The following is a 55,678-nucleotide window of genomic DNA, read 5'->3' as shown; positions in this document are numbered from 1 at the left end:
CGTGCTCGATCTCGTGTGCGACTTCGTGACCTATGTGTTCGTGCCGGCCTACGCGATCGTCGCCAGCGGTCTATTGCTGCCGGTCGCAGCGCCACTGCTGGGGATCGCCATCATCGTCACCAGCGCGCTTTATTTTGCCGATCTGCGCATGAAGGCCGACGACAATCATTTCCGCGGCTTCCCGGCGCTGTGGAACGCGGCGGCGTTCTACCTGTTCCTGCTGCACTGGCCGCCGGTAGCGTCGACGCTGTTGGTCGCGGCGCTGGTCGTGCTGACATTCATTCCCTTCCACGTGCTGCATCCGGTCCGCGTCGTGCGGCTGCGCTGGCTGACGATGTCGCTGATCGTGCTCTGGGCGCTGCTCGGGCTTTACACCCTGGAGATGGATTTCCGCGTCGGTCCCGTCGTCACCGTCGCGCTGTGCGCGATCGCGCTCTGGATCACCTTCAGCGACGCACTGATCCGGCTCGTAAAATCATTCGCATGATGCATCTGTTGACCAGCCCCGAAGCCTGGGCCGCGCTCTTGACGCTGACCTCGCTCGAGATCGTGCTCGGCATCGACAACGTCATCTTCATCTCCGTCATCGTCTCGCGCATTCCGGAAAAGCAGGCCAACCGCGCGCGTCAGATCGGTCTGGGGCTGGCGCTGGTGTTCCGCATCATCCTGCTGAGCGCGCTGGTCTGGTTGATCGGGTTGACCGAGCCGGTTTTTACCGTGAAGGGCAGTGCGTTTTCCTGGCGCGACATCATCCTGATCGGCGGCGGCCTGTTCCTGATCGCCAAGGCCACGCACGAGATTCACGGCGAGGTCGAGGCCGACGAGGCGGGCGACGGGAATGGATCCGGCCGCAGCGCCTTCTTCTTGGTGATCGCTCAGATCATCGTCATCGACATGGTGTTCTCGCTGGACTCGATCATCACCGCGATCGGCATGGCGCAGGATATCGAGATCATGATCGCGGCCGTCGTGATCGCCTGCCTGATCATGTACATCTCGTCGGGGCCGGTGGCGCGATTCGTCGCAGAGCATCCGACCACCAAGATGCTGGCGCTTGCGTTCCTGGTGCTGATCGGCGTCGCGCTGGTGGCGGATGGATTCAAGTTTCACATTCCGCGCGGCTACATCTATTTCGCAATTGCGTTCTCGGCGGCGGTGGAGTTCTTCAACGTTCTGGCGAAGCGCAACCGCAAGAAGGCCCGCCAATCGCCGCTGTAGGCGTTCTATCCGGCGTCGAGTTGACAACGCAGGCGCGATGCCTTTCGCTTGTAGAGCGAAGCGGGGCAGGGAGCGAGGGAGGCCATGTGATGACCAAAGCCGTCCGGGTGCACAAGGTCGGAGGTCCCGAGGCCCTGGTCTATGAGAGCGTCGACGTGCCGGCGCCGGACCGCGGCGAGGTGCGCATCCGCCAGCACGCGGTCGGGCTGAACTTCATCGACGTCTATTATCGCACCGGGCTCTACAAGGCGCCGGAGCTTCCCTTCGTCGCCGGCAACGAGGCTGCAGGCGAGGTCGTCGCGGTCGGACCCGGCGTGACGCATTTCCATCCCGGCGATCGCGTCGCCTACTACCACAATCTCGGCGCCTATACTGGCGAACGGAATATGCCTTGGGAGCGGCTGGTCAAGCTGCCCGATCACATCACCTACGAGCAGGGCGCCGTGCTGATGCTGAAGGGGTTGACGGTCTGGTATCTCCTGCACAAGACCTTCAAGGTCGAGCAGCATCATCGCGTGCTGATCCATGCCGCGGCCGGCGGCATCGGCCTGCTCGCCTGCCAATGGGCGCGGGCGATGGGGGCGCATGTCATCGGCACGGTCGGCTCGCGCGCCAAGGCCGAGCTCGCGGCGGCGAATGGCTGCGACCACGTCATCCTCTACAACGAAGAAGATTTCGTCGCGCGTGTGAAGCAGATCAGCCGCAACGAAGGCTGCGACGTCGTCTATGACGGCGTCGGCAAGGCGACATTCCCGGGCTCGCTCGCCTGCCTGAAGCCGCGCGGCATGTTCGTCTCGTTCGGCAATGCTTCGGGCCCGGTGCCTCCCTTCGCGATCGCCGAACTCAACAGTCACGGCTCGCTGTTTGCGACCCGGCCGAAGCTCAACGACTACATCGGCAAGCGCTCGGAGCTGCTGGAAGGCGCCGACACCCTGTTTGCCGCTGTCATCAGCGGCAAGCTGCACGTGCCGATCAACCATGCCTATGCGCTGAAGGATGCAGCGAAGGCGCATATCGATCTGGAAAGCCGGGCCACGACCGGCGCGTCGATCTTGAAGCCGTAGGTAACCGTCATTCCGGGTTCGGTCCTGCAGACCGCCCCGGAATGACGTGAGTGTGCAGAGCTACGCCACCCGCCGTGCCGCGCCGGCCTTGGTGAGGATCCCGTCCAGGCAATCGATCATCTCGGCGATCTCCTGCCGCGTGACGTTGAGCGCCGGCATGAAGCGCAGTGCGTCGAGCTGCGGTGCATTCAGGAGCACACCTGCTTCGAACGCCTGTGCCACGATCGCGGGCGCGATCGGCAGCTTGAGGTCGAGCGCCAGCAGGAGGCCGCGGCCACGCACGCCGCCAAGGCCGTGCCGGGCCGAGATCTTCTGCAACTCGCTCTCGAGCAGGAGGCCAGTGTCCGCGACCGACTTCAGGAAGGCGGGCTTGCTGACCTGCTCCAGCACGGCGAGCCCGGCTGCGCACATGATCGGGTTGCCGTTGAACGTGCCGCCCTGGTCACCATGCTCGAAACAGGACGCGCGTTCGGTCGCGAGCAGCGCCGCGAGCGGCACGCCGCCGCCGATACCCTTGCCGAGCGTCATGATGTCGGGCGCGATCGCGGCGTGCTCGTAGTGGAAGAGCTTTCCGGTCCGGCCCATGCCGGTCTGGATCTCGTCGAAGATCAGCAACAGGCCATGCGCGGCGGTGAGCGCGCGCAGCTCTTGCAGGAATTGATCGGTCGCCGGCCACACGCCGGATTCGCCCTGGATCGGCTCCAGCATCACGGCGACGGTGTTGTCGTTGATCAGCCTCTCGACGGAGGCGATGTCGTTCAGCCTCGCTTTCTTGAAACCGGCGACCTTCGGTTCGAACAGCGGCTCGAAAGCCTTCTTGCCCGATGCCGACATCGTCGCCAGCGTGCGGCCGTGAAAGCCGCCTTCGAAGCTGATGATCTCGAAGGCGCCGCCCTTGTGTAGGCTGCCATATTTGCGCGCGAGCTTGATCGCACCCTCATTGGCCTCCGCGCCGGAATTGGCGAAGAACACCTGGTCGAAGACGCTGTTTTCGACCAGCGCCTGCGCGAGCTTGAGGCTCGGCTCGTTGTAGAACGCCGGGCTCGGCGTCAAGAGCCGCTTGGCCTGCGCGGCAAGCGCCTCGGCAATCACGGGCGGCGAGTGACCGAGGCTGTTGACGGCCCAGCCCTGCACGAAATCGAGATAGCGCTTGCGGCTGTCGTCCCAGAGGTAAGAGCCCGCGCCGCGGACGAACACGGCCTTGGGCCGTGCGGTGATGTCCATCAGCGCGTCATACGGATGGGTGGCGTTGGTCATGTCGAACTCCTCTGGAGGCGGGTGAAAAAGGCGCGCGAAAAGCAAGAAGGCCGCACTTTGCGGGTGCGGCCTTCTCGAAAACTCGGCTGATGTCAGTGCTTCAGCGGCGTCGTCGGACATGGCGCAACCCATCATCGTCGCGGGTGCGACGACGGAAAGCTGCGCGGCGGTTGGTCCGAGAATTGATCATGGGGCGCGGCCATACAGCCGAATGGCAGGGTTTGTCAAGGCGGTGCCGTTCCGAGCACCGGCGCGACCAACGGCAAAAGCGACCGCCCGGTCGCGGCTTCGCACAGGCCGCGCCGGATATCGATCACTCATCCCGCATAGAAACCATCGGGCCCCTAGCGCGTTTGTGATCGACAGACTCCGTTTGGTTCGAACCGGAGGCGCGACGAATCAGACCAAAAGGGGCGCGGGACCAACCAGACAGTTTTAGCTTTGCCCAATACGCCTTACCCGATCGACCTCGACAGCATTCGCGGCGCGTTTCCGCCGGGCATCGAGGCGCCGCCACTGCTGCTCGATTTCGCCAATTGGCTCAAGGGGCGCCCCTGGGGCAGCGTCGGCTGCTTCTCGCTGCAAGGTCAGTTCTCCGATCAGGCACCGATCTTCGATGGCAGTCCGCTGCGCGACAGGTTCGCATTGTTCATGCGCTTGCCGGACGGCTCCGCCGTCGGCGGCTGGTACGGCGCCGGTCTCGACCGGGACAATCCGCCCATCGTCGGACTCGGTTCGGAGGGCGACTATGCAGTTCTCGCGCCGACACTCGACGGCCTGCTGGGGCGGCTGACGTCGCATGCGTTTGAAAACGCCTGGCACGATCTGATGCCGGACGAGGAAGTCGAATGCCAGACGATCGAGCTCGCGCGGTGGCTGGCGGGACGCTCGCCTGGCGAGCAGCCGGCCCCGCCTGCGGAGCCGTCCTCGGAGCTGCCAGATTTCCGCGGCTTCGTCGAGAAATGGAGCCGCGATCGCGAGGACTATTGGGCCAATCACCGGATGATGGCCGAGCTCGGCTGGCGGCTTGCGGCGCACCTGCCGAAGAGCAAGAACGCCTGCGACAGGACACGGTTCGAGATCGCGATCGTCGGCGCGCAATATCAGGCGCGCGTTCTGTCGCGCGGCCCGCAGCCGTTCGAGGAGGCTGCATCGATCGAATCTCTCCTGCGCGACTTGCGCGAGGAGATGCGGCGGAAGCAGCCCGAGCTGGGGTTGTGGTATGCGATGAGCTTCGAGCTCTATGCCGACGGCCGCGTCATGCCGAGCTTCGAATACGATGTGCGGCCGACCATCGATGGCGAGCCGGCGGAGCTGTCTGGAGCCAAGGCGGATCTCGCCCGGGCACCGCGGCCGCAACGCTGGGTGCCGAAATGGCTGATCTGACGCAGCGAGATCAGAATCCCGCGACGCTTCCGTGCAGATCGTATGCGTCCGCACGCTCGATCTTGGCGGTGACGATCTCGCCGACGCGCAGGGGGCGGCGGCTCGAGAGATAGACCGCACCGTCGATCTCCGGTGCATCCGACTTCGAGCGGCCCTTAGCAACGGTCGGGCCAACCTCGTCGATAATCACCTGCTGGCGGGTGCCGACCTTGCGCTTCAGCCGGCGCGCGGAGATCTTCTGCTGCCGCGCCATCAGCGCGTTGTAGCGCTCCTGCTTCACCTCATCCGGAACAGTGCCGGGAAGCGCATTCGAGGTCGCGCCCGCGACCGGCTCGTATTTGAAGCAGCCGACGCGATCGATCTCGGCCTCATCGAGCCAGTCGAGCAGATAAGCGAAATCGGAATCGGTCTCGCCGGGGAAGCCGACGATGAAGGTCGAGCGTAGTGCGAGATCAGGGCATTCCTCGCGCCAGCGCTTGATCCGCGCCAGCGTCTTGTCCTGCGCCGCCGGCCGCTTCATCGCCTTCAGCACCTCCGGGCTCGCATGCTGGAAGGGGATGTCGAGATAGGGCAGCACCTTGCCCTCGGTCATCAGCGCGATGACCTCGTCGACATGCGGGTAGGGGTAGACATATTGCAGCCGGACCCAGGCGCCGAGCTCGCCGAGCTCGCGCGCAAGGTCGAGGAATCTGGCGCGCACCGCGCGATCCTTCCACGGGCTCTCGGCATATTTCAGATCGACGCCGTAGGCCGAAGTATCCTGCGAGATGACCAGGAGCTCCTTGACGCCGGCGCCGACCAGCCGCCCGGCCTCGCGCAGCACGTCATTGGCCGGCCGCGAGACGAGATCGCCACGCAGCTTCGGAATGATGCAGAAGGTGCAGCGGTTGTTGCAGCCTTCGGAGATCTTCAAGTAGGCGTAGTGGCGCGGCGTCAGCTTGATGCCCTGCGGAGGCACCAGGTCGAGATGCGGGTTGTGCGCCGGCGGCAGCGCGCGATGCACGGCATCGAGCACGCTCTCATACTGCTGCGGGCCGGATATCGACAGCACGCCGGGATAGGCCTGCTCGATCTGCTCAGGTTCTGCGCCCATGCAGCCGGTCACGATCACCTTGCCGTTCTCGGCCATGGCCTCGCCGATCGCCGAGAGCGATTCCTGCTTGGCGCTGTCGAGGAAGCCACAGGTGTTAACGATGACGAGGTCTGCCCCGTCGTGCTTGCGCGCGAGCTCGTAGCCCTCGGCGCGCAGCCGCGTGATGATGCGCTCGGAATCCACCAATGCCTTGGGGCACCCGAGCGACACGAAGCTGACCTTGGGCGCAGCCGTCTGATCCATACCTAAATCTGCCTGATTGACCGCTTGCAGCTAGTCCTAATTGCCCACAATTTCAACCCTTTGCATGAGGCTCCGGCGTGCTATGGATGCGTCGCGGGGTGGGTGAGTTGAGCGATGAGCGCCGAACAGTCGCCAAAAATTGTCATTGTCGACGAAAGCCCGATCCGGGCCGCGATCCTCGAGGAAGGCTTGCGGGAGGCGGGCTTCACTGAGGTCGTCCATATCCGCGAGATGCAGAGCCTGCTCGCGCGCATCTACGCCGTCGATCCCGATATCATCCTGATCGATCTGGAAAACCCCAGCCGCGACGTTCTGGAACAGATGTTCCAGGTCAGCCGCGCCGTGCGGCGGCCGATCGCCATGTTCGTTGACCAGAGCGATTCGGCCTCGATCCAGGCCTCCGTCGAGGCGGGCGTGTCCGCCTACATCGTCGATGGGTTGAAGAAGGAGAGGATCAAGCCGATCCTCGATCTCTGCGTGTCCCGCTTCAACGCGTTTGCGAAACTTCAGGAGGAGCTGGAGCGAACCAAGTCGCAGCTCGAGGACCGCAAGATCATCGAGCGCGCCAAGGGGATCCTGATGAAGGTCAAGGGCCTCACCGAGGACGAGGCCTATGTGCTGCTGCGCTCCACCGCCATGCGCGAGAAGAAGAAGATCGGCGAGATCGCCCAGTCGATCATCACCGCGTCGGAGATGCTGAAATGACCGCTACCCTCCGCATAGGCTTCATCCCGCTGGTCGATGCCGCAGCGCTGATCGTCGCCGTCGACAAGGGGTTCGCCGCCGCCGAAGGGCTCGAGGTCGAGCTGGTGCGCGAGGTCTCCTGGTCCAACGTCCGCGACAAGCTCAACATCGGCCTGTTCGACGCCGCGCATCTGCTCGCGCCGGTCGCGATCGCGTCCTCGCTCGGGCTCGGCCACGTCAAGGTGCCGATCGCAGCCCCCTTCAACCTCGGCATCAACGGCAATGCGATCACGGTCTCGCCGGCGCTCCACGCCGCGCTGATGGCGGAGATCGACGGCGACCGCTTCGATCCGCTTGCCACGGCGAAGGCGCTGGCGCGGGTGGTCGCCAAGCGCCGCAAGGCGGGCGCCGAGCCCTTGACCTTCGGCATGACCTTTCCGTTCTCGACCCACAATTACCAGCTACGGTTCTGGATGGCGGCGGCCGGCGTCGATCCCGACGAGGATGTGCGCCTGGTGGTGCTGCCGCCGCCCTACATGGTCGACAGCCTTGCCAACGGCCATGTCGATGCATTCTGCGTTGGGGCGCCCTGGAACTCGGTCGCCGTCGATCTCGGCATCGGCCATATCCTGCATTTCGTCTCCGACATCCTCGTGCGCGCCGCGGAGAAGGTGCTGGCGGTCCGCCAGGCCTGGGCCGAGAAGAACACCGAAACGGTTGCCGCTCTGGTGCGCGCCGCCGTCAAGGCAGCCGCGTTCATCGAGCATTCGGAGAACCGGATCGAGGCCGCGCGGATCCTGGCGCAGCCGGAGCGTATCGGCGTCGATGCCGAAGTGATCCAGCGCACCCTCGATGGGCGGCTCAAGATATCCGCTGACGGTTCGCTGCGCGAAAGCGGTCGCTACCTCCTGGTCGGGCGCGAAGGGGCAGGGCGGCCCGATCCGGCTCAGGCTGCCTGGCTCTATGCCCAGATGGTGCGTTGGGGCCAGGCTGCGCTGAGCCCGGAGGCGCTCGTGGCGGCCATGAGTGTGTTCAGGCCCGATCTCTATGACGCCGCCGTAGGGCACAGGGGTACCGCGGAGGAGCCGGACGGGGCGATCGGCGCGTTTGCCGGTCCCGCCTTCGACCCCCGGGATGTTGCCGGCTATCTCGCCTCGTTCGACGTCGCCCGGCGCGCCCGCTAGGGGTTGCTCAAATATTAAGCATTACGATTCGAAGCTTATTTTTTGAGCTAATGCTGCCTGAAGCAGCATGAATGTTGATCCACTTCATGCGCTGCACACAAATCTAAATAGCTGAATCCGCGCGAGTTTTGGATACTTGCTGCGTTGGCACACTCCTTGAATAGGAGGACGTGAGCCGCCCGGCGTGGGCGCCGGCGGCCCCAAATCCATGATGGATTTCCGCAGCAACGAGGCTGATCGGATCGCCCAGGGTTCCGGTTAGGCCGCGTGCGCCTGCAATCGTGCTCCCAGCGATCAACGCCGTTTCAACCCGTTGTCGGCCGCCGTGCGCGGCAAGCTGGAGCTTCGATATGGATTACGCAAAACCCTCCGACGTCGTGGCCTCGATGGTCGATGCCAGCCTGAAGAAGCTGGCACTCGCCCCGCGCGACATCATGATCCGGGGCGCGATCTCGGGGGCACTGTTGGGGGCCGCCACCACGCTCGCCTTTACCGGCGCCCTCACGACCGGTCAGCCCCTCGTCGGCGCGCTGATCTTTCCGGTCAGCCTCGTGATGATCGTCCTGCTCGGGCTCGAGCTCGTCACCGGCAGCTTCGCCATCGTTCCGCTCGCGCGCCTCGAGGGCAAGGCGACCTGGAACGCGGTGATCGCCAACTGGTCCTGGGTCTTCGTCGCCAATCTGCTCGGCAGTCTCGCCTTCGGAGTCTTGATCGCGATCTCGCTCACCAACATGGGCAAGGTCGAAGTGGCCGGCGTCGCGGCGCGCATCGTTGCGGTGGCCGAGGCGAAGACGATCGGCAATGCCGCGATCGGCACGGCCGGCATGGTCTCCGTGTTCGTCAAGGCCATCCTCTGCAACTGGCTGGTTTGCCTCGGCGTCGTGATGGCGATGACCTCGACCTCGACGGTCGGCAAGATCGCGGCGACGTGGCTGCCGATCTTCCTGTTCTTCGCGCTCGGCTTCGAGCATGCCGTCGTCAACATGTTCGTCATCCCGACCGGCATGCTGCTCGGCGCCAAGGTCAGCCTCTCGGACTGGTGGCTGTGGAATCAGATTCCCGTGACGCTCGGCAATCTCGTCGGCGGCTTCGTCTTCACCGGTCTTGCGCTCTACGCAACGTACAAGCCCGCAAAGCCGGCTGCCGACGTGGCGCAGGTCGCAGTCCAGGCAGCAGAGTAGGTTCAATCATCCCATGAAACTCGACACAGCACCCACGGCCGACTTTTCCGACGAGCAGAAGCGCTATCTCGAAGGCTTCATGTCCGGCCTCCAGGTCGGACGTGTCGGGCGCGCCTTCGCCGCCGGCGGTGCGCCTGCCGCAGCAACTGGCGCGTCGTCGGAGCCGACCGGTCCCGATGCCGCGGCGATCAAGGCACAGGACAAGCTCACGGCGGCGGGCAAGAAGCTCACCGACCAGGAGAAGTTCAAGCGCGAGCTGCATCCGTTCGACGGTTATGAACGGCTGAAGGATCAGGCGCGCAACAACACAAACCCAACGCCGGCGGACAATTTCCGCTGGCGTTATTACGGCATCTTCTGGGTCGCGCCGGCTCAGACCTCCTACATGGCGCGTCTGCGCATCCCCAACGGGATCTTGAAGCACTGGCAGATGTCGGGACTTGCGGATCTGGCCGAGGCCTATGGCGGCGGCTACACCCATGTCACGACGCGCGCGAACTTCCAGATCCGCGAGATCGAGCCGAAGAACGCCGTTGCCCTGATCGAGGGCATCCAGGACATCGGCCTGTGCTCGCGCGGCTCCGGCGCGGACAACATCCGCAACGTCACGGGCACGCCGACCGCCGGCATCGATCCGCAGGAGCTGCTCGACACGCGTCCCTATGCGCGCGAGTGGCACTACCACATCCTCAACGACCGCTCGCTCTACGGCCTGCCGCGCAAGTTCAATGTCGCCTTCGACGGTGCCGGCAAGATCGCCGCACTCGAGGAGACCAATGACATCGCGTTCACAGCGGTCGAGGTCAAGGACGGGTTCGGCGTCGCGCCTGGCGTCTGGTTTCGCCTCGGCCTCGGTGGGATCACCGGGCACAAGGACTTTGCCAAATATTCGGGCATCGTCGTTCGTCCCGAGGACGCGACCGCAGTTGCCGACGCCATCGTGCGCATCTTCATCGAGCATGGTGACCGCACCAACCGCACCAAGGCGCGGCTGAAATACGTGCTGGATGCGATGGGTCATGACGCGTTTCTCAAGCTGGTCGAGGAGCAGCTCAAGAGGCCGTTCGCGCGCGTGCCGGCGGAAGCGGTTGCGCCGCGGCCTGCAACCGACCGCATGGCCCATATCGGCGTGCACAAGCAGAAGCAGGCTGGCCTGAACTGGGTCGGCGTGGCGCTGCCGGTCGGCAAGCTCGCCTGCGAGCAGATGCGTGGGCTAGCCAAGATCGCCCAGGACCTCGGCGACGGCGACATCCGCCTGACCGTCTGGCAGAATCTTCTGATCTCCGGCGTGCGCGACGAAAGCGTCGCGCTGGTGACGGCGGCCGTCGAGAAGCTCGGCCTCGCCACGCAAGTGTCGAACGTCCGCGCCGGCCTGATCGCCTGCACCGGCAATGCCGGCTGCAAGTTCGCGGCTTCCGACACCAAGCGTCACGCGGCCGCGATCGGCGACTGGTGCGATGCGCGCATCAGCCTCGACACGCCGCTGAACATCCATCTCACCGGCTGCCATCACTCCTGCGCCCAGCACTACATCTCCGACATCGGCCTGATTGCGGCCAAGGTGCCTGGCGCGACGGAGGAGGATACGGTCGAGGGCTATCACCTCTTCACCGGCGGCGGCTTCGGCCCCGACGCCGATATCGGACAGGAGGTGTTTCGCGACGTGAAGGCCGAGGATGCCCCGAAAATCGTCGAGGGCCTGCTGAAGGCCTACCTCGTCAACCGTGCCTCGCCCGACGAGACCTTCCTGACCTTCTCCCGTCGCCACGACGGCGAAGCCCTGCGCAAACTCGCTGAAGCGGAAGTCACAGCATGACCCAGATGCCTGTCCCACCGAAACTCGAGATCATCCCGCCCAACGCGCCTTTCAGTGAAGGCCAGCGGCTGTGGCTGAACGGCTTTCTCGTGGGCATGTTCGGGCTCGACGGCTCGACGCCGCTGTCCCCCGCGGAGAACGGGGCCGTGCTCGCCCCGCAAGGCGATGGCGATGACGGCGAGGCGCCCTGGCATGATCCGGCGATGGCGATCGCCGATCGCATGAAGCTCGCGGAGGGCAGGCCGCTTCGCCGCCGCATGATGGCGGCGATGGCGCAGCAGGATTGCGGCCAGTGCGGCTACAACTGCGCCGACTATTCCGATGCGATCGCGAACAAGAGCGAAGCGCGCCTCAATCTCTGCGCCCCAGGCGGCAAGGAGACGGCGCGGATGTTGAAGCAGCTCTATGAGGAACTCGACAAGGCGCCGGCGGTCAAGCCTGCCGCGGGTGCGGCGGCTCCGGCCGCGAGCGCGCCGGCTGCGCCGGAGGTGAAGGCTGAACTTGGCCGCGCCCGCGAAAATCCGGCCGAAGCGACGTTCCTGTCGCGGCGGCTGCTCAACAAGCAGGGCTCCGAGAAGGAGACCTATCACATCGAGTTCGATCTCTCAGAGAGCGGCCTCGACTATGTCGTCGGCGACAGCTTTGGCGTGTTTGCGCGCAACGATGTCGGTCTCGTCGACCAGATCATCGCGCTGCTCGGCGCGTCCCATACCACCAAGGTCAACGGCAAGACGCTGCGCGAGGCGCTGATCGAAGACGTCTCGCTCTCGCCGGCACCCGACAAGCTGTTCGAGCTGATCTCCTTCATCACCGGCGGCGCGCAGCGTGAGAAGGCGCGGGCGCTGGCGCAGGGCGAGGATCCCGACGGCGATGCCGCCACCCTCGACGTCATGGCGGCGCTGCAGAAATTTTCCGGCACGCGACCGCACCCGGAGGCCTTCGTCGAAGCGCTGGAGCCGCTGCAGCCGCGGCTCTATTCGATCTCGTCCTCGCACAACGCGACGCCGGGAAAACTGTCGCTCACGGTCGATTCCGTCCGCTACGTCATCGGCAAGCGCAAGCGCCTCGGCGTCGCCTCGACCTTCCTTGGCGAACGCATCAACGAAGGCGAGAAGCTCAAGGTCTATGTGCAGAAGGCGCATGGCTTCGGCCTGCCGCAGGATCCGAAGACGCCGGTGATCATGATCGGTCCCGGCACCGGCGTCGCGCCGTTCCGCGCCTTCCTGCTCGACCGCAAGGCGACCGGCGCGCCCGGCAAGAACTGGCTGTTCTTCGGCCATCAGCGCAGCGATTGCGATTTCTTCTACAGGGAGGAGCTCAACGCCTTGAAGACCTCGGGTCTTTTGACCCGCCTGTCTCTCGCCTGGTCGCGCGACGGCGAGAAGAAATTCTACGTGCAGGACCGCATGCGCGAACTCGGCCGCGAAGTGTGGACGTGGCTCGCCGAAGGCGCGCATCTCTACATCTGCGGCGATGCCAAGCGCATGGCGAAGGACGTCGAACGCGCACTCGTCGACATAGTCGCGCAGTTCGGTGCGCGCTCCACTGACGAAGCGGTGAGTTTCGTCGCGGAGCTCAAGAAGAAGGGGAGGTTCCAGGCGGATGTCTACTAGGAGCTGAAACTGGCTCCAATTTGGTTCGGACTTGAACGAATGCCATCCTTGGAACCCACGCTCCAGGAGAATTTCATCCTGCCAAAGGCGCCTTGAAGAGAAGTCTTATCGCTATTTCCGCGCTCGTCTTGCGTGTGGGCAGGGGTGATCCCTCATAATCGCGGAAATGGGGCGTTGGAGATCGACCATGCGCGAACTGTCGGCGGAAGCCAGGCTGCACTTCTACGCGCGCTCGCTCTCGCGGCGGACCGGTGCGAGCGTTCATCACATTGCGCTCTACAGCGCCTTTGCGGTCATTGCTGCGATCGTCTTTGGCACGCTCTCGGTGCACCCGTTCTGAGCCGGATCTGCAGGGTGGGTTAGCCGACCACGTCCGCCGTAGCTCCACAAGCGAAGGCGGAAGGCGTAACCCACCAAACTCCATACCCGCGGAAACAAGGTGGTGGGTTCCTAACCCACGCTACAATCTTGCCTCACGATGCCCGCTTGAACGGCGCCACCTCGATCCCCGCAGCCTTCAAGGCCTGACGCAGGCCGCGCGCGATCTCGACCGCGCCGGGCGTATCGCCGTGGATGCAGACCGTGTCGGTGCGCATCTTGATGACCTTGCCGGTCACCGAGACCACCGCGCCGTCCTGCACCATGCGCACCACGCGATCGGCGATCGCCTTGGCGTCGTGCAGCACCGCGCCGGGCTTCTTGCGCGAGACCAGATTGCCGTCGTCCTCATAGGCGCGGTCGGCGAACACTTCGTGCACCATCGGCAGGTTGGCGTCTTCGCCCGCCTTCACCAGCTTCGAATTGGCGAGCACGACGAAGATCAGGCTGGGATCGACCGCCTTGATGCCGGCGGCGATCGCCTTCGCCGTCATGTCGTCCTCGCAGGCGACGTTCGAGAGCGCGCCATGCGCCTTCACATGCGTCACCTTGTGACCGGCGGCAGTGGCGATCGCCTGCAGTGCGCCGATCTGGTAGGCGACGAGGTTCTCAATCTCGGATGGCTTCAGGCCGGCGATCGGGTGCCGGCCGAAACCGTGCAGGTCGCGATAGCCGGGATGGGCGCCGACCGACACGCCGCGCGCCTTCGCAAGCTCGACCGTCCTGCGCATGATGTCGGGATCGCCGGCATGGAAGCCGCAGGCGACGTTCACGGAGCTCGCAAGCTCGATCATGGCGGCGTCGTTGCCCATCTCCCACGCGCCAAATCCTTCGCCGAGGTCGCAATTGAGATCGATCGTCTTCATGGTGCTCTCCGCCTTTTGGTCTTCTTGTCGATTACGGCTCCGCCGATACCTGCCACGTCCCTGCATCGACCGCGCTCACCGCGTAGCCGGCAACGTTAGCATCCCTGAGCGCCTCGATGTTGAGCGCGACCGTGTCCGCCGAGCGTAGCCGGTCGGGCAGGCTGCGAATGAGCTGCGCGAATTTGCGCGCCTCGTCCTGCGCCTCGGCCATGCTGACCTGCTTGAAGCGGAACGCGGTTCCCGCCGAGGTCTGCGCCAGCCGACCGAAATCGGCCGTGATCACGGTTGCGATCTTCGGATAACCGCCAGAGGTGCCGCGGTCCATCATCAGCGCGATCGGCGCGCCATTGCCGGGCACTTGGATGCTGCCGTTGACGGTGCCGTCGGAGACGATGTTGTGGCCGTGCAGGTGCTCGATCGCGGGGCCTTCGAGCCGGTAGCCCATGCGGTCGGAGGTCGCCGATATCTTCCACTCGCTCGCAAGGAACAGCGCCTTGTTGGCCTCGTCGAACTCGTCGTCCTGCGGACCTAGCACGACACGGATCGGGCCCTCGGCCGGCTTCGGCAGCTCGATCCGGAGTTCCGGCGCACCACTTGCGGCGTCGACCGTGAACTCGTCGCCGGCCTGGAGCGGGCGCGGGTAGGGGCTGCCGAGACCCGCGCGCGCGTTCACCGCCAGGCTGCCGAACACCGGCTCGCCCTTGATACCGCCTTCGATCGCGAGATAGCTGAAGGCGCCGCCGCGGGCGAAGCCGAGCGTCAGCGTCTCGCCGTCCTTCAGCGTCACGGAACTGTCGAGCGCCACGGCCTGCCCGGCGATGTCGGCGTTGCGCGGTGCCCCGGTGATGCCCACGCGAACGGCGCCGTCACGCGCCGTGAAGGATGCGCCGAACGGGCCGATCTCGACACCGGCCGCGAGCGGCTCGTTGCCGACCAGGCAATTGGCCGCAGCGAGCGCCAGCCGGTCCATCGCGCCGCTCGGCGTCAGGCCATAGCGCTGCGAGCCGGGGCGGCCGCCATCCTGGACGGAGCTTGCAGGGCCGATGCTGGCGACGACGAGCCGGCTCATGAGGCCACCTGCTCGGCAATCAGCTCGCCGGCTTCCGCGGCCCGGTCCTGCTCCGCGAAGGTCTTGTGGTCGATGGCAAAAAACGTCACGCGATCACCGGGTTCGGTGAGAAAGGTTGGATTCCGGTGGAGCTGATAGGTGCGCACCGGCGTGCGGCCGAGAAGGTGCCAGCCGCTGGGACCGGCCAGGCACTGGATGCCGGTCTGGATGCCACCGATCGAGATCGTGCCGGCTGGCGTGAGCAGCCGCGGATTCTGCCGCCGCGACATGTGCAGCGATTTCTCGAGGCCGCTGAGATAGGACCACCCCGGCGTGAAACCGATCATGGCGACGCGGTAGTCGCCGGCGACATGGCGGGCGACGATGTCATCGGGGGTGGTGTTGAGCGCTTTTGCGACATCTTCGAGATCGATGCCATGCTCGCCGCCATAGGCCACCGGAATGCGCCAGCGGCGCGTCTTCGCGCTCGGCGGCAGCGGCTGGCTGGCGAGCGCGAGCAACTTTTCGCCCAGCGCGTCGAACCCGATCCTGCCGGGATCGTAATGCACCAGCAGAGAGCGATAGGTTGGCACCGACTCGGTGATGCCATCGATGCCTGCTGCGGCAAGCGCCCGGTCGAGCGCCAGCACGCGCTGGTTGGCGTCGTCGTCGATGGTCCGGCTGAACTCGACCGTGACGGCGCTGTCGCCACTGGGCAGGAGGCGGGGCGGGGGAGGCGTCGCGGCCATGAGCTGTCGAATTCGCGCTGTCGAAATCGGCTTCCGGAAATGCGCGGTCTCAGCCTTGAGTTCCGCGTCACCCCTGCTTTGCGTAAATGCGCCCGCAAGTCCAATAAATTAATGCAAGGGCAACCGATAAAGCCTTGTTATCGCGTCGCATAACAGCCCTGCGGGCGCCGTTCGTGGCCCTTGACGGGAGCCTCGCGCCTCGCAAGATGCGCGGCGTCCTTTCCCGCCCATCCGGAGCTCGTCTGTTTCCATGTCGCTATCCCCCGAAGCCCGCAAAACCCTCGCCGGCATCACCACCGCCACCATTACCACGGTCCTGCTCAAGAAGGGCTTGCGCAACGTGTGGATGCGCGGTGCACGGCCGCTGCGCCCCGGTTTGCCGCGCCTGGTGGGACCGGCGTTCACGCTGCGCTTCGTACCCGCGCGCGAGGATCTGGCGACGCCCGAGTCCTGGTCGTCGCCGATCTCGACCCGCACCGCGATCGAGGCGATGCCGGAAGGCTGCATCGCCGTGGTCGACGCCATGGGTATCACCGACGCCGGCATCTTCGGCGACATCCTCTGCGCCCGTATGGTCAAGCGCGGCGTCACGGCGCTCGTCACCGACGGCGTCGTGCGCGACGTCGAGGGCGTGCTTGGCACCAACCTGCCGGTGTGGTGCGACGGCTACGCGGCGCCCCCGTCCGTCGCCGGCCTGACCTTCGTCGGCTGGGGCGAGCCGATCGGTTGCGGCGGCGTCGCGGTGTTCCCGAACGATATCGTGGTTGCGGACCAGGATGGCTGCGTGCTGATCCCGCAGGCGATGCTCGATCACGTGCTCGCCGAGGGCGTCGAGCAGGAACGCATGGAGGCCTGGATTGTCAACGAGGTGAACAACGGCGCCGTGCTGCCCGGCCTCTATCCCATGAACGCCGAGACCAAGGCGCGCTACGCGGCCAGCAAGAAGTAACGACAAACCAAACGAGGTCATCCCATGGAGATCCACGTCGCAGGCACGCGGCCGACCCGCCGCGCGCCCAAGGAACACTTCACCGGCACCGTGCTGCAGGACCCCGTGATCATGGCGCCCGCGCCGGCACGGCTGAACTGCTCGCGCGTCTCGTTCGAGCCCGGTGCGCGCACCAACTGGCACCACCATCCGCTCGGGCAGACGCTCTACGTGATTTCGGGCGTCGGCCGCATCCAGGCCAAGGGCGGCCCGATCCGCGAGATTCGTCCGGGCGACACCATCTGGATTCCGCCGGGCGAGGTGCACTGGCACGGCGCTTCGCCGACCAACGGCATGACCCATATCGCCATGCAGGAAGCACTCGACGGCGTCTACTCGACCTGGCTCGAGCCGGTAACTGACGCCGAGTACAACGGCAACGTTGGATAGTTCACGGGTCCAAGCCTGATGAGGCTGCCCAGTCCGGGGGCAGGCTCATTAGGACGGCGGCACGATTGTATTTGACAGCTTAGACAACATAGGAGAGCATTTCGGGAGATTTCATTCATTGGTTCTTCACAGGCCACCATGTTTCATTGGCCAAGCAATTTTGCGCTGAAGCGATTGCGTCACCGACGCGCGTGGTCGGTTTTCGGCCAGATATGGCGCGACGTCTATGCGTCCCGTGTCGTCATTTTCTCCATCATCGTCGTCGCCTATCTGCTGCATTCGGGGCAGGGAGAGGAACTTACAGCATCGCTCGTGCTGGTTCCTTCCTCGCGAAGCTGGCTGCTGTTCATCCTAATTGCGATTTGGGCGGCCCAATGCTGGCTTTGGGCGCGAGTGGCCATTGCGCTCGATACGAAGGACTCGAGAACCTTTCGCGAGCCTTTTCCAGAGGAGTTGTTGCCGTTCCTGTTGGCGATGAGCGTCTTTCTGGTCGCTCTGGAGCCGTTCGTGTGGGCGGAGCGGACCGGAGAAATGTCTCTCATAGGCATTTCCGTCGTGTGCCTGTTTTTCGGCGCAGCGATGTGGGTCCGTCGACCTGACGATGCCGGTCTGTCGAAGCCGAAATCACCCGCTTCGCCGGTTGGTTGGCGGTGCGACCCGCTATCAAGCGTCATTCGGTTCATCATGGACGTGCGGTCAGAAGATCGCGCCCACTTCGAGATGCGGCGCCGCGCGATCTTGTTCTCGTTGGCGTGGTCGTTGAGTGGCCTGCTATTCGGCGCAATCTTTGCACTCGAGCTGGGCAGGCAGTTGGGAACGTTAGGCACTGTCTTCTTTGCATCGACCATCTTGCTGCCGATCATTTCCATCGGCGCGATCAGCGCCCGAAGGACTGATTTTCCGATCCTTTGGGGCGTGCTGCTTGCACCGTTTCTGTTGCCAACGCTCTACAGCCGGGTGCTCCACACCGGCTGGACCGCGAGTGTCGTAAGCATTGCCCTGATCTTCGCAGCCGGATTCTATGCCTTTCGTCGCCGGTTCGTGGCCGCATTGATGACATTCGTCATCGGTGGGTCTCTTGCTTTTCTCGCCTATCGCGACTTCGGAGCGCGACTGAGTGTTCCCCATGAAATTGCAACACTGACACCAGACCGACCGGTGACGCGATGCAAGGACGGCGTGACCACAGGCTGCGTCACCGCCCTGCCTGACGAAATCAACAGGTGGTTTGCCACGTCGGGAGCCCAGCCCGGCAAGACCAACTACGTGGTTTTCGTTGCTGCGGCAGGCGGCGGATTGCGCGCCGCGTATTGGACGGCTTCGATTCTCGCCCGGCTAACCGATTGCGTTCCGGACTTCAGGAATCGGCTGTTCGCCGTCAGTGGTGTCTCCGGCGGGAGCCTTGGCGGTGCGCTTTATGCCGCGCTGCTTCGCGACAGAAAAGCGAACGAGGAGGGGGAAGCGACCCGGTGTTCGGATCGCCCGATCACGATCCTTGATCCCCCCGCCGTCAAGACGGGCATGCAAGCCCGACTGTCAGACTTTCTTGAAAAGGACTTTCTTGCCCCTGTGACGGCGAGCCTGCTTTTCAGAGACCTGCCACAAGCGCTGATTCCGATCCAATTCATTCCGGACCGTGCGGCCATTCTTGCAAATGCCTTTGACCAAGCCTGGTCGGAATCGTGTGCGCTTCGGCCACTCGGCGCCGAATGCGCCAATCCCAAACAGTTCAGCCAGTCCTTCTTCGACGTAAAGAGCCAAGAGGGTTGGACACCGATACTGTTTCTGAACGGAACCCACGAAGAAACCGGAAAGCGGATCATCACATCGCGTGTCAGGATCGACCAGGGACGCTTCTTCGATGCGTTCGATTTCTTCGATCTGATCGGTCGGGACGTCAGTCTTTCCACGAGCGTGATGAACTCCGCGCGTTTCCCGATCATTTCTCCGGCCGGAGCGCTCATCAACTCCAGTCTCAAGCACAATGGACACATCATCGATGGCGGGTTCTTCGAGAACAACGGCGCAGTGACTCTCCAGGAGGTCGTCGTCGCCACGCTGGGCCATCTCGAATCCGAATATCGGGATTATCAATGGAAGCCTCTGGTGATTGAGATCGTCAACGACGCCGACGAACAGGAAGCTGATTTGGCTCGCAGCAGAAATACCCTCTTTCCGAGGCAGCCCGACGAGCCGATCCGGATGACCTCGCAGCCCTATGAAGAAACTGAATTTGCAAATCAGCTCTTCAGCGCCGTTACGGGGCTCTATGCCACGAGAACCGCGCGGGGAATCCTGGCGTCCAAGATGCTATCCGACTTTGCCGTGACCAGGAGCCATGGCGAGTTCGCTCAGTTCCGACTATGTCCGCACATGAGACCTTCACCACCGCTTGGTTGGCTCCTGACCGCAGGCAGTCGGAAGGCAATGGATCAACTCATCCTGGGAATCGGCCGCTCTGCCTATCGGCGACAATACGCCGGATATCTCGACGGACGAGCGATGTCGGAATACCGGAACTGTTTTGATGATGTGCAGCAGAGCCTGGTCGCCGTTCAGAGCTACCTGTCGCAGTGAGGGCCAGTCGTGAAAAGGCGCGTTAAGCTCGGAATTTCCATTGGTGCCGTGATTTTGCTGGTCGCCGTCGTCGCGTCGCAGGCACGAAGGGTCAACGAATTCAAGGCAAGCGCCATGCGGTTCGTTCCGGTCGAAGCGGTCGGCTTCGTCGCAGTCCCGGACCTTTCTGGCTTCTTTGATCACGGATTTCCGGACATCAGCGAGATAGCCAAGGCCGTCGGTGGCGCGGATTTCGATCTTGTCAAATTCGCGATCCCTTCGCCGACGAGCCTGCCCGGTCAATGTCTAACGCTAGGCAAGTCAAGCGACCTCTCCTCGAATGGCATCGTTCCCCACAGCAGCTTTTCGCTCGCATGGCTCGACGCTGGGCTCAGAACGGCGGTTCAATTGAGAGACGATGGGTCCGGACTCCTGTTCCTGGCCGATCTTCTCTTTCCCTCTTATGCACAGCTCAGCTACCAGTCCGACGCCACGGATGCGAGCAACGACGGCACCAAGTACAGGTTTGAGTTCACCACCCAGAGCAAGGACGTTGATGTCTGTCTGAAGCAGGAGTGGCAGCCAAAGCAGGGGGCCTCTTCGGTGGTCGTCGAGAGTTCGACGAGCAAGATCGTACTGCCGATGCGTTTTCGAAACTCGGTTGTGAGCGCCGCATCGTCACCGACTATGGACTTCAAATGCACCGTCGCCAGGAATTTGGAGCCTGCGATGCCTTGCGGGTGCGAGATTATTGAACAAGGAATTGGAGATGCGCAAGGTAGGCCCGCTCGAAGAACGAAGTGCGGTCGGGATGCTTTCGCCAGCAGAAAGGATGATCTCTCGACGTGGAGTGCCGATCTCGGCAGGGGCGAGACCGTGATGATTGGCAATCAGTATGTCGCCCTCGTCGATGGCTATCACATCATCGACAGTCTTCGCAGCGGGGTAAGCAAACGCGGACGATACAGGATATCGACGCCGCTCGTTTCGATCATGAGCGACGACTCGCTGTTGTCGCGATTTGGCGAGATTGCAGCTTCGAGCACGCAATCTGGAGCGACCATATTTGCTGGCACTCGTCCAGATTCCATCGTGAGCGTCATCGGAACGAGCGGTTTGCCAATGTATTTGCTTACCCCGATAGGCTTTCATTTTCATGAAAACAAGATCGATGTCGAAGTCCTGTCCAATCTTGAGCCTCAAGACATGGCGATCGTGCAAACGGTTGCTGCGGCGAGCAAAGCCGAAGCCGACGGGCGAGGATGGGGCGACTGGCGAAAGGGGCTTGGCGGAAAGCTGGCGGATAGCTCGTTGAAGCTTTATGCCAATTTTCTTCGGTCTTACTTTTTCGATATCGACACCGACATTGCGACGCATTCGCCGCTTGCACAGGTGGCGATGGACGTCATGGAGCAGGGGGCGGGTTCGATCGTCGTCGCGGTGAACGAGTTCTATTCGTCTTCAAACGTGGCGCGTCTTGCGATCGCGGTTCCCGACATCGACCCCGAAATCGCCAGCTCGATCGTTGGCCGATCGCGACGACAATCCATTCAGCGGCAGGCAAAATTCGTGGTCGAAAAGGCGAGTGAGCTCGCTCAGAAGCGCGGGGTAGAGCCTCAGAATTTGAAAGAGAAAGTTGGAGAACTGTACTGCGCGTCGTCGCTTTGGCAACTGAAGTCGCTTGTCGTAAGGCACGCGGATAGCCCGTCGACCGTGAAGGTCAAGCCGGTGATTGCAATAGATGAACAAGCATTTCTCAAGGAGAGCATGAGACCCGAGTGGTCCGTTGTTGCGGCAGGTATTCCGTTTCGCCGCATTTTATCCCCGGAGGATCTGAATGTCGCACTTTGGGGAAATGCCTACTTGAATGGCAAAGGTCTGGCACAGACGGACGAAGAGGAAGTGCGCACCAAGGTGGACGAGTTCACAGAATATTTGGAGGAGTTCAGATCGAACCTCAAGGATAAGGGCAACGATCTTGGCGCCGTGCTGGATGCAATGGGGCCGAACCTGTTGGAGCAGGCAAAGGTTCTCGAGTCGCGACGAGAATTCGCTCGTGAAAATGGTCTCGTCGGCAAGATAGAGGAGATCAGGGCGACAGTCAGCCTCGATGATGCGTTGGCCAAAGCGGCTGAGTTGCTGGGATTGCTTAAAAAGCCTTCCGACTTCTTGTTGGGGCCCGTCGAGATCAAGCGATTGTGCGGCGCGGCCGACGGCAAGCTCCCGGAATCTCCCCTCGCGTTCTACGATGGCAAAGCTAACGTGTTGTTCGTTGTCGACAATGCGCAGCCGATATCGGCCCTTAGTCCGCCGTCATCCAAACGCGACGCCGACGGGAAGCTGCTCGTGGGTCTGGAAGCCCCCCAGCTCGCGAAGCTCCTGTCCGGGAATAAGATCATTTCAGACAACGACGCGAAGTACTTCGACCAGTTCCCCTTTGCCAGGGCGGAGTTGGTGTTGAACGGGCGGGAGACCGGAACTGGCATTGCCGCTCGGTTATCTTTCTCGAGGATGGACAAACAGTGACTCAGACCCCGATCGTAACCATGGAACGGCTGACCAAGGGCTACGGTCGCAATCGCGTTCTTTCGGTCGAAAGCATTCAACTCGATGAGGGAGACAGGGTCGCGATATACGGAGACAACGGATCGGGTAAGTCGACCCTTCTCAGAATTCTTGCCGGACTTGTCAGGCGAACGGGAGGGAAGGAATTTCGAGACGAGCGTTGGAAGAGCGCCTCCGTTGGCTTTCTTCCGCAGACGGGGGGAGTCTATCTCGATCTTTCGGTGCGCGACAACCTTCAGGCCGTGCATTGCTTGCTGGGCACGGCGCCGAACTCCGACCGGTTGTCGTGGTTGATCGAGCGCTTTGGATTGACGGGATTGCTGGACAAGCGCGTTGCGACCCTGTCTGGCGGGTACCGTCGTTTGGCCGCGCTCGCCTGCCTGTTCTCATCCGGGGCAAACTATCTGTTTCTTGACGAACCATTCGCTTCCATCGACCCGACGAAGCGACTTTCCATCGAGGAGACCTTGACGAAGTATTCTGACGAGTTTCCCCTCATCGTGATTTCGGAGCACGTCAACAATATCGATGCCAAGGCGACGTCCTCGTTTTGGAATAAAGAAGTTAGATTGGAGGCCCACGAACATGGGCGCAATGTTGAAGCAAGAGCTGTTGGAGTTCTTTAACCGTCCGCAACTTTGGCTGAGCGTCATGGCGTTCGGGGTGTTCCTCGTGCACGTCGTTGCCCATCTGTCGATCGATGAAGAAGACATTCGGGTCGCGATCTATCAAACTGACGCGGACACCGCCGAGCGGCTGTCTACGATCATTGCCGCCGAGGCCATCGTACAAGAGATGTCCAACATCAGAGTGCTCGAACGGAAAACTCTGAGCGGCGACGTGGCGAGCCAATTGCTTGCCGACAATGCCGACGTTGCGATCACCCGGACCGACGATGGCTGGCGATTCCTTGTCAAGGCGCGCTCCGAGCTGGAGCATAAGCGGCTGGTGCGGATGGCGCAGGTTCTCGGTGCCAGTCTCAGCCAGCAGCGTCCCTGGCCACTTATTGCATATAGCGCTTTGCAGATAAGGCCCGATGACGACGTCGACACTGGCTGGCCCAGAACCGTGCAGATTTCAGGCACATCGGCAGATCCGGGGGCGCATGCAAGGGTGTTCGTACCGAAGACGATAGCCTTACTTAGCTTCATGGCGGCCTTTGCGTTCGCCTGTCGGTCTCTGCTCCGGGACGTCTCAAGCAACGTTCTCGAGACTTATCTCGTTGCGTGTCACGGACGATGGCGCGAGATCGTGGTGCCGAAGGTCTTGGTTGCGGTCCTTGGGGGATTGCTGACCTATCTCGTCCTGTTGACGTTCGCGCTCTTGGCCCAGGGCTTTTATCTCAAGAACGGATTCTTGACGGTAACGATCTTCGAGGCATTCGGATGGGTCGCTTCCGCATTGTTCGGCGTTACCTGCGTGATGTTGGCAAGGACGGAGTCGCGCATCTATTTGCTTGGTTCCGGCTACCTGATCCTCTTGATCATGCTTTCAGGGTTGATAGCCAAGATCTCCGAAAAGGACGTCGTGCTATCCTGGCTGGCGAGCATTATTCCACTTAGCTATTCAATGGACGTTCTATCGGACTGGATGTGCTTCGGAATGGTGCCGCTGCTGAGTGCAGGCACGTTTCAAATCATGCTCGCACTGGTCATCGTGACAAGCACAACGACGGTTCTGTCGGTTCGGCATTATCAGCGGCAACTCTGATCCCATACCGCCGAGCGAAACGCTACGTCATGTCGTCGTTCAGTTCGCGCGCGTCCAGGTTTGGCCGCCGCAGAACATGCCGCCGAAGGCGCAGCCTTGCACGTGGAGGCGATCGGTGCCGCGCATGGCGATCGTGGAGTCGTAGGTCGAGCCGGAGTTGGGATCGAGGATGCGGCCGGACCATTTCTGGTCCTTGCCGGGCTTCATGTTGATCAGCACCTGCTCGCCGTTCTGGTTCGATTTGGCGTCGACCGAATAGCCGCAGAGATTGCTGCCGCATTGCTCGATGCGAACCTTGCCTTCCTTCTCCTCGGTGAGCCAGACGCCGAGGGGTGAATTGGGATCGCGCGCCGGCGCGGCTGCGGGCGCCGCCGTGGTCGCGGCGGCCTGAGCGGGGGCGGGCGCAGGGGGCGCCGCCGGGGACGCGGGCGGTACGACGGTCGCCGGTGGCGTTGCAGCCTGCTGTTCGACCCGGGCAGGTGCCGGGGGCGGCGTGGGCTGCGGCAGCACGGCGGTGTCGCCCGGCGCATTGTTGGCGGTGGTCGGCGGCGGCGCTGCGGCAGCGGCGGGAGCCGGCTCGGCCGCCGGCGGCGGCGGCGCGACGGCTGGTGCCGGAGCCGGAGCTGCGGCCGGCGGCTGCGGATCAACCTTGGCCTGCTGCGGCGTCTGCTGATCCGGCTTCGCCTCGTTCTTCTTGGCCTTCTTCGCCTTGCCCTGTCCGGTGTTATCGTAGACGCCGGGGATCGACACCGTGCCGCGGTCGGGATCGATGCGGATGGTACGGCCGCCATATTCGATGGTGTACTGCGCCTGCGCAGCCGTGCTCGCCAAAAGCAATGCGGCCGTGGCCAACAGCTTCCTCATTTCCGTCTCCTGAGCAGGTGGTCCCCCGCACCGATGCTTACGCTTCGGTTGGATCTTAAAACGTGATCTAGATCACTGTCTCCGTATGAGTCGTCCTCCGGCGGATATCGGTTCAATACCACCGAAGTCGGTCCGGAGTTTGGACGGTGGCACTACACCGAGACGATGAGCCATCACAAGCGGATAGGGGCAAAAGCTCAGCCGATCCGAGCTACTTCTCTGGACAGCGTGAGTCCGCCACTTGCTCTGCGCGAGCGAGCGCGGTCTCATTCGCCTTGTCGGTATGGCTATCGATCGCGGCATAGAGGCAGGCGCTCTCAGGATTGATCGCGAATATGGAGAGCTCCTGGATTTCGCTCTCATCGTCGCCATGCCGGCGCCAAGTCCGGATCACGGCGGCCTTGGGAATTCCGGCCCGCATGATCCACTGCACCTTGTCACCGAAGGCCTTGCCGGCGCCGCGCCACTGCGCCGACGGCCCTTGTCGCTTCTCGAGTGAGCGCCTCGGCGCGATCGTGAGCGAGACGATGTTGCCTTCGTCGGCGAAGCGGATCGCGTAGCCCGCCGGGCCGGGACATGTCCACTGGCCGAACTGGTCACTGGATTCGTCCTTGCAACCGGGGCCGGCTGCTGGCGTGAACTTCGTCTCTCCGAACGCGCTGTCCGCACCGGCCATTGCGAGCACGGTCGCGAGCGCCATCACGTGTCGCATGATCCCTTGCCTGGCATTGGTTGTCGCGGGCTCGTCAGATCGATGGTCCTGCTAGTCGAACCAGGCGGCGTAGATCTTCTTGTAGCTGCCGTCCTCCATGGCGATGTGCAGCCACTGGTCGACGAAGGCCTTCAGCGCCACGTCGCGCTGGAGCCAGTAGGCCTTCTCGGAGAAGTCGAACGGCTTGTCCGGATGCACCGCGCAGAGCACACCGGAGTGCTGCTTCTGCTGATACCGGGTCTCGGATGCATCGGTCATCATCAGGTCGGCATTGCCCTTGGCGATCTCGTCGAAGATCACGGTGTTGTCGGGGAAGACGTTGATCTCGGCGTCCTTGATGTTGGCGCGCGCGAAGCGCTCATTGGTGCCGCCGGGATTGACGATCACGCGGGTGCCCTTCTTGTCGATGTCGGAAAGCGTCTGGTATTTGCCCACATCGGCGCAGCGGGCGATCGGCGTCTTGCCCTCGCGCATGATTGGCGTGGAGAAGAAGCCCTTCTTCTGGCGGTCGAGTGTCACCGAGACGCCGCCCATCGCGATGTCGAACTGGTCGGCCTCGAAATCCTTCATCAGTTTCGGCCAGGCCGTCTGCACGAATTCGACCTTGACGCCGAGCGCCTTGCCCAGCGCCTCGGCCATGTCGACGTCGAAGCCGCGGAATTGCTGCGTCGTCTTGTCCAGATAGGTGAAGGGCTTGTAGTCGCCGGTCATGCCGACCCGCAAGGTGCCGCGCTTGAGGATCTCGTCTAGCCGCGAGGGCGCCTGCTGCGCCTGCGCCGAGAAATTCGCCAGCACCACCACGGCCAAGGCCGCCAAGATTCGAACGAGCATGTCTTTTCTACCCTTGCGCGAGCTGTCATTGTGCAGCTCTTGAAGTGTGGGATTTAGACCAGAAGCCAACCTCTGGCGAGATGGAATTGGCAAGGAGCAGCCGGACGTGACGATCTCGATGTATGACGCCTCGGTCGGCGTCTTCGTGCCCCATCTGCGCAGCCTGTCCGGGCTGCTCGACAAGGGCGCAGCCCATGCGGAGGCTCGCAAGTTCGATTCCGCGATCCTGCTCGGCATGCGGCTGTCGCCAAACATGTACGACCTGGCGCAGCAGGTCGGGGAAGCCTGCCGCCACGCGGTGGTCGCCGCGGCCCTGCTGGCGCAGCGCGAGCCGGTTGCGCTGCCGGCGCTGGAGCACGACATGGCCGGGCTTCAGGCGCGCATCGCGACATCGATCGAATTCATCGAGAGTCTGCCGCGCGGGGAAATTGACGCGGCGGCGGAACGAGGCGTCGCCTTCAGGCTGAAGAACGGGACCGAGCTGCCCTTCACCGGGCGGACGCTGCTGCTGACGTTCAGCGTGCCGCAGTTCTTCTTTCACGTGACGACGGCCTACGACCTGTTGCGGCACGCAGGCGTCGAGCTCGTGAAGAGGGATTTTCTTGGCCGGCGGTAGTGGGCAGGCTCAATGTCCACCTCTCCCCGACGGGGAGAGGTCGGATTGCGAAGCAATCCGGGTGAGGGGCCACAGCGCTCCATGGGACCTCAACCCCTCACCCGGATCGCATCTATCGATGCGCTCCGACCTCTCCCTACGGGAGAGGTGTACCGGCGAGCGGCGATACCAACTACCTGCCAATCGCCTAAGCTTCGCCTTTGCGTTCGAATTCGGCGACCGAGCTGCGGCCGGCGATCTCGCTGCGTAGCTCCTCGAAGCGCCGGTGCGCCTCGTCCTCGTGCTCGTCGACGAAACGCACCGCGGCCTCGCTCGTCATGGGACCGCTGATCACGGGCGCGGACTGCTCGCCGATGGTCTCGTGCACATAGAACTGGCCGTCCTCGCCGCGATGAACCGTCCATTTGAGACGGATTGCGACCATCGGTCCGGGACCGACCTTGCTGTAGCCCTCGGCATCAGTGGGCTCAGGCGCCAGCGGCTGTTCGTCGACCACCGGATGTTCATCGGCGACGGGATGTTCACCATCGACAGCCTGCTCGGCCTCGCGAGCGGGGGCGGGCTCGGAGTCCTCCAGAATACTGGCGATGGTCGCCAGCGCATGATCGGTCGGGTCGATTTCTGACACGGTCCATCCTCCAGCTCGACGCCGCCGGTTCATCTGTCCCACTGCCGGCCGCGGTGGAACATATTACGCCCGTTTGATTAAGGCTGAGTTGGGGCTCGATCTGCACCAAAATGGGACGCATTCTGGCATTCCGAAGGCGGGCGATGTGCCGCCCGCCTGTCGTTTTGGCTTAGCCCAGCACGTCCTGATTAATGATGTTCTGGCGGATCGGATCGCCGTCCAGCACACTCAGGATGTTGCGCGCGGTCTGCTCGCTCATGCGGTTCACCGCCTCGACGGTGACGCCGGCCACGTGCGGGGCCATGATGACGTTGGGCAGCGCGAACAGCGCATTGGCGACCGGCGGCGGCTCCTGCTCGAACACGTCGATACCGGCGCCCGCGAGCTTGCCCGAGATGAGCGCATCGTACAGCGCCTTCTCCTTCACGATGCCGCCACGCGCGGTGTTGATCAGATAGGCCTTCGGATTCATCCGGCCGATCCGCGTCGCATCGAACAGGCCGACGGTTTCCGGCGTCTTCGGACAATGGATGGTGACGAAGTCGGCTTGGGGCAGGGCCGCGTCGAGGTCTGCGACCGGCTCGCAACCGGCGGCCTCGATCTCGGTGGCCGGTTTATAGGGGTCGTAGACCTGCACGTTCATCTCCATCGCCAGGCAACGCTTGGCGGTGCGGGAGCCGATACGGCCGAAGCCGACGACCAGGACGTTCTTACCGTAGAGATCGAACGGCAGCATGCCGAGCCGGTCGGCCCATTTGCCGTCCTTGACGCAGGCGTGCAGCTCGTTCGCGCGCTTGGCGAGCGTCAGCATCATGAACAGCGCCGCTTCCGCAACCGACGGCGAGTTCGCCGTGCCCGCAACCATCAGCGGCACCTTGCGGCGGGAGAGGGCGGGCACGTCGACCGCGTCGTAGCCGACGCCGATACGGGTCACCACCTTCATGTCCCTGGAGGCCTCGAGCTCGGTCTCGCCGAAGGCGGTGGCGCCGAGCGCCACGCCGTGGACCGGCGCATGGCTCTTCAGCATCGCCTCGAAATCCCGGGCCGAGATCAGGTTCGAAAACTCGACCAGCTCGATGTCGTCCCGCTGGGTAAGAAGGGCGCGGGCGCCCGGCGACATGGTTTGCGTAACGAAAATCTTCTTCTTGTTGGTCGCCATCGTCTCCTGCCTGCGCGAGTTTCTTGTCCGGCCGTCACAACACAACGCCGGTCGCCTCGTTTAGCAGGTGCATGTTGTTGAGGTCCATCGCCAAACGCATGGGAGCCCCGTCCTTGGCGCCGGCATTGGGATTGACGCGGCCGCAGATGGGCGTGCCGTCGAGCCCGAAATAGACCAGCGTCTCCATGCCCATCGGCTCGGTGACATCGAGCACGGTGTCGAAGGTCTCGACGCCCGGCTCCAGATGCGCGTGCGACTCGGTCAAGTGCTCGGGCCGGATGCCGAGCAGCAGCTTCTCGGTGCGCGGCAGCGCGTTGTAGCGGGCGGCACGGGCCGGCGGCAGCGCAAAGGCGATGCGGTCGGTCAGGCGGATCTGAAGCGTGCCACCGACGTCCTCCAGCCGGCAGGGAACGAAGTTCATCGCGGGCGAACCAATAAAACCGGCGACAAAACGGGTCGCCGGCTTGTGATAGAGTTCGTTCGGCGTGCCGATCTGCTCGATGCGTCCCTTGTTCATGACGACGACGCGATCGGCGAGCGTCATCGCCTCGACCTGGTCGTGGGTGACGTAGACCGTCGTGGTGCGCACCTTCTGGTGCACCTTCTTGATCTCGATCCGCATCTGCACGCGCAGCTTGGCGTCAAGGTTGGACAGCGGCTCGTCGAACAGGAAGACCTTGGGGTTGCGCACGATGGCTCGCCCCATCGCCACGCGCTGGCGTTGGCCGCCAGATAGCTGCTTCGGCTTGCGGTCGATCAGGTCGGTGATGTCCAGAAGGCGCGCGGCCTCCGTCACCCGCTCCTTGATCTCGGCCTTGGGATAGTGCTTCAGGCGCAGCCCGAACGACATGTTCTCGGCGACCGTCATGTGCGGATAAAGCGCGTAGTTCTGGAACACCATGGCGATGTCGCGATCCTTCGGCGGCACGTCGTTGACGACGTCGCCACCGATCAGGATATCGCCGTCGCTGATGTCCTCCAGCCCTGCGATCATCCGCAACGTCGTCGACTTGCCGCAGCCCGATGGCCCCACCAGCACGATGAACTCATGGTCGGTGATTTCGAGATCGATGCCGCGCACGGCTTCAACATCGTCGTAGCGCTTGACGACCTTACGCAGAGAAACGTCAGCCATGAAAATTCAACCTCTCGATTTCAACCCTTTGTCGCACCGGCGGTCAGGCCGGCAATGTAGTAGTCCATCAGGAAGGCATAGATGACCAATGGCGGCGCGGCGCCAAGCAGCGCGCCTGTCATGATCTGCCCCCAGTTGAACACGTCGCCCTTGATCAACGTCGTGGTGATGCCAACAGGCAACACGAACTGGTCTACGGAGGTCGTGAACACCAGGGGATAGAGGAACTGCGCCCAGGAGACGGTGAAGGCGAAGATGGTCGCCGCGATCAGGCCGGGCAGGGCAACGGGAATGAAGATCCGCGTCAAGGTCTGGAGCCAGGAGGCACCGTCGATGAGGGCGGCCTCATCCAGCTCCTTCGGGATCGATGCGAAATAGCCGATCATGATCCAGGTGCAGAACGGGACCGTCAGCGTCGGATAGATGAACAGCAGCACGTACCATCTGTTGAGTAGCGTGATGCCAGTATAGTCCTGAAAGACCGCGAGCATCTTGAACAGCGGAATGAACAAGAGACTGTCCGGGATCAGGTAGGTGAGGAAGACGCCCGTGGCGAGCGTCGCCGAGCCCCAGAACTTCATCCGCGCCAGCGCGAACGCCGCGGGGATGCTGATCAGCATCGTGATGATCACGACCGCGATCGCCACGACCGAGGAATTCCAGAAGAAGCGCAAGAACTGGTTCGATGTCAGGAGCTCGACATAGTTCGATAGCGTCGGATGGAACACCCACCAGGGGTTGGTCGCTGCCGATATTTCCGCACTGCTCTTGAGCGAAGTGATCAGCATGTAGACCGGCGGCGTCAGGAAAAAGATCGCGAACAGCACGAGAAAGAAGTAGGACCAGCGCAGCGCCCAGGCGCGGTCGCGGCTCATGCTGCCATACTTGACCTTGCGGGAAGGGCCGGCCTTGTCGATTGCGAGCGTGCTCATCAGGCTTCGTTCCCGCGTTTGGAGACATCGCGCAGGATGAAGATCGCTGCGACGGCAAGGATCGGCACCATGAACAACGAGACGCAGGCGCCGAGGGGAATGTCGTTGCTCTGGATGCCGACCTGGAACGCCCAGGTGGCGAACAGATGCGTCGTATCCAGCGGGCCGCCGGAGGTCAGGATGCGCACGATGTCGAAATTGGCGAACGTCACGATCAGCGAAAACAACGTGGTGATGGCGATGATGTTGCGCATCATCGGCAGCGTGACGTACCAGATCCGCTGCCACCAGTTGGCGCCGTCGATCGCCGCGGCCTCGTAGAGCTGGTCGGGCACGGATTTCAACGCGGCGAGATACATGATCATGAAGAACGGCGCCCCGTACCAGACGTTGACGAGGATGACTGAGAAGCGCGCCCAGAAGGTATCGCCGAGCCAGGGGATCGGGCCGACGCCGAAGAAGGAAAGCGTGTAGTTGAAGGCGCTGTAAGAGGGATCGAACAGCCACAGCCAGGCGAGCGTGCTCATCGCCGGGGGGATCACCCACGGCACCAGCAGCATGCCGCGCCATTTGCGCTGACCCTTGGCCGGGATGTTGTGGACGAAATGCGCGACGATGAACCCGATCAGCGCCTTGAAGACGACGGCGGTGATCGCGAAGATGCAGGACTGCTCCACCACCATCCAGAACGTATCGCGTTTGAACAGGAAGGTGAAGTTGCTGAGGCCGACGAACTTCGTCATCGCCTTGTTCAGCGTCGCCAGGTGAACCGAGTAGAGCGCGGGGTAGAGCACGAGCAGCGCGATCAGGAGGATCAGCGGCAGCGTCAGGAAGAACGCGACCGTCGATTTTCGCCCTAGCGTATTGCGCAGGCTTGATCCCTTGCGCGCGCCCTTCGCACGGGCAACGCGACCTCGCTCAACGACGACATCGGCCATGTCAGCTTCCTTTGGTCAGCTTTCTCGTAAACTGTCCAACCGCGAGGCCAGCCGTATGGCGAGCTTCGCGATCATGCGGATCGGAGGACGGGATGAGGGCGGCTCACGCGCGTGGCGTGAACCGCCCTGGCACATCCCGGCTCAGCTCCGCATGAAGCCTTCGCACTCGCCCTCGGCCCAGGCGAGCGCCTGCTCCAACGTCTCGCCCCGCGCAAAACGCAGCGCCATCTTGGTCAGCGTCGCCTGGAAGTAGATCTGCTGCGCGATCTTGGGCGGCGCCGGTGACGCTGCGATCGACAGCGTCTGATGATTGTAGGGATTCGGATAGTGATAGAGCGTTCCCTTCGGCGGCCCTTCTTCCGCCCACGTCTTCAACGTGCTCATCTTCGCGTAGGCCGGCAGGTCATAGCCGCCGCTCACCGCAACGAACTTCTCGATCGACGATGGCGAGGACAGGTGAACGAGCAGGCTCTTGGCCGCCTCCTTGTTCTTGCCGAAGCTCCAGACGCCCCAGAAGTAGGGCAGGTACGGCGCGAACCGGCCCTTCGGACCGGCCGGGAAGCCGTGCGTCCAGCACTGCTCGGCGACCTGCGGCGCATCGCGCTTGGCAACCGCCCAGGCGCTCGGCGGATTCAGGATCATTGCGCCGCGGCCGGAGATCAGCCACTTGTTGTTGGAGGCGTCGTCCCAGGACGGTGCGTCCGGCGGCAGGACCGCGATCAGCTTCTTGTAGAATTCCATCGCCTGGCGAACCTGATCGGCCTTCACCGTGATGTCACCCTTGGCGTTGACGAGCTCGGCGCCGAACGACTGAAAGATCGCGCCCGCGGTATCGACGCTGTCGGTGGTCTCGCCGAGACCGATGCCGAACGCAAAGCCGGCCTTCTGGCAGGCCTCGGCCGCCTTCAGGAAGGTCTCCATTGTCCAGTTGTCCGCCTTGGGCGGGCTGCCGGCCGGATACATCTCCTGCACGTCGATGCCGGCATGCTTCTTCATCAGATCGATGCGGGAGCAGGGGCCCTTGATTTGGCTGCCGGGTGTCGCGGGCACCGCGAGCCATTTGCCGCCTGACCGTCCGAGATAATTGACGGTGCCGTTCACCTCGCCATTCTGCTTGATGAGCGGCTCCATGACGTCGTTGAGCGGCTCGAGATTCTCGGAATAGGCCTGCGGCCACCAGCTCGGCATCTGAAGAATGTCATGACCGGACTTGGCCTGGGCTTCGGCCGCGGCGGTCAGCTCGATCTTCTTGTTGTTGCTGGTGATGTAGTCGATGGAAACCTCGACCTTCTCCTTCGCGGCCCATTCGTTGACGAGGTCGGTGGAGGCCTTGTTAGCGCCGGGCACCCAGTGGTCCCAGAAGCCGATCGAGAGCTTGCCAGCGGCGTAGGCGCCGCGCACATAGGGCGCTGTGATTAGCGCCGCGGAGGACATCGCAGTTGCAGCCACAAATTGGCGTCGCGTCAGTTTCTTCCGTGACATCTCGTTTCCTCGCTTGAGTATTTATTGTTGGAGTTTCCTCTTCGGTCTTCTTGTTCGCGTTTCTTATCTTGGATCTTTTTTGATCCGTCGCCCGGCGGTTCATCACGCAAGGCGCGGAAGTTGGTAGCGCGATCAGACCATGATTGTTCGCGTCTGTCGAGAAAGCCGAACGGGTCGTTGTCTAGAACTAACGTTGTGTCCGGACGGCGGCAGTGTCTGTCGATTTTGCGACGCACACTGCAGACGACGGCGTTCGATAGTAGTCCATGCGCAATTACGCCGCAGTTCCGAATAAGCCTGCATAACCGCTTCGCGCGAAACACTTTTCGGTGCGTAGACAGCAATTGCCTGCGACTGGACCTCGCAGCGGCGAAAACGATAGAGTTGCAACCGGCAGGTGGCTCCCACCTCAATAGGCAATCAGAGCGACGATGGAGACCAGAATGATCAACCCGGCGCCGCCAGCGCGGCATCGCCTGCGAGGATGGTTTGCGCTCGGGTCCGTGCTCGCATTGCTGCTCGGTGCGGCCGCGGTCGCGAATGCACAAGGTTTGGTCAAGGGCGTTCAGGACGGCGCCGCCGCCGGCAACAAGGCGGCCGGTCCCGTCGGCGGCGTGCTGGGCGGCGCGATCGGCGGCGTCGTCGGCGTTTTCACCGGGGTGCTTGGGGTTGGCAACAACAACGGCAACCAGGCGCCTGCCGCCAAGGACGCTGCCAAGCAGGGTGCGGGCAAGGACAAGGATGCCAAGGATAAGAGCAGCGCCAAGGCGGGCAAAGGGGCCAAGGCGTCCAAGGAAGCCAAGAACGCGCCCCAAGACAACAAACAAGACAACAAGCAGGACAACAAGGACGTCACGGTCCTGACCCAGAACGGCGCGCCGCAGCTCACCGCCGAGCAGATCGTTGCCAACAGCGACTCTTATATCGAGCGGATCAAGACTGAATTGAACCTCACGCCCGAGCAGGAGAAGCATTGGTACGGCTTCTCCAGCGCCATGCACTACCTGGGACACAATGGTGCAGAGCGGCTCAACCTGCGGATAGCGCGCGCCAAGCGGGACCCGCCCGACGACATCATCGAGCAGATGCGCAACGAGGCGCAATTCCTGATCGACCGCGCCGCCGACCAGCGCAATGTCGCCGATGCCGCGGAACCGCTCTATTCGAGTCTCGACGACAAGCAGAAGGAAGTCTTCATCCAGGAGATGGTGCACTTGAGCCATGAGCGCGGGCTGGATTGATCAACTTGAATCGGATTGGGCGCGCCAGAGTTAACGCCGCGCGCCACGAATTCGTGAATCCTCCCGCAGCCTCGGTTATGATTAGCTTTGTGTGTTGGCTGCGGAGTTGACATGGCTGGCGGACTCTCCGTTTTCCTGGTTGAAGACGAGGCGTTGATCCGGATGATGATCGCCGACATGGTGGAGGAGCTTGGCCACCATGTCGTCGCGGAGGCGGACAATGTCCGGGACGCCAGCGCCTTCGCCATGACCGCGCAATACGATTTCGCCATCCTCGACATCAATCTCTTCGGCGTCTACGTCGACCCGGTCGCCGATTTGATTGAGCGGCGCGGCAAGCCGTTTCTGTTCGCGACGGGCTACGGGCCGGAATTGCTGCCGTCATTGCTCCGCCGCAAACCGATCCTGCGCAAGCCGATCGCCATCGACCAGCTCAAGGCCATGATCGACTCGCTGTTTCCGGAGACATCCACAAACGCTTCGCACTGACCACGCGCGAGCTGCGCGGGCGACGAATAGCCGGGCAGCCTTGCCCTGGGGTAGGTGAAAGGCGCGGCGCCCGACTATCCTGCCGCAGCGGCGCGGCCCCCCGAATTCCTCATTGGAACTTGAAGAAAAGCGGACCGATTCACGCCCAACTCATGGCCGTCTCGCGGCGTTGTCGGGAACCGCAGGTGAACGGGCTTCCGGAGGGCGCGATGAATAGGTCAGTCCTTCTGCCATAGCGTGAAAACGGCCACCCGAAAGGGGCGGCCGCTGCACTCGAATTCTCAGGTTTCGTCAGATCAGGCCGGCGGCGATGTCGATGCCGTGCGCTATCAGGCTCACGGAGGCCAGAAGTCCGGCGCAGCAGAACAGGATAATGGCCTTGAAAGGATGGTCGCTGGAATGCGTCTCGACGCTAGCCGGCATCGCGGCCAGTGAAATCATGCTCATCTTCAGTCCCCCCTTATTGACCCTGAATTGCATCAGGCGAGGGAACTTCTAAGGCAAAAAGTTTTATGGGGGATTGCGAGGGATCCTTAACGAAATCGCAATCGATTCGCCTGCTCGCGCGAGCGGCGATGGTTCATCAAGAACTAGTTGCGGCCCGTTCTCAGCACGTTGGCGATCGTTTGCGCGGTCATCGCGGCGCGGTCCGAGGCGCGTTGCGCGGCCAGCCGATCCCTGGCCTTTTCCTCGATCAACAGCTCGATCAGGGCGAGCTGCTTGTCCTCGTCGTCCGCTTCGCTCAGCAAGCGGTGATAGCGGTGATAGTCGAAGCCGATGTCTGGTTTACGCATGCTACGCCCCATCCGACACGCCACGCACGGTTGAATTGTTTCCCAGTGGAAACAGACAGGCAAGTGCGATCCTGCGCGGAATGCGGCGTTCGAGCTAATGATCTGTGAATTACTGCCGGCAACGCGCTGCGCCGGCCCGACTATCTGTGATGGCGCAAGTCAATCGGCGCTGTGATCGGCAAACATCTTGAGCCCGACGAAGCTCGCATCGGACTTTATGACGAGCCAGCTCGGGATGTTGTGCAGATAGTCCTGGAAGCGTCCTTTGGCCTCGAAGCGTGCCCGGAACGCGGAAGCCGCAAGGAACTCCGGAAAGCGCGGCGCGATACCGCCGGCGACATAGACGCCGCCGCGGGCCCCGAACGTCACCGCCAGATTGCCGGCGACGGAGCCCAGGATGGCGCAAAACATCTCCAGCGTCCCGCGGCTGATACTGCAACTGCCGTCAAGCGCCGCCTGTGTGATCTCAGCCGCGTTGCGCTTCGGCGCCTGGGCGCCGTCGACCTCGGCGAGGGCCTCGTAGAGGCTCTGCAGACCCGAGCCGGATAGCGCGCCGCGCTCGATGGAGACATGGCCAAAGCGCTGGCGCATGCATGCGATCACGCGCTCCTCGCGCTCATTTTCCGCCGGCAGGGTCGCGTGTCCGGCCTCGGTGACGACCGCCAGCCGGGCGCCATGGCGTTCGATCAGGCAGGAGACGCCAAAGCCGGTCCCGGGCCCGATGACCAGCAACGGCTCTCCGGCGAGGCCACCTTGGCCGCCAAGAGGGATCAGGTCGGCGGGTTGCAGGGCGGGCAGGGACCAGGCCACCACCTCGAAATCGTTGAGCACATGCACCCGGTCGAAGCCGAGTGCCGGCTGAAGCTCGTTGCCGTCGATGACCCACGGGCTGTTGGTCATGACACAGCGGTTGTTAGTCACGGGACCTGCGACGGCCAGCACGGCCCTCTTGGGCTGCTCGCTGCCGGACCAGCGCGCGAGAACATCGCCGATCGCTTCCCGGACCGTCGGGAAGTCGGCAACCTTCACATAGTCTATTGCTCCGATCTGATCGCCCCGGCTCAGCGCGAAACGCGCGTTGGTGCCGCCGATATCGGCGAGAAGAATCGTCTGTCCTGTCTTGCCGATGCTCATGGCGATGCGGCTGCCGCGGCCTCGCCGGCTGCGGGAACCTTTGCCTCCACTCTTTCGATCCGCAATTGGCGAACGGTTTGAGAATCCGCCGCCGGGCGCGGGTAGTCAACACTGGCGAGGCCAAACCGTTGCACCCCGAGAGGAACGAACAAATCCTGCGACATCGCCCCGCGCGGCCGGGGAGGCGGTTGCGAACCGGCGAGGGAAGATCGACATTGGAGGGGCCGGTGCTTGGCGCGCCGGATGCACGGGAGAGGCTCCGATGAAGATCTCCGACCACGACGTGCTGCTCGTGATCGACGTGCAGAACGACTTCTGCACCGGCGGGGCGCTCGCAGTTCCCGGCGGCGAGAAGGTCGTCCCCGCGATCAACCGCATCGCCCGAAAATTCGCCAATGTCGTGCTGACCCAGGACTGGCATCCGCACGATCACGTATCCTTCGCGGCGAACCATGCGGGCAGGCAGCCGTTCCAGACGATCGAGCTCGGCCATGGCACACAGGTGCTGTGGCCCTCCCATTGCGTGCAGGGCACGGCCGGCGCCGCTTTCCATCGCGATCTGGACGTCACCCGGGCGAACCTCGTGGTACGCAAGGGATTTCGCCGCGGCATCGATTCCTATTCGGCGCTGTTCGAGAACGATCACAGGACGCCGACCGGTCTGCTCGGATATTTGCGAGAACGCGAGCTGAAGACGGTCTTCATTGCCGGTCTCGCGCTCGATTTCTGCGTGCGTTTTTCGGCGGAGGATGCCCGCAAGGCGGGCCTTCAGGTTGCGGTCATCGAGGATGCCTGCCGCGGCATCGATCTCGACGGCTCGGTGGCTGCGACCCATCAGAGTTTTCGCGAGCTCGGCATTTCCGTCGTCAGCCTCGAGGCGTTCTTATGACGATGGTGAAATAGTCGTGGCGGAGAAGACCGACAAACGGCCAACCGGATCAGGGCATGTCCCGGACGATCCGCTGCTTTGGCCGTTTGCGGCAGCACGGCTCGCCATGGACGCCTGCTTCTGGTGGCTGGAGCGCACACCAGTGGAGCAGGGCGACAGCAACCTGCCGTGGACGACGCAAAACACCGTCGCGCTGGAGCTTCCGACCATGCACCTGCGCCGTTTCGGCGGGGCGCGATCCAGTGAGCCGGCCCTGGTCTGCGCGCCCTATGCGCTGCATCGGGCGCTGATCGCCGATTTCGCGCCGGGGCACAGTGTCGTGGAATCCCTTCAGAACGGCGGCATCGAGCGGGTCTATCTCACGGACTGGCGCTCGGCATCGCCTGAGATGCGCTATCTCTCGATCGACAGCTATCTCGGCGATCTCAATGTCGCCATCGATGAGATCGGCGGGCCGGTCGATCTCATCGGCCTGTGCCAGGGCGGTTGGCTGTCGCTGATCTACGCGGCGCGCTTTCCCGCCAAGGTGCGGCGGCTCGTGCTGGTCGGCGCGCCCGTCGACCTCTCGATCGACTCGGCGCTGTCCAGGCTCGTCCGCAACGCACCGGAGCTGGTCTACGACCAGATCGTGGCGCGCGGCGGCGGCAACGTCAGCGGCGAGGAGATGCTCCGCGTCTGGTCGAACGCGCCGACCCGCGACGATATCGTGGCGGCGTTGCAGATGGACTTGTCCGACGACGAAGGCGCGGCGTTGCTTCAACGCTTCGACCACTGGAACGCCGAAACACTCAATCTGCCCGGCACCTATTATCTTCAGATCGTCAACTGGGTCTTCCGGGAGAACCGGATCGCGGCCGGCAACTTCACCGCACTCGGCCGCGAGATCCACCTGAAGGACGTCAAGGCGCCGGCCTTCCTGCTGGCCGGGCTCGACGACGACGTCGTACCGGCCGGGCAGGCGCTGGCCACTGCCCATCTTCTCGGAACGCCGCCGGCCTTCGTCGCGGCGGCCTCCGAGCCCAGCACTCACCTCGGCCTGTTCATGGGGGCGCGGACCCATGCTCAGGCCTGGCCTCGGATCGCACACTGGTTGCGCGACGATTTCACCGACGTCCTGGCGCGCAGCGCCTGATCCAGCCGGTTTGCATATTCACTATGCATGTCGGCGAATTGCCTGCCCCCGCATGCGTCGATCAGCTAAGAATGAGTTCGCAACTGCTTGAGGTTGCCAGTGAACAGAAGGTACTGCGGTTAGGATGAGCTTCCACTCGATCTATGCCCACGGATTTGCCCGCGTGGCGGCCTGCGTCACCACCTCCCAGGTGGCCGATCCCTCGGCCAATGCGAAGGCCATCCTGGCGGCGGCGACTGCTTGCCATAAGCAGTCGGTGGCGGTCGCTGTCTTTCCGGAGTTGTGCCTGTGCGGCTATGCGATCGAAGACCTCGTCATGCAAGATCCGCTGCTCGACGCGGTCGAGCGCGGGCTTGCCGCGATCGTCGAGGGGGCGGCGGCCCTGATGCCTGTCCTGATCGTCGGCGCGCCGCTGCGCTTCGGTGCCCGCATCTACAATTGCGCCGTCGTCATCCATCGCGGCAGCGTCCTCGGCGTCGTGCCCAAGACTTACCTGCCGACCTATCGCGAATTCTATGAAGGACGGCATTTCGCCTCCGGCGCCGGCATCGTCGGCGAGACGATCAAGATCGGACAGCTCCGTGCGCCCCTTGGCGTCGATCTCGTGTTCGCGGCCGAGGACGTTCCCGGCCTCAGCATCGGCGTCGAGATCTGCGAGGACATGTGGATCCCGGTGACGCCGGCCTCCGAACTCGCGCTCGCCGGCGCCAGCGTGCTGATCAATCTGTCGGGCAGCCCGATCACGATCGGCCGGGCGCGCTCACGTGCGCTGCTGTGTCAATCCACCTCGGCACGCTGCCTTGCGGCGTATGTCTACGCCGCCGCGGGCGCGGGCGAGTCGACGACAGATCTCGCCTGGGACGGCCAGACCTCGATCTACGAGAACGGCGTGCTGCTGGCCGAGGGCGAGCGTTTCCGTCAGGACGGGCAAATCACGATGGCTGACATCGATCTCGATCTGCTGCGGCAGGAGCGATCGCTGATGGGCACGTTCGACGACAACCGCAGGCAGCGCGAGGGCAGCTTCCGCAAGGTCGCCTTCGCCTTGAAGCCGCCGGCCGCCGACATCGGCTTCCTGCGCAAGGTCGAGCGCTTTCCATTCGTGCCGAGCGACGAGAGCCTGCTCGAGCAGGACTGCTACGAGGCCTACAACATCCAGGTCGCCGGCCTCGTGCAGCGCATGCGTGCGACCGGCACCAAGCGCGTCGTGATCGGCGTCTCGGGCGGTCTCGATTCCACCCACGCGTTGATCGTCGCCGCCAAGGCCGTCGACCTGCTCGGCCTGCCACGCAGTAACATCCTTGCCTACACCCTGCCGGGCTTTGCCACCGGCAGCGAGAGCAAGACCAACGCGCTGGCGCTGATGAAGGCGTTGCAGGCGAGCTCGCATGAGCTCGACATCCGCCCCGCGGCCACGCAGATGCTGAAGGATATCGGCCATCCCTTCGGCAAGGGCGAGGCGGTCTACGACATCACCTTCGAGAACGTGCAGGCGGGCCTGCGCACGGACTATCTGTTCCGGCTCGCCAACCATCACGGCGGCATCGTCATCGGCACCGGCGATCTCTCCGAGCTCGCGCTCGGCTGGTGCACCTACGGCGTCGGCGACCAGATGGCGCATTACAACGTCAATTCCGGCGTGCCGAAGACGCTGATCCAGCACCTGATCCGCTGGGTGATCGCGTCGAAGCAGTTCAGCGCCGACGTGAACCGGACGCTTGCGTCGATCCTCGTGGCCGAGATCTCGCCCGAGCTGGTTCCGGTCAAGCCCGGCGAGAAACCGCAGAGCACGGAAGCTTCGGTCGGCCCCTACGAGCTGCAGGATTTCAACCTGTTCTACACACTGCGTTTCGGCATGCGGCCGTCCAAGATCGCCTTCCTGGCGCTGCATGCGTGGAAGGACGTCGCCGAGGGCGCATGGCCGCCGGCCTTCCCCAGCGATCGGCGCAGGGCCTATGATCTGGCGGAGATCCGACGCTGGTTGGAAGTGTTCCTGCGACGCTTCTTTGCCTTCAGCCAGTTCAAGCGCTCGGCCATGCCGAACGGACCGAAGGTTTCGGCCGGCGGCTCGTTGTCGCCGCGCGGCGATTGGCGTGCGCCATCGGATTCCAGTGCTGCGGCTTGGCTCGAGGATCTCGCACGGAACGTGCCGAACTGAAACGGGCAAGACGGCTGGCAACGCGGCCCAAAACGAGTTCGCGCCGCATGGCTCATCGAGCTGGCGGCGCGATGTCGCGTTCAATCGGGAAAAGCACGAGGTCCGGAGTGCCTAGGAGTCCGGACCTCGTAACCTTGCCCCAGCCTTCAAATCCCCGCCCGTATGGCCCCCAAGCCCCTTGGTGCGCGATCAGAGGATGATGCCCTTGTGGCCGCCGATCGACCTGCGCGATGTACGTGGGATCGGGCTGGGATTCCAATCCGGATCACTACGGACGCAAATACCGTTGCGCTCGCGGCTCATCATGTGCAGCGCTGCTGATGCGATCCGACGCTCAGGCGTGCACGCTCCCCCTCATCATGCGTTCGCGACGTTCGCCTTTGAGGCTGCGCACGGAGCAGGGGAGGCCTGCGCAAGGCCGGTCCAGCCTCATTCGGGGCAAGTTCTCGTTGCACCCGGTGGCCCCGTGCGCTATCCGGCCGGAAAGGCCTGAGGCGGCTCGGAAATTTTCCCGCCCGGCCCACCCAACAAGGACGGAAACCGCCATGCCAGCCTATCGCTCCCGCACCACCACCCACGGCCGCAACATGGCGGGCGCCCGCGGCCTCTGGCGCGCGACGGGCATGAAGGATGCGGACTTCGGCAAGCCGATCATCGCGGTCGTCAACTCCTTCACCCAGTTCGTCCCCGGCCACGTCCACCTCAAGGACCTCGGCCAGCTCGTGGCGCGCGAGATCGAGCAGGCCGGCGGCATCGCCAAGGAGTTCAACACCATCGCGGTCGATGACGGCATAGCGATGGGCCACGACGGCATGCTCTACAGCCTGCCGTCGCGCGAGCTGATTGCCGACAGCGTCGAGTACATGGCCAATGCGCATTGCGCCGACGGCCTCGTCTGCATCTCGAACTGCGACAAGATCACGCCCGGCATGCTGATGGCGGCGCTCCGCCTCAACATTCCCGCGGTGTTCGTCTCGGGCGGGCCGATGGAGGCCGGCAAGGTCAAGCTGCAGGGCAAGACCAAGGCCGTCGACCTGATCGATGCCATGGTTGCGGCGGCCGACTCCAAGGTCAGCGACGACGACGTCAAGGTGATCGAGCGCTCGGCGTGCCCGACCTGCGGCTCCTGCTCGGGCATGTTCACCGCCAACTCGATGAACTGCCTGACCGAGGCGCTCGGCCTCGCACTGCCCGGCAACGGCTCGGTGGTCGCAACCCATGCCGACCGCAAGCGGCTGTTCGTCGAGGCCGGCCACACCATCGTCGATATCGTCCGCCGCTACTACGAGCAGGATGATGCGTCGGTGCTGCCGCGCAACATCGCAAACTTCAAGGCGTTCGAGAACGCGATGACGCTGGACATCGCGATGGGCGGCTCGACCAACACCGTGCTGCATCTGCTCGCCGCTGCCCATGAAGGGCAGGTCGAGTTCACCATGCGCGACATCGACCGCCTGTCGCGCCGCGTGCCCGTGCTCTGCAAGGTCGCACCGTCGGTTGCCGACGTTCATGTCGAGGACGTGCACCGTGCCGGCGGCATCATGGGCATTCTTGGCGAGCTCGACCGCGCCGGCCTGATCGACACGAAGGTGTCGACCGTGCATGCGCCGACGATGGCGGATGCGCTGGAGCGCTGGGACGTCAAGCGCTCGAAGAGCGAAGCGGTGCGCACCTTCTATCGCGCCTCGCCCGGCGGTATCCCGACCCAGGTCGCCTTCAGCCAGGAGCGCCGCTACGACGAGCTCGACACAGATCGCGAGAAGGGCGTGGTGCGTGATCTCGCGCACGCCTTCAGCAAGGACGGCGGCCTCGCCGTGCTCTACGGCAATCTCGCGCAGGACGGCTGCATCGTGAAGACCGCAGGCGTCGACGCCTCGATCCTGAAATTCTCCGGCCCCGCGCGCGTGTTCGAGAGCCAGGACGCTGCGGTTGAAGGCATTTTGGGTGGCAAGGTCGTGGCCGGCGAGGTCGTGGTCGTGCGCTATGAGGGGCCGCGCGGCGGCCCCGGCATGCAGGAGATGCTCTATCCGACGAGCTACCTGAAATCGATGGGCCTCGGCAAAGCCTGCGCGCTCGTCACCGACGGCCGCTTCTCTGGCGGCTCGTCCGGCCTGTCGATCGGGCATCTGTCGCCGGAAGCCGCCGAAGGCGGCAACATCGGCCTCGTGCGCGATGGCGATAAGATCGCGATCGACATTCCGAATCGCAGCATCAAGCTCGAGGTCTCCGACGAGGAGCTTGCCAAGCGCCGCGCGGCGGAAGAGGCGAAGGGCGATGCCGCCTGGCAGCCGCAGAACCGCAAGCGCAACGTCTCGACCGCGCTGCAGGCTTATGCTGCACTCACCACCAGCGCTGCGCGCGGCGCGGTGCGCGAGGTGAAGCGGCGCGGCAAGTAAGCACTGCTCCGTCCGTGGGATGCGGATGGTCAACGAGTTGTTAGCGACCGGCAAGACCCTGCCGGTCGCGTTAAGGATGCCTCGACGAACTTCGGCAGCTTTGGATTTAGCGGCGTATATTGGTGGGCGCCGACCTTCGCATCCAAATCATTTCGGGCAACTGGGGCGCCACCAAAATGTCTCGTACTCTCGCTGTCGTTTTCGCAACTGCCGTCGCCGCCATTTCCATGACGAATGCCGCCTCCGCGGGCTGCTACAATTGCTACACGCCGCCGCCCTGCACGACCTGCTATCAGCAGCAATACGTGCCGCCGCAGTATCGCACCGTCGATGAGACCGTGATGGTTTCGCCGGGCTCCGTGGTCGCGCACCGCACGCCGGCGCAGTACCGCACCGTGATGGTGCCGCAGACCGTGATGGTCGCGCCCCCGAGCGTCCAGTACGAGCGCATCCCGCCGCAATACGCCACCCGCCAGCGCGTCGAGATGGTTTCGCCCGGCTATTCCTATTACGCCCCGATGGCGATGGGCTGCGCCTCCTGCGGTTACTGACGCCAGCGCAGCGACCAAAGCTTCACGCGGCGCTCATCCCGGGTGCCGCGTTTTCGTTTGCCGATATAAACAAGGCCCGGACGTGGAGGGGACTCCAGCCGGGCCTCGCAACCGGCAACGCCCTGGGCGGTGTCACCGATGCTGCCCAAGCTAGAGGATCAGGCTGACGCTCGCCTGACAGGTCCCGATTCCGGTGAAGGGCTCAGCCGTCGGGCGAGGGCGCCAACTTCGCGTTGCCTTGCGCGACCGTCTGCGTTAAGCGACGGCAATTCCAGGCTTGGAAGGGTGGCCGAGTGGTTTAAGGCACCGGTCTTGAAAACCGGCGTGCCCGCAAGGGTACCGTGGGTTCGAATCCCACCCCTTCCGCCAGTATATTGTTCGCCGCTGTTCGTGGCCGTTCGAACTCCACAGCAAAATCAATGATTTGCGCCGACGAACTGTACTTTGCAGTTCCTCGCCGCTCCTCCAAGCTGCGACAGCCAAGACGTTAGCGCGGCCGCGGCGATCCACCTCGTCCAGTCGCTGCCATTGCGCGAGATCAGGCGAGGCGATAGCCATCCGCTTTGATTTCATGGAGCCAATCCGGTCCAGATGGGACCTGTTTCCCGGCTGTCGCCAGGCAGAGCTCGTACGCCATACGCATGCGCCGAAGATAAGAATTTTGCGGGCCGGTCAAATCGCTAAGGTTCGATGAACGTTCACAGGGCGTTCATGAACCTTTTTCCGCTGCTGCGAGTTCTTATCGATGAGGCAGGTTCACGGATGGGGACCGATCAATGAAGCGCCTCCGGTTCAAACCAAAGTCCTCGCTGAAGGTACGGCTTGCTATAGAAGCCCGGCAGTTGAGCGACGAAGCTGAGACTTTCCCACCCGGACACAAACGAGACAGTCTGCTTAGGAAGTCCCGACAGACCAAAGTTGCGTCTGATATAGTCGAATGGCTGATATCACCGGGTAGGTGATCCTGCCGCTCGCCGCGGTGGCCGCAAAGACAGGCTACATCAGCGGAATGGGCGGCAAAGGCTGATCTCCGGATCAGGCCAGGCGAGCTTGTACGGAGGCCTTCCGGTGGGCCGATTAAATCGATAACGCCAGCCCGCTCGGCACCGCGCCTAATTCGGCCCGACGCCCTCCCGTCATCGATAGAGGCTGCAAGGCCGTGGGTGATCAGCTCTCGATTTGCTTCACCGTTGAGATCGGCCATCGACCCTCATGCCCCGCGATCGAGATGCGGAGCCCATGCTCGTCATCGAGGAAGACGCCATCGATTGTGCCAGCCTTGCCGTCAGTCAAGACGACGGCCTTGCCGACTAACTCTTTCTCGGCCTCGCGCAATTCGCGCAAGATGTTCATGGCTCGTTTGTCGCCTGTGCTCGAGGCGCTCATGGTGCCAACTCCAAACGGGCCGCCGATCGGCGCGTCAAGCGCGGGGGATCTCAACTGCCTCGCTGAGCTTGTTTTCGGCGTCGTAGATCTTGACCTGAAGCCGAGGGAATCGGTTCTTGAGCTGTGTGCCAGCTTCCAGGGCGCTCGCTTTCGCCGCGAAGGTCGCCTTGACATGACCGTCGACGATTAAGGCATAACCGGTCCTCAGAGGTTCAATCGATGCCTTGGTGGTGCGGGCGGACGCTGCTGGCGCTGCCAGCCTGCGCTTCTCGCGCATGGGAAAAACTCCGCTTGTCGGGGACTGCTGATCAACTGCCCGCGCTCTCCAAAGTTCCCGTCACTGGATGCACGCTAACGCACAGACGGCGCGCACTCGCGGTCCTGGAATGCAAAACGATCCGCCCGAAGGCCGGCGGCAAGGCAAAGCGCCGCCCAGTGTCGCAAAGCGAACCGAGGGGAGATAGTGACTCGATTAGCCTGCGGACACACTTCGCGCCCATACGAAGGAACTGCTGTGGAGACGTATACGCTTCTCGTCGACGCAATTGGGATCATCGCCTTCGCGGCGTTGATCTATGGACAGCGAACATGTCGGCGCAAGCGCGCGGGAGGCCGAAAGCTGTACGGTTAAGCCGGAGCTTTAGGCAAATCGGCGCAGCGGGGAGAGCAAGCCGCGCAATTCGGGGCATGCCACCGCCGCGCCACCAAATCGCCTGACGACTCGACGAGCAAGCTCCAGCGGGGGCGGTGCGCACGGGTGATGTATGATGCGCAATTGGTTCAATCGATACTCAGTTGCAATCTTGAACGGACTGACGGTTGCGATGCTCCTGCTGGTGCTCGGCGCGATCCTTGCTCGAAATGTCGGACCTGCCGAGAACGCTGGTCGAGCCACCTCGGATTTTGGTGTCGCAGACCTGAGAGGGGCGCTGCCGTAAGAAAGTGATCACCGGCTTTGCCCTGCCGATAGGCCGTCCCGCTGGCGCTCTGTCTGCCGCCGGCGGTGCAAAGGCCAAGTCAAAGGGGTATTGAGCACGTTGAACGTCGCGCGACACGCTGACGGTGTCCTCCCGGATGACCAGTATCCGGTAGCCGTCGTGCTTTACTTCGTGGATCCAGTCCGGACTTGAGGGGACCTGCTTGCTGGCGGTGGCTAGGCAGAGCCCGTCCTGTTCGTCGGCAGGAGGCGCAGCAAGACTGCAACTTCCAATTTGGGCGATCTTGGCGACGCGGCCGAAACTGACCGCACCTGCGCCACAGGTGCGCCCCATTGTCTTCTCTCCGCCTCCTTAATCTGCGTGCCAAGTCGGGGACATGAATGGGGGAACCGCGGCCGCGCGGCTGGCGACATTGAAGATTTGGCAAGCAAGCTGCGTTGCCGGCCTGCTGACCGCGACTTCGATTGCCACGATTCATCAGATCGCGGTATCGCGCCCGAGCGTCGCAACGCCGAATGCGAGAGTTGCTGATGCATTCGGCGCCATCCCGCTGAATGTGACGATGGTCCTGACAAATGCCCGCGCAGCGTTTCAGACCCCGGTCATCGACGCGAAATTCGATACAAGATCATCGGCTAATGCGATCGTCGCGGCGGGATTCAGCGCCGCGGCGCCGGACTCGGTGCTGCCGTCCGATGTAGCCAGTTCGCAAGGGCCAATGTTGCAGGTCGCCAGCCTCGAGGCGGCGCCGCCAGAAAACGAGGCAATGCCACAGCAAGACCGTCCGCCCGCGGCCTCGCCCAATCCGGGCGAAGGCAAGCCGTCGTATCTGAAGTACTACGTCTACTCGGAAATTCCGCCGCCGGAGAAACCCGCGAAGATCGCCTTGTTGGCGTTGAGCGGCGTTCCGCTCGGAACGCCAGTCCAGGAGATCGAACGCGCGGCCGAAGCGTTCGGTGTCGATGTCAATTTCATGAAGGCGGTCGCCAAAATCGAATCCGATTTCAATCCCAAGCAACGCACCGGCTCCTATATCGGTCTATTCCAGCTTAGCAAGTTTGAGTTCAACAAATACGGATCGGGCGACATCCTCAATCCTCGCGACAACGCCATGGGTGCCGCCTACAAGTTCCTCAGCGAGGCCGCGCTATTCGAAATAATGACGCACAAGAAGCCGACCTTTTCCGATCTCTACCTGATCCACCAGCAGGGTTGGGAAGGAGCCGCACAACACATCAGCCATCCGCAGCGGATTGCCTGGAAGTCGATGTGCGCAACCCAGGAGGGCTCGGAAAAAGGCGAGCGATGGTGCAAGCGCGCCATCTGGGGCAATACGCTGCCGGCCGTCAAACGCGAATGGAAGTCGGTCGATAGCCTCACCTCGGGCGCGTTCGTGGCGATGTGGCGGGACCGCGTCGACACGTTCTATGCCCGCTATCCAGTGCTAACTGCGGCGGCCGAACGCTTAAAATAGAACAGCTTGCGACTGCCCCCACGCACACGTCCTGGCCCACATTCGTTTCGTCGAGAAGGCGTGTCGGCAATCTAGTTTCCGGCGCCGGGCAGGTTTGCGTTCCACTTAGAGACTGGGTGGTTGTTCGGCTCCGGCGGCCGGATTGATCCAAGCACCTCGACCAGGCCGCTCCGAGGCCCGGGCTCCAAGATTGTTCACAAGCAATCACGTCGCTGATGGCCCAACTGAGAAGTGCACGATGTCCGCAATTTAGTCGTACGCATACGGTGAAGGCCCCTTGGCGTGAGGTCTCGCGCGCGAAGATGTGAGCCCGCGAAATGGCAGGTTACGAGTTAGCGGGACACAGATGACGACAGTTGCGGTTTTGTCGGATCCTCGGCGGCTGGTGTAAGCTCGGGGGCATCCAAAAGGAGCCTGACAATGACAAGGCAGGAGAAGCGGGTGCTGATCGAGCGCTTGCACGACATCTGGAGCACGGGCGATACCCGGTCGATCTACGAGGTATATGCCGAAAGCTTCGTCGCCCATATGCCGAAGGGTTGGGGGCCGGCCCCATCCCGGGACGGACACGATGGTATCCGACGGGCAATCGAGCGGCTCCGTTCCGGCTTTCCGGACTGGCGCGAGCACATTGACGACATCGTCATAGATGAAGACAGAGTGGCCGTTCGATATCACTCCACGGGCACTCATCTCGGTGCGTTCGCGGGTATGCCCGCCAGCGGTCGTCGTGTTCAGGTCGATGAGCTGTCGATCTTCCGAATCAAGGATGGACGCGTTGTGGAGCAATGGTGCCTCAACGACGACCTTGCCTTCGAAAAGCAGATTCGAGGCGAACCTCTCAACTAACCGAGGGCTGCTGTCCGCAAATCTCAACGTTCAGTGTACGAATCCTGTCACGGCCCCGGGCTTGGTTGCCTTGGGCGAACGGCTGACTGTGCTCAGGCAGCGTAAGCGACGTTCTGAGGGCGCCAGTTCCAGCGTCGGTGCACGCAGTGGGAATGGCCTACCGATAAATCGTTCGTCGAGGACGTGATTGGGGACCAACTGCGAGTCCTGCACTCGCAGCTTTAGCCGAAGTAGCCAGCATACCGGACGCAACGAGCGGATGTACGGCTTTGCCGTGCTGCCCACAGCTTGCACATGCAGGTCAAAAGGCCACCAACCGAGGCGACCTTACTCTTGTTCCTTTTCCGGGGAAGGCTCTTTCGACCTGCGACCTAGTAAGGCGTCGGGAGCCGGTAGCAGTTTTGCTATCGCTTGTTCTAGCTCGGCAGCAATAGCCCTGTATCGCACGAGCAACCTCGCGAATACGTCCCGCTTAATTGGGCTCTTTTCAGCCTTCTGAAGGCGCTCGCATTCAGCGATTTGGACGCGGAGCATTTCTAGGTGAGACTTCATCTCCTTCATGGCAGCTTGTTGCGCTGCCGCGCGGCCAAAAGCTCGAATAGCACGAGGATCGCGCCGACAGGGACGAGCCCAAGTACCGCCACTATCAAAACCATTTCGCGCATCGCTGCATTCTAACCTGGGAATTTCCGGAAGCACCGTGGGTTTGGAGGACGCAGCCGCCTCCTAAGCGCCACTGGCTGTCGTGGGTAGGCGGGTATCGAGTTCTGATTACGCGAATAATTTTCACGAGTTGGCTGATACCGCTAGTAAATTTTTGGCGAATATGATGGATACCCCTTCCGCCAGTTTTTTCTTCTTCTCTGTTTGCATCTGTTCGAAATCCACTGCAAGGTCAGTGGTTTGCGCCGAATAGCTGTTCTTCGCAGTGTGTCGCCGCGTAGTTGTCGTTGGTCCATTCCTTACACGGAGGGACAATGTGCTGGAAAAACGGACTCGTCCTCGCACTAAGTCTTTTGCTCGCGATCAGTGCTTCTGCGAATGCCGCCACAAGGGCACATCATACCAGGTCGCGGCAGGTTCTCGTTCGTCCCAGCCAAGCTGTGACTCCGAGCGAAGTCGCTCCGGGCGGCGACAACTCCGCTCCGGGTGGTTGGCGGACCGACCACGACGACCCTCCTGCCTATAATGATCCGTCCAGATTCGGCGGCGGTTGATCTGGCGAGCCATCTCATGGCGCAATAGGAAAAAGGGGAGAACTAGACTGCGCTAGCCGCTGCACACGGGCTTGAGCGCCGGTGCAAACCGTTCGGAAAATGTCGCAGCCTTCACCCCGGCGGCCGAAGTGACCGCGCGTGGCGTTGCTCACTGCCGCCAAGTAGCCCTCGTAAGGGGTTACGCGGCCACGTCGAATGTTGCGATTAGCGTCCGCATATCTATTGCAAGATCCCGGTAGCGCTTCGCCAGCCGCTGGTATAGCTCGCGCTCACCTCCACCCGATCGACGAGCGATCAATTCGCATTCGGCCGCGAGGCTTTCAAAACGCTCCAGCTTGGCTAGGAAAGCAGTCATTGGGGACTCCCAAACGCGTTACAAAAGGGACCGGGAGCCTAATCGCCCGATTAGGTCAAAGCCAACATTGTTATCGGCCATAACTGCTAAGGCGGGCGAGCGAGCAAAAGGCCCCTCAGCCGAAGGGGCGGCCGGTACCGCATCGCCGCGCAGGAACGTTTAGCCCGGTCCGGAGTCGAATGGCGACAAGTCCGCGCTTCGACCGATGGACAGAACGATTGCCTATGCGATCTCGGTATTCATCGTCGTCTTCGGCGTCGGCATCCTTGTTGCCGGGCTCAGCTCCAGTTCGCCCGCGTTATGGGTTTGCGTCGCCGTCATCCCCGTTGCGATCGGTCTCATAAGCCTTTTGGGCAACTACTAACGATTCCGTCCCGAGCTTTGGAAATCCGGGCTTGGAACAAAGCTCGGCGGGCTCGATTGCCCCTCCATGAAATGGATCGTCGGCACCCTTGCTGTCGTCCTGGCCGTCCTCGTGATCTATGCCGGATCGGCCTTACTCTCCGTATTGGGCCTCGTTTCAGCCGTTCGGAGCGGTGACGTTTCTCAAGTCATGACGCAGACCGACTTGCCGCGTGTCCGCCATTCGCTCGTCCATCAGCTCATGCCCGCCTACCTCGAACGGCTCGGGCAGAAACGTCCGCTGCGACCGATCGAGCGGGCAGCGATCGCTTCGCTTGGCACGACGATTGCCGACGATTTTGCCACGAAGCTCGTCACGCCGGAGAATCTGTCAGTGCTGCTGAGCAGCGGTATCGTCCGCAATGCTGCAGAGAATATCAGTTTTGGGACGATGTCATCGTTAGCTGATCTGGACGCTTCAAACATGTTCGTCCTCCTCGGGCGGATCAGTCCGGTCAAGCCGGTCGAATTTGCGCTTGGGCTCGGCCGAGGCGAAAACGCCGGCAGTGTCAGCATGCATTTTGCGGGGACGGGCTGGAAGCTATCGGGCCTCGGGCTGCCGCGGCGGATCGTGGCCACCATGGTCGATCGGCTGCCGACGCATTGATTCACACCGTTAAAGGGAATCTACTCCCGCCTCGGGCAGGCTTGCGCGAGACGCTCCTTTCAGTGGGAGGCTGCAATGCTGGCTTTGGAATTGCCGCACTGGTTGATGATTGCCGGCGGCGGGTTGGTGGTCACTGGGCTCATTGGCCTGGGGCTTAACCGAAACAAGCAAGTTGAGATCGACCCCGTCCCGCTCCCGGGCGACCTGGATTCACCGAGATCCAAGGAGGCGGATGTATCGGCCGCCGCGGCCGTCCAGGATTGACGCAGGCTGCAGAAGTGCGCTGCGGAAGGGCGAGGGACGTCCACCACCGGCTCGTCTTTCGACTTTGTCCGGACCCGCTCATGCGGCACTTGAGCTCCTGCCAACGGCTTCCGATTTGCGCCTGTGCCGGATATCTTCGGTTGACGCGCCATGACGCGGTCTAGCAACGGGGCATCCTCGTTTGAACAATCCTGCGCAGGCCAGTGCCGCCGAAGGCCAGAGGAAGCGGAGGTGGGCTTCTTGGCTGGCAGTTCTGGTTTTGGCTTATCTGGCATTGGCCTATTTTTTCCTGCCGGCCCTCTGGAGTCACCACGAACATGAACCGGGGCTCGCATTACTGCCGATGGTCACCAGGACGTCGGACGACATCCCGGGTGATCCGTTGAACGTCGGGCTTGTTGGCGACAAGGAAGACATCGTCCGAGCCATGCATGCGGCAGGTTGGTATGCGGCCGATCCCGTTACATTGCGTTCGAGCATCGAAATCATCGGCAGCGTCGTGCTGGATCGCCCATACCGCGATGCACCTGTCAGTCCCCTGTACTACCACGGGGAGAAGGAGCAGCTTGCATTCGAGAAGCCCGATGGGCACAGCGCAGACCGGCGCAATCACGTCCGGTTTTGGAAGGTGCTCGACAAAGGGAAGGACATGCGCCCAGTCTGGCTCGGTTCGGCGACGTTCGACCGGGGCGTCGGACTGAGCCACGATACGGGACAAGTGACCCATCACATCGCTCCGGACATCGATGCCGAGCGCGATCTTCTGATGGCCGATCTGCGCAAGGCGCGCGTTGTCAGCAGTTTCTTTCAGATCTCGGGCATCGGCCCGACGCTACTCGGCAGGAATGGTGGAGGTGATCGCTACTACACGGATGGCGAAGTCCATCTTGCCGTCTTGATGCCCGGAGCTGCGATTGGCCCCGCCGACCCCGCAACCATTCCACCGCCCGCGCGCATTGCTCTGAAAGACGCTATGTGGCGATCAATTTCTGACCGGGTCGCGGCGCGCTGACTTTAACCCGCCTCAGGCGGCGAAGTCTGTGGAGAAGCCGAAATCTTCGTGCTGAGTTGAGTAGCCGGCAATCTTTCTCGAAGCGGCTGAGGGGCGGAACGTCTTGCCGACAGCGGCAAGACTTTCCTCGTGAGCGATACCTGATGCCGCACCAGCTCGACGGACTTTGCGACGATAGCGTGATGCCGCTGTTTTGCCCGACGTGTCAAACGATTTGAGGTTCGAAACATCAGGCCGGCGAAGGGTCTGGCTACTATGCATGGGGTTGTTTTCGATATTTTATCTTACGGCGGCTCATGCCGCGTGAGGCGACCCGAATTCCTGGTCCGGAAGGGCCGAGCGGTTGAGGACACCGGCCTTGAAAACTGCTTGGCGCAAGACATCGTGCTTTCGTAGCTAAACACCTGATATCCTAATGACTTTGGTCTGCCGCGCAGGTTCGCCCAAGCGCCGGCTTGCGGAACTTCGCCGCGGCCTCGGCGTTGTCTCGGCATGAGCGAGAACGTTTCTTTCCGACGCAAACCCTTGACCCCCGAACAGCGTCAGGCACGCGATGCCGCGCGGCGTGTAGAGGCGGAAAAGGCCATGCGCGATTACGAGGCCGCGCAGAAGGCGTTCCATGCCAATCGCGAACGGCTGAAGGCCGAACGGCTCGCCCGCGAGGCGGCCGCGGCCAAGGATTGATCCAAGGATTGATCGACCTATCGCATCCGGCCGCGCAGGTCTCGCCCCTTCTCAGCTCTTCCTCAAAGGCAGCCGGCAGTGAGCGTTGGCTGCCTTTTCGTCGTGCGCTCAAGGCAGGCTTGACGGCGCTCCGTTTCCGGGAGGAAGATTCAAACATCCTGAACCGACGAGAACCACGGAGACGATCCGCTTCCAGTCCCATCATCGGCGTAACGCAATGGAGCTGAGAATGACCACGTTCGACAAGCGCGAGCAGGGTTTTGAGGCCAAATTCGCCCACGACGAGGAATTGATGTTCAAGGCCACGGCCCGGTCCAACAAGCTGCTCGGGCTGTGGGCCGCAGGGCAGCTCGGGCTCACGGGCGACGCGGCGGCAGGCTATGCGACCGCACTGGTGACGGCCAGCCTGGAGAACAAGACTGGCGACGAGACCTTGCGCAAGGTGTCGGACGATCTTGCCGGCAAGGGCGTGTCACCCGAACAGGTCGCGCAGAAGCTGAGGGAATGCCTGCACCAGGCGCTGGCGCAGCTCGAGGCCTTGCCGAGCGATCAGCGCTAGCGATCAATGCCCAGGCCTCGCCGGCAGCCTCCTGCCGGCGCGGCCTTACTCCGCGTGCTTGCGCACGCCGCTGTCGCTCAGCCTGTCGACGAAGGCGATGCCGATCGCCGAGGCTATGAAGGTGATGTGGATCAGGACCTGCCACATCACGCCTTTTTCGGTGAAGCCGGCGCGGTCGGAGCCGAGATTGCCGGCCTCGATGAAGGTGCGCAGCAGCGCGATCGAGGAGATGCCGATGATGGCCATCGCGAGCTTGATCTTGAGCACGCTCGCATTGACGTGGCCGAGCCATTCCGGCTCGTCGGGATGGCCCTGGAGATCGAGCCGGGACACGAAGGTCTCGTAGCCGCCGACGATCACCATCACGAGCAGATTGGAGATCATCACCACGTCGATCAGCGCAAGCACGCTCATCATGATCTGCTGCTCGGTGAGATCGAGGGCATGCCAGGAGAGATGCCAGAGCTCCTTGACGAACAGCGCGATGTAGACGCATTGCGCGACGATCAGCCCGAGATAGAGTGGCAATTGCAGCCAACGCGAGCCGAAGATGACCATCGGCAGCGCGCGCAGGCGCGGCGAGGGCAGGCGGGGTCCGGTCATGGTCTCAGGCTCAACCGACATTTGATCTCCACGCAATCCAAGTGATCCGATCCGATGTAGCCCGGCAAGATGGCCGGCGGAAGACGCCGCGCTTGCGGGCCGCTCCCCTGCGGATCGCGCGCTCCGCATGCTAGTCTGTCAAAGAGTCGTCGTGAGACGGCTGTTTGTGGAGGTGTGTCGTTGAGCAGTAGTCTTCCTGGCAGGATCGTCGTCGTTGCCATCCTTGTCCTTGGCGCCGGCACGACAGGCGGCTCGGCGTCGCCGCTGACGCCCTTTCGCTACGAGGCGCAGGCGCACCGTCATTGCCCCGGCGACAAGGTGGTGTGGCTGGATTTCAGGAAGGGCATCTACTACGCCAAGGGCCAGAGGCGTTACGGCCAGGGCTTTGACGGCAGCTTCGTCTGCCTGAACGAGGTTCGGGGCAGCTCCTATCGCCGCTCGCTGTTGGGCTTGCGCTGAGCGGCGCGTCGCCGGGCGGGACGGGGAGGCCGGCTATTTCTCGCTGGGTAGCTTTACCGGCACGTGCGGCGAGCTGCTGACGACCCGGGGACTTCCGTCGGGATAGGTGTGGCTGCCGCGGATCAGCGATTCCAGGACCAGTATGAATTTCTCGGCAAGCATCTGCGTCACCCTCGTTGGTGATGGCCTCTTGAAATTGAGTCGAGGCGACAGATGCGGAAATTCAATCAACTAAAAGGGAGCCCGATAATCCGGGACAACCACGCTCTGCTGCGACGCCGTACGCTATGGTCGAGCAGGGGAAGGACGGGTGAGGTCAGCCGAAGGCCAACGCCACGAGGCTCGAGCACAGCAGCACCAGGCCGCCCGCGGTCAATGCCAAGAAACCATCGGATACGAAGTCATGGTTGCGCATGGGACACCTGCCGCTCTCGTCTTCGATGCTCCGCCGGATTGATTAAAAATGTCCGAACGTATCGTCGTGGAAGAGGTGATGCGTGTCGCCGCGCGAGCGCCGTTAGGCGCGCGTGCGGTAACCTTCAAACGCATGGGCCAGGAAGATGCCTGCGCTTACCAGACCCATCAGTGCCGAAACCGTCTCGATCATCGTCAATTTCCAATCCGCCCCTGCACCCGAGAGAACGCGTGCGGCCTTGCACAGTCAAAAGAATTTCCGTGCGCACGGCGACAATCGGGATGGAGTGAGGATTCGGCGCAACAGCCTGTGCGGGACTGGCACAGACGCAGCGCTACGGGCGCTGTCCGCGTACCGTGGTTCAACGGGGAGGGACGAACGTCT

General features: G+C 62.9%; 56 protein-coding genes and 1 tRNA gene (1 of these 57 only partly in view). 34 read left to right on the top strand and 23 right to left on the bottom strand.

Features of this window, described 5'->3' with window-relative positions; all coding sequences use genetic code 11:
* The 3 genes from pcsA to MTR72_RS33145 form a co-directional block, all read left to right on the top strand.
* Positions 1-487 carry the 3' portion of a phosphatidylcholine synthase gene (gene pcsA, locus MTR72_RS33155; protein ID WP_280963860.1) on the top strand. It extends 281 nt beyond the left edge of the window, so the window shows 487 of its 768 coding nt (coding positions 282-768); the start codon falls outside the window, past its left edge; the stop codon is at positions 485-487.
* Positions 484-1,218, top strand: a complete 735-nt coding sequence (locus MTR72_RS33150; RefSeq protein ID WP_280963861.1) for a TerC family protein — start codon at positions 484-486, stop codon at positions 1,216-1,218. The genes pcsA and MTR72_RS33150 overlap by 4 nt, the downstream gene beginning before the upstream one ends.
* An 89-nt stretch (positions 1,219-1,307) precedes the next feature.
* The gene (locus tag MTR72_RS33145) at positions 1,308-2,282 is read left to right on the top strand and encodes a quinone oxidoreductase family protein (RefSeq protein ID WP_280963862.1); all 975 of its coding nucleotides are present in this window, start codon (positions 1,308-1,310) and stop codon (positions 2,280-2,282) included.
* Positions 2,283-2,342: 60 nt separating this feature from the next.
* On the opposite strand, the gene MTR72_RS33140 is transcribed toward MTR72_RS33145, so the two are convergent.
* A complete protein-coding gene (locus tag MTR72_RS33140; RefSeq protein WP_341511887.1) occupies positions 2,343-3,539 on the bottom strand; it encodes an acetylornithine transaminase in 1,197 nt (398 codons plus the stop codon).
* Between the two features lie 441 nt (positions 3,540-3,980).
* Here MTR72_RS33140 and MTR72_RS33135 point away from each other — a divergent pair, with 441 nt between their 5' ends.
* Positions 3,981-4,925, top strand: coding sequence for a hypothetical protein (locus MTR72_RS33135; protein WP_341511886.1), 945 nt, complete (start codon positions 3,981-3,983; stop codon positions 4,923-4,925).
* Positions 4,926-4,935: 10 nt separating this feature from the next.
* On the opposite strand, the gene rimO is transcribed toward MTR72_RS33135, so the two are convergent.
* Positions 4,936-6,261, bottom strand: coding sequence for a 30S ribosomal protein S12 methylthiotransferase RimO (rimO, locus tag MTR72_RS33130; RefSeq protein WP_341511885.1), 1,326 nt, complete (start codon positions 6,259-6,261; stop codon positions 4,936-4,938).
* Positions 6,262-6,375: 114 nt separating this feature from the next.
* Between rimO and MTR72_RS33125 the strand changes: the two genes are divergently transcribed.
* The 6 genes from MTR72_RS33125 (at position 6,376) to MTR72_RS33100 (ending at position 13,079) form a co-directional block, all read left to right on the top strand.
* Complete coding sequence (locus MTR72_RS33125) at positions 6,376-6,966, top strand: ANTAR domain-containing response regulator (protein WP_063699152.1); 591 nt, start codon at positions 6,376-6,378, stop codon at positions 6,964-6,966.
* Positions 6,963-8,129 (top strand): CmpA/NrtA family ABC transporter substrate-binding protein, encoded by a 1,167-nt coding sequence (locus tag MTR72_RS33120; protein WP_341511884.1) that lies wholly within the window; start codon positions 6,963-6,965, stop codon positions 8,127-8,129. Before MTR72_RS33125 ends, MTR72_RS33120 begins: the two co-directional genes overlap by 4 nt.
* Positions 8,130-8,479: 350 nt before the next feature.
* A complete protein-coding gene (locus MTR72_RS33115; protein ID WP_280963867.1) occupies positions 8,480-9,310 on the top strand; it encodes a formate/nitrite transporter family protein in 831 nt (276 codons plus the stop codon).
* Positions 9,311-9,323: 13 nt separating this feature from the next.
* Entirely contained in the window at positions 9,324-11,126 is a 1,803-nt protein-coding gene (locus MTR72_RS33110) for a NirA family protein (protein ID WP_341511883.1), read from the top strand.
* Positions 11,123-12,739 (top strand): sulfite reductase subunit alpha, encoded by a 1,617-nt coding sequence (locus MTR72_RS33105; RefSeq protein ID WP_341511882.1) that lies wholly within the window; start codon positions 11,123-11,125, stop codon positions 12,737-12,739. Before MTR72_RS33110 ends, MTR72_RS33105 begins: the two co-directional genes overlap by 4 nt.
* A gap of 187 nt (positions 12,740-12,926) precedes the next feature.
* Positions 12,927-13,079, top strand: coding sequence for a hypothetical protein (locus MTR72_RS33100; protein WP_279369863.1), 153 nt, complete (start codon positions 12,927-12,929; stop codon positions 13,077-13,079).
* A 133-nt stretch (positions 13,080-13,212) separates the two neighbouring features.
* On the opposite strand, the gene MTR72_RS33095 is transcribed toward MTR72_RS33100, so the two are convergent.
* Genes MTR72_RS33095 through pxpB form a run of 3 tightly spaced genes read right to left on the bottom strand, consistent with a single transcriptional unit; the run spans position 13,213 to position 15,780 of the window.
* Complete coding sequence (locus tag MTR72_RS33095; protein WP_341511881.1) at positions 13,213-13,983, bottom strand: LamB/YcsF family protein; 771 nt, start codon at positions 13,981-13,983, stop codon at positions 13,213-13,215.
* A 31-nt stretch (positions 13,984-14,014) separates the two neighbouring features.
* On the bottom strand, positions 14,015-15,052 hold the full coding sequence (locus MTR72_RS33090) for a 5-oxoprolinase subunit C family protein (protein WP_341511880.1): 1,038 nt from the start codon (positions 15,050-15,052) through the stop codon (positions 14,015-14,017).
* Positions 15,049-15,780 carry a 5-oxoprolinase subunit PxpB gene (gene pxpB / locus MTR72_RS33085; protein WP_280963872.1) on the bottom strand — a complete coding sequence of 244 codons (732 nt, stop codon included), beginning with the start codon at positions 15,778-15,780 and terminating at the stop codon, positions 15,049-15,051. The genes MTR72_RS33090 and pxpB overlap by 4 nt, the downstream gene beginning before the upstream one ends.
* Positions 15,781-16,030: 250 nt before the next feature.
* On the opposite strand from pxpB, the gene MTR72_RS33080 reads away from it, so the two are divergent.
* The 6 genes from MTR72_RS33080 (at position 16,031) to MTR72_RS33055 (ending at position 23,989) form a co-directional block, all read left to right on the top strand.
* Entirely contained in the window at positions 16,031-16,729 is a 699-nt protein-coding gene (locus MTR72_RS33080; protein ID WP_027550912.1) for a ribonuclease activity regulator RraA, read from the top strand.
* Between the two features lie 24 nt (positions 16,730-16,753).
* Complete coding sequence (locus tag MTR72_RS33075) at positions 16,754-17,158, top strand: (R)-mandelonitrile lyase (RefSeq protein WP_341511879.1); 405 nt, start codon at positions 16,754-16,756, stop codon at positions 17,156-17,158.
* A gap of 138 nt (positions 17,159-17,296) precedes the next feature.
* Positions 17,297-19,735, top strand: coding sequence for a hypothetical protein (locus MTR72_RS33070; RefSeq protein ID WP_341511878.1), 2,439 nt, complete (start codon positions 17,297-17,299; stop codon positions 19,733-19,735).
* A gap of 9 nt (positions 19,736-19,744) precedes the next feature.
* Complete coding sequence (locus tag MTR72_RS33065; RefSeq protein WP_341511877.1) at positions 19,745-22,240, top strand: hypothetical protein; 2,496 nt, start codon at positions 19,745-19,747, stop codon at positions 22,238-22,240.
* 20 nt (positions 22,241-22,260) lie between these two features.
* Positions 22,261-22,905, top strand: coding sequence for an ABC transporter ATP-binding protein (locus tag MTR72_RS33060; RefSeq protein WP_341511876.1), 645 nt, complete (start codon positions 22,261-22,263; stop codon positions 22,903-22,905).
* A complete protein-coding gene (locus tag MTR72_RS33055) occupies positions 22,865-23,989 on the top strand; it encodes an ABC transporter permease (RefSeq protein WP_341511875.1) in 1,125 nt (374 codons plus the stop codon). Before MTR72_RS33060 ends, MTR72_RS33055 begins: the two co-directional genes overlap by 41 nt.
* A 39-nt stretch (positions 23,990-24,028) precedes the next feature.
* On the opposite strand, the gene MTR72_RS33050 is transcribed toward MTR72_RS33055, so the two are convergent.
* The 3 genes from MTR72_RS33050 to MTR72_RS33040 all read right to left on the bottom strand — a co-directional run bounded on the left by MTR72_RS33050 (position 24,029) and on the right by MTR72_RS33040 (position 26,396).
* Positions 24,029-24,853: a DUF2147 domain-containing protein gene (locus MTR72_RS33050; protein WP_341511874.1), complete on the bottom strand. Its 825-nt coding sequence runs from the start codon at positions 24,851-24,853 to the stop codon at positions 24,029-24,031.
* Between the two features lie 211 nt (positions 24,854-25,064).
* Entirely contained in the window at positions 25,065-25,565 is a 501-nt protein-coding gene (locus MTR72_RS33045) for a hypothetical protein (protein ID WP_341511873.1), read from the bottom strand.
* A 51-nt stretch (positions 25,566-25,616) separates the two neighbouring features.
* Complete coding sequence (locus tag MTR72_RS33040) at positions 25,617-26,396, bottom strand: transporter substrate-binding domain-containing protein (RefSeq protein ID WP_341511872.1); 780 nt, start codon at positions 26,394-26,396, stop codon at positions 25,617-25,619.
* 118 nt (positions 26,397-26,514) lie between these two features.
* Between MTR72_RS33040 and MTR72_RS33035 the strand changes: the two genes are divergently transcribed.
* Positions 26,515-27,012 (top strand): DUF1993 domain-containing protein, encoded by a 498-nt coding sequence (locus MTR72_RS33035; protein ID WP_341511892.1) that lies wholly within the window; start codon positions 26,515-26,517, stop codon positions 27,010-27,012.
* A gap of 187 nt (positions 27,013-27,199) precedes the next feature.
* Here the strand turns inward: MTR72_RS33035 and MTR72_RS33030 are convergent, their stop codons facing one another.
* The 6 genes from MTR72_RS33030 to MTR72_RS33005 form a co-directional block, all read right to left on the bottom strand.
* Entirely contained in the window at positions 27,200-27,640 is a 441-nt protein-coding gene (locus tag MTR72_RS33030; protein WP_341511871.1) for a hypothetical protein, read from the bottom strand.
* Positions 27,641-27,809: 169 nt separating this feature from the next.
* The gene (locus tag MTR72_RS33025; RefSeq protein ID WP_341511870.1) at positions 27,810-28,799 is read right to left on the bottom strand and encodes a hydroxyacid dehydrogenase; all 990 of its coding nucleotides are present in this window, start codon (positions 28,797-28,799) and stop codon (positions 27,810-27,812) included.
* Positions 28,800-28,833: 34 nt separating this feature from the next.
* Entirely contained in the window at positions 28,834-29,934 is a 1,101-nt protein-coding gene (locus MTR72_RS33020) for an ABC transporter ATP-binding protein (RefSeq protein WP_280963879.1), read from the bottom strand.
* Between the two features lie 20 nt (positions 29,935-29,954).
* Entirely contained in the window at positions 29,955-30,866 is a 912-nt protein-coding gene (locus MTR72_RS33015; protein WP_280963880.1) for a carbohydrate ABC transporter permease, read from the bottom strand.
* Entirely contained in the window at positions 30,866-31,804 is a 939-nt protein-coding gene (locus tag MTR72_RS33010) for a carbohydrate ABC transporter permease (RefSeq protein WP_280963881.1), read from the bottom strand. Before MTR72_RS33010 ends, MTR72_RS33015 begins: the two co-directional genes overlap by 1 nt.
* Positions 31,805-31,945: 141 nt before the next feature.
* Complete coding sequence (locus tag MTR72_RS33005; protein WP_341511869.1) at positions 31,946-33,286, bottom strand: ABC transporter substrate-binding protein; 1,341 nt, start codon at positions 33,284-33,286, stop codon at positions 31,946-31,948.
* A gap of 443 nt (positions 33,287-33,729) precedes the next feature.
* Here MTR72_RS33005 and MTR72_RS33000 point away from each other — a divergent pair, with 443 nt between their 5' ends.
* Complete coding sequence (locus tag MTR72_RS33000) at positions 33,730-34,527, top strand: Spy/CpxP family protein refolding chaperone (RefSeq protein ID WP_280963883.1); 798 nt, start codon at positions 33,730-33,732, stop codon at positions 34,525-34,527.
* A gap of 111 nt (positions 34,528-34,638) precedes the next feature.
* Positions 34,639-35,016, top strand: coding sequence for a response regulator (locus tag MTR72_RS32995; protein WP_280963884.1), 378 nt, complete (start codon positions 34,639-34,641; stop codon positions 35,014-35,016).
* A 291-nt stretch (positions 35,017-35,307) separates the two neighbouring features.
* On the opposite strand, the gene MTR72_RS32990 is transcribed toward MTR72_RS32995, so the two are convergent.
* The 3 genes from MTR72_RS32990 to glk all read right to left on the bottom strand — a co-directional run bounded on the left by MTR72_RS32990 (position 35,308) and on the right by glk (position 36,944).
* Positions 35,308-35,463 (bottom strand): hypothetical protein, encoded by a 156-nt coding sequence (locus tag MTR72_RS32990; protein ID WP_341511868.1) that lies wholly within the window; start codon positions 35,461-35,463, stop codon positions 35,308-35,310.
* 143 nt (positions 35,464-35,606) lie between these two features.
* Positions 35,607-35,810, bottom strand: a complete 204-nt coding sequence (locus tag MTR72_RS32985; RefSeq protein ID WP_280963886.1) for a hypothetical protein — start codon at positions 35,808-35,810, stop codon at positions 35,607-35,609.
* Between the two features lie 159 nt (positions 35,811-35,969).
* The gene (gene glk / locus MTR72_RS32980; protein ID WP_341511867.1) at positions 35,970-36,944 is read right to left on the bottom strand and encodes a glucokinase; all 975 of its coding nucleotides are present in this window, start codon (positions 36,942-36,944) and stop codon (positions 35,970-35,972) included.
* Between the two features lie 262 nt (positions 36,945-37,206).
* On the opposite strand from glk, the gene pncA reads away from it, so the two are divergent.
* The 6 genes from pncA to MTR72_RS32950 all read left to right on the top strand — a co-directional run bounded on the left by pncA (position 37,207) and on the right by MTR72_RS32950 (position 44,439).
* Positions 37,207-37,833 carry a bifunctional nicotinamidase/pyrazinamidase gene (gene pncA, locus MTR72_RS32975; protein ID WP_341511866.1) on the top strand — a complete coding sequence of 209 codons (627 nt, stop codon included), beginning with the start codon at positions 37,207-37,209 and terminating at the stop codon, positions 37,831-37,833.
* Between the two features lie 16 nt (positions 37,834-37,849).
* Positions 37,850-38,965, top strand: a complete 1,116-nt coding sequence (locus tag MTR72_RS32970; RefSeq protein ID WP_341511865.1) for an alpha/beta fold hydrolase — start codon at positions 37,850-37,852, stop codon at positions 38,963-38,965.
* Between the two features lie 124 nt (positions 38,966-39,089).
* Positions 39,090-41,123 carry an NAD(+) synthase gene (locus tag MTR72_RS32965; RefSeq protein WP_341511864.1) on the top strand — a complete coding sequence of 678 codons (2,034 nt, stop codon included), beginning with the start codon at positions 39,090-39,092 and terminating at the stop codon, positions 41,121-41,123.
* 545 nt (positions 41,124-41,668) lie between these two features.
* Positions 41,669-43,519 (top strand): dihydroxy-acid dehydratase, encoded by a 1,851-nt coding sequence (ilvD, locus tag MTR72_RS32960; protein WP_341511863.1) that lies wholly within the window; start codon positions 41,669-41,671, stop codon positions 43,517-43,519.
* Between the two features lie 227 nt (positions 43,520-43,746).
* Positions 43,747-44,070, top strand: a complete 324-nt coding sequence (locus tag MTR72_RS32955; RefSeq protein ID WP_341511891.1) for a hypothetical protein — start codon at positions 43,747-43,749, stop codon at positions 44,068-44,070.
* Positions 44,071-44,349: 279 nt separating this feature from the next.
* Positions 44,350-44,439: transfer RNA gene (locus MTR72_RS32950), tRNA-Ser, on the top strand.
* A 798-nt stretch (positions 44,440-45,237) separates the two neighbouring features.
* Here the strand turns inward: MTR72_RS32950 and MTR72_RS32945 are convergent.
* From MTR72_RS32945 to MTR72_RS32935, 3 genes are all read right to left on the bottom strand, one after another.
* Positions 45,238-45,456 (bottom strand): PRC-barrel domain containing protein, encoded by a 219-nt coding sequence (locus MTR72_RS32945; RefSeq protein ID WP_279376337.1) that lies wholly within the window; start codon positions 45,454-45,456, stop codon positions 45,238-45,240.
* Positions 45,457-45,490: 34 nt separating this feature from the next.
* Positions 45,491-45,733, bottom strand: a complete 243-nt coding sequence (locus MTR72_RS32940) for a hypothetical protein (RefSeq protein ID WP_341511862.1) — start codon at positions 45,731-45,733, stop codon at positions 45,491-45,493.
* Between the two features lie 514 nt (positions 45,734-46,247).
* A complete protein-coding gene (locus MTR72_RS32935; protein WP_341511861.1) occupies positions 46,248-46,727 on the bottom strand; it encodes a hypothetical protein in 480 nt (159 codons plus the stop codon).
* Between the two features lie 43 nt (positions 46,728-46,770).
* Between MTR72_RS32935 and MTR72_RS32930 the strand changes: the two genes are divergently transcribed.
* Positions 46,771-47,868: a transglycosylase SLT domain-containing protein gene (locus tag MTR72_RS32930; protein ID WP_341511860.1), complete on the top strand. Its 1,098-nt coding sequence runs from the start codon at positions 46,771-46,773 to the stop codon at positions 47,866-47,868.
* A gap of 441 nt (positions 47,869-48,309) precedes the next feature.
* Entirely contained in the window at positions 48,310-48,717 is a 408-nt protein-coding gene (locus tag MTR72_RS32925) for an ester cyclase (protein WP_341511859.1), read from the top strand.
* A gap of 1,395 nt (positions 48,718-50,112) precedes the next feature.
* Here MTR72_RS32925 and MTR72_RS32920 read toward each other — a convergent pair.
* The gene (locus MTR72_RS32920) at positions 50,113-50,289 is read right to left on the bottom strand and encodes a hypothetical protein (RefSeq protein WP_280963901.1); all 177 of its coding nucleotides are present in this window, start codon (positions 50,287-50,289) and stop codon (positions 50,113-50,115) included.
* Positions 50,290-50,494: 205 nt separating this feature from the next.
* Between MTR72_RS32920 and MTR72_RS32915 the strand changes: the two genes are divergently transcribed.
* The 4 genes from MTR72_RS32915 to MTR72_RS32900 all read left to right on the top strand — a co-directional run bounded on the left by MTR72_RS32915 (position 50,495) and on the right by MTR72_RS32900 (position 52,574).
* Positions 50,495-50,653 carry a hypothetical protein gene (locus MTR72_RS32915; RefSeq protein ID WP_280963902.1) on the top strand — a complete coding sequence of 53 codons (159 nt, stop codon included), beginning with the start codon at positions 50,495-50,497 and terminating at the stop codon, positions 50,651-50,653.
* A gap of 66 nt (positions 50,654-50,719) precedes the next feature.
* Positions 50,720-51,298 carry a DUF2939 domain-containing protein gene (locus tag MTR72_RS32910; protein WP_280963903.1) on the top strand — a complete coding sequence of 193 codons (579 nt, stop codon included), beginning with the start codon at positions 50,720-50,722 and terminating at the stop codon, positions 51,296-51,298.
* A gap of 75 nt (positions 51,299-51,373) precedes the next feature.
* Positions 51,374-51,562: a hypothetical protein gene (locus MTR72_RS32905; protein ID WP_280963904.1), complete on the top strand. Its 189-nt coding sequence runs from the start codon at positions 51,374-51,376 to the stop codon at positions 51,560-51,562.
* A gap of 181 nt (positions 51,563-51,743) precedes the next feature.
* Positions 51,744-52,574 (top strand): LssY C-terminal domain-containing protein, encoded by an 831-nt coding sequence (locus tag MTR72_RS32900; protein ID WP_445819653.1) that lies wholly within the window; start codon positions 51,744-51,746, stop codon positions 52,572-52,574.
* 12 nt (positions 52,575-52,586) lie between these two features.
* Here the strand turns inward: MTR72_RS32900 and MTR72_RS32895 are convergent, their stop codons facing one another.
* Positions 52,587-52,835: a hypothetical protein gene (locus tag MTR72_RS32895; RefSeq protein WP_341511858.1), complete on the bottom strand. Its 249-nt coding sequence runs from the start codon at positions 52,833-52,835 to the stop codon at positions 52,587-52,589.
* Positions 52,836-53,066: 231 nt separating this feature from the next.
* Between MTR72_RS32895 and MTR72_RS32890 the strand changes: the two genes are divergently transcribed.
* Together MTR72_RS32890 and MTR72_RS32885 are read left to right on the top strand one after the other, a co-directional pair.
* On the top strand, positions 53,067-53,258 hold the full coding sequence (locus tag MTR72_RS32890; protein ID WP_280963906.1) for a hypothetical protein: 192 nt from the start codon (positions 53,067-53,069) through the stop codon (positions 53,256-53,258).
* A 229-nt stretch (positions 53,259-53,487) separates the two neighbouring features.
* On the top strand, positions 53,488-53,817 hold the full coding sequence (locus MTR72_RS32885; RefSeq protein WP_280963907.1) for a DUF1476 domain-containing protein: 330 nt from the start codon (positions 53,488-53,490) through the stop codon (positions 53,815-53,817).
* A gap of 45 nt (positions 53,818-53,862) precedes the next feature.
* On the opposite strand, the gene MTR72_RS32880 is transcribed toward MTR72_RS32885, so the two are convergent.
* Positions 53,863-54,441 carry a TIGR00645 family protein gene (locus MTR72_RS32880; RefSeq protein ID WP_280963908.1) on the bottom strand — a complete coding sequence of 193 codons (579 nt, stop codon included), beginning with the start codon at positions 54,439-54,441 and terminating at the stop codon, positions 53,863-53,865.
* Between the two features lie 183 nt (positions 54,442-54,624).
* Here MTR72_RS32880 and MTR72_RS32875 point away from each other — a divergent pair, with 183 nt between their 5' ends.
* The gene (locus MTR72_RS32875) at positions 54,625-54,879 is read left to right on the top strand and encodes a hypothetical protein (RefSeq protein ID WP_341511889.1); all 255 of its coding nucleotides are present in this window, start codon (positions 54,625-54,627) and stop codon (positions 54,877-54,879) included.
* The last annotated feature ends 799 nt before the right edge of the window (positions 54,880-55,678 follow it).

It is taken from the genome of Bradyrhizobium sp. ISRA442, assembly GCF_038085055.1.
GTDB lineage: Bacteria > Pseudomonadota > Alphaproteobacteria > Rhizobiales > Xanthobacteraceae > Bradyrhizobium.
The sequence above is the reverse complement of the archived record's forward strand: the minus strand, read 5'-3'. Positions and strand labels throughout refer to the sequence as shown.

Excerpts from the sequence above, each read along its gene's own strand:
- MTR72_RS33150 (WP_280963861.1), top strand. The coding sequence starts at position 484 with ATGATGCATCTGTTGACCAGCCCCGAAGCCTGGGCCGCGCTCTTGACG.
- MTR72_RS33145 (WP_280963862.1), top strand. The coding sequence starts at position 1,308 with ATGACCAAAGCCGTCCGGGTGCACAAGGTCGGAGGTCCCGAGGCCCTG.
- MTR72_RS33140 (WP_341511887.1), bottom strand. The coding sequence starts at position 3,539 with ATGACCAACGCCACCCATCCGTATGACGCGCTGATGGACATCACCGCA.
- rimO (WP_341511885.1), bottom strand. The coding sequence starts at position 6,261 with ATGGATCAGACGGCTGCGCCCAAGGTCAGCTTCGTGTCGCTCGGGTGC.
- MTR72_RS33125 (WP_063699152.1), top strand. The coding sequence starts at position 6,376 with ATGAGCGCCGAACAGTCGCCAAAAATTGTCATTGTCGACGAAAGCCCG.
- MTR72_RS33120 (WP_341511884.1), top strand. The coding sequence starts at position 6,963 with ATGACCGCTACCCTCCGCATAGGCTTCATCCCGCTGGTCGATGCCGCA.
- MTR72_RS33115 (WP_280963867.1), top strand. The coding sequence starts at position 8,480 with ATGGATTACGCAAAACCCTCCGACGTCGTGGCCTCGATGGTCGATGCC.
- MTR72_RS33110 (WP_341511883.1), top strand. The coding sequence starts at position 9,324 with ATGAAACTCGACACAGCACCCACGGCCGACTTTTCCGACGAGCAGAAG.
- MTR72_RS33105 (WP_341511882.1), top strand. The coding sequence starts at position 11,123 with ATGACCCAGATGCCTGTCCCACCGAAACTCGAGATCATCCCGCCCAAC.
- MTR72_RS33100 (WP_279369863.1), top strand. The coding sequence starts at position 12,927 with ATGCGCGAACTGTCGGCGGAAGCCAGGCTGCACTTCTACGCGCGCTCG.
- MTR72_RS33095 (WP_341511881.1), bottom strand. The coding sequence starts at position 13,983 with ATGAAGACGATCGATCTCAATTGCGACCTCGGCGAAGGATTTGGCGCG.
- MTR72_RS33090 (WP_341511880.1), bottom strand. The coding sequence starts at position 15,052 with ATGAGCCGGCTCGTCGTCGCCAGCATCGGCCCTGCAAGCTCCGTCCAG.
- pxpB (WP_280963872.1), bottom strand. The coding sequence starts at position 15,780 with ATGGCCGCGACGCCTCCCCCGCCCCGCCTCCTGCCCAGTGGCGACAGC.
- MTR72_RS33080 (WP_027550912.1), top strand. The coding sequence starts at position 16,031 with ATGTCGCTATCCCCCGAAGCCCGCAAAACCCTCGCCGGCATCACCACC.
- MTR72_RS33075 (WP_341511879.1), top strand. The coding sequence starts at position 16,754 with ATGGAGATCCACGTCGCAGGCACGCGGCCGACCCGCCGCGCGCCCAAG.
- MTR72_RS33070 (WP_341511878.1), top strand. The coding sequence starts at position 17,297 with ATGTTTCATTGGCCAAGCAATTTTGCGCTGAAGCGATTGCGTCACCGA.
- MTR72_RS33060 (WP_341511876.1), top strand. The coding sequence starts at position 22,261 with ATGGAACGGCTGACCAAGGGCTACGGTCGCAATCGCGTTCTTTCGGTC.
- MTR72_RS33055 (WP_341511875.1), top strand. The coding sequence starts at position 22,865 with ATGGGCGCAATGTTGAAGCAAGAGCTGTTGGAGTTCTTTAACCGTCCG.
- MTR72_RS33050 (WP_341511874.1), bottom strand. The coding sequence starts at position 24,853 with ATGAGGAAGCTGTTGGCCACGGCCGCATTGCTTTTGGCGAGCACGGCT.
- MTR72_RS33045 (WP_341511873.1), bottom strand. The coding sequence starts at position 25,565 with ATGCGACACGTGATGGCGCTCGCGACCGTGCTCGCAATGGCCGGTGCG.
- MTR72_RS33040 (WP_341511872.1), bottom strand. The coding sequence starts at position 26,396 with ATGCTCGTTCGAATCTTGGCGGCCTTGGCCGTGGTGGTGCTGGCGAAT.
- MTR72_RS33035 (WP_341511892.1), top strand. The coding sequence starts at position 26,515 with ATGTATGACGCCTCGGTCGGCGTCTTCGTGCCCCATCTGCGCAGCCTG.
- MTR72_RS33025 (WP_341511870.1), bottom strand. The coding sequence starts at position 28,799 with ATGGCGACCAACAAGAAGAAGATTTTCGTTACGCAAACCATGTCGCCG.
- MTR72_RS33020 (WP_280963879.1), bottom strand. The coding sequence starts at position 29,934 with ATGGCTGACGTTTCTCTGCGTAAGGTCGTCAAGCGCTACGACGATGTT.
- MTR72_RS33015 (WP_280963880.1), bottom strand. The coding sequence starts at position 30,866 with ATGAGCACGCTCGCAATCGACAAGGCCGGCCCTTCCCGCAAGGTCAAG.
- MTR72_RS33010 (WP_280963881.1), bottom strand. The coding sequence starts at position 31,804 with ATGGCCGATGTCGTCGTTGAGCGAGGTCGCGTTGCCCGTGCGAAGGGC.
- MTR72_RS33005 (WP_341511869.1), bottom strand. The coding sequence starts at position 33,286 with ATGTCACGGAAGAAACTGACGCGACGCCAATTTGTGGCTGCAACTGCG.
- MTR72_RS33000 (WP_280963883.1), top strand. The coding sequence starts at position 33,730 with ATGATCAACCCGGCGCCGCCAGCGCGGCATCGCCTGCGAGGATGGTTT.
- MTR72_RS32995 (WP_280963884.1), top strand. The coding sequence starts at position 34,639 with ATGGCTGGCGGACTCTCCGTTTTCCTGGTTGAAGACGAGGCGTTGATC.
- MTR72_RS32990 (WP_341511868.1), bottom strand. The coding sequence starts at position 35,463 with ATGAGCATGATTTCACTGGCCGCGATGCCGGCTAGCGTCGAGACGCAT.
- MTR72_RS32985 (WP_280963886.1), bottom strand. The coding sequence starts at position 35,810 with ATGCGTAAACCAGACATCGGCTTCGACTATCACCGCTATCACCGCTTG.
- glk (WP_341511867.1), bottom strand. The coding sequence starts at position 36,944 with ATGAGCATCGGCAAGACAGGACAGACGATTCTTCTCGCCGATATCGGC.
- pncA (WP_341511866.1), top strand. The coding sequence starts at position 37,207 with ATGAAGATCTCCGACCACGACGTGCTGCTCGTGATCGACGTGCAGAAC.
- MTR72_RS32965 (WP_341511864.1), top strand. The coding sequence starts at position 39,090 with ATGAGCTTCCACTCGATCTATGCCCACGGATTTGCCCGCGTGGCGGCC.
- ilvD (WP_341511863.1), top strand. The coding sequence starts at position 41,669 with ATGCCAGCCTATCGCTCCCGCACCACCACCCACGGCCGCAACATGGCG.
- MTR72_RS32955 (WP_341511891.1), top strand. The coding sequence starts at position 43,747 with ATGACGAATGCCGCCTCCGCGGGCTGCTACAATTGCTACACGCCGCCG.
- MTR72_RS32945 (WP_279376337.1), bottom strand. The coding sequence starts at position 45,456 with ATGAGCGCCTCGAGCACAGGCGACAAACGAGCCATGAACATCTTGCGC.
- MTR72_RS32940 (WP_341511862.1), bottom strand. The coding sequence starts at position 45,733 with ATGCGCGAGAAGCGCAGGCTGGCAGCGCCAGCAGCGTCCGCCCGCACC.
- MTR72_RS32935 (WP_341511861.1), bottom strand. The coding sequence starts at position 46,727 with ATGGGGCGCACCTGTGGCGCAGGTGCGGTCAGTTTCGGCCGCGTCGCC.
- MTR72_RS32930 (WP_341511860.1), top strand. The coding sequence starts at position 46,771 with ATGAATGGGGGAACCGCGGCCGCGCGGCTGGCGACATTGAAGATTTGG.
- MTR72_RS32920 (WP_280963901.1), bottom strand. The coding sequence starts at position 50,289 with ATGACTGCTTTCCTAGCCAAGCTGGAGCGTTTTGAAAGCCTCGCGGCC.
- MTR72_RS32915 (WP_280963902.1), top strand. The coding sequence starts at position 50,495 with ATGGACAGAACGATTGCCTATGCGATCTCGGTATTCATCGTCGTCTTC.
- MTR72_RS32910 (WP_280963903.1), top strand. The coding sequence starts at position 50,720 with ATGAAATGGATCGTCGGCACCCTTGCTGTCGTCCTGGCCGTCCTCGTG.
- MTR72_RS32905 (WP_280963904.1), top strand. The coding sequence starts at position 51,374 with ATGCTGGCTTTGGAATTGCCGCACTGGTTGATGATTGCCGGCGGCGGG.
- MTR72_RS32895 (WP_341511858.1), bottom strand. The coding sequence starts at position 52,835 with ATGCATAGTAGCCAGACCCTTCGCCGGCCTGATGTTTCGAACCTCAAA.
- MTR72_RS32890 (WP_280963906.1), top strand. The coding sequence starts at position 53,067 with ATGAGCGAGAACGTTTCTTTCCGACGCAAACCCTTGACCCCCGAACAG.
- MTR72_RS32885 (WP_280963907.1), top strand. The coding sequence starts at position 53,488 with ATGACCACGTTCGACAAGCGCGAGCAGGGTTTTGAGGCCAAATTCGCC.
- MTR72_RS32880 (WP_280963908.1), bottom strand. The coding sequence starts at position 54,441 with ATGTCGGTTGAGCCTGAGACCATGACCGGACCCCGCCTGCCCTCGCCG.